Origin of the sequence: Rhodohalobacter sp. 8-1 (assembly GCF_038150125.1) — a bacterium.
Taxonomy (GTDB): Bacteria; Bacteroidota; Rhodothermia; order Balneolales; family Balneolaceae; genus SW132.
Genome location: NZ_JBBVMF010000001.1, coordinates 57,672 through 115,342, shown reverse-complemented (window position 1 = coordinate 115,342; position 57,671 = coordinate 57,672). Strand labels below are relative to the sequence as shown.

The window sequence follows — 57,671 nt, the reverse complement described above, 5'->3', positions numbered from 1 at the left end:
TGTCAGGTTGTGTGATATAGACCTGCCAGCACCAAAGAAGCCTGTAAGTGTCGCAGTTTTAGGTTCCGGGATCGGGCCACCAAAAGACATGCTATGTCTAATCCTGCTCTGAAAATTAGCTTGCCACAACACTGACTTATCCGGTAGGTGTATTGCTGTAGCGTCACCTACGGCGTTCAGGTTGTTGGATTTCAGAACTTATTCAATAATGATATCATCATCTATGAGTTCATTGTCTTCAACAAAGGGTTTGTGCCCGCCGCGAAGTACCGTATTCCCACTGAACGTTTCACGTTGATCAATTTTCGGACGGTTGAACCAGTCTTTTTCCCTGATCTGACCACTTTGTTTATAGGCGTCAAGCGCATTTTGATAACAGACTTTTTTAACATCTTCTTCTGAAATACCACGCTGAAGCATCAGTTTTGCTGTTTTAGGAACACCAAGCGGATCACTGTGCCCCCAGTCGGCGGCGCTATCTATAAAAATGCGCTTTGTGCCGTATTCTTTTACGATATCAACCATTCGCTCATTTCCCATTTTAGTGCCGGGATAGATAGTGAACGCTGTCCAGTAGCCGCGGTCGAGGACCTCTTTGACAGTCTCTTCATTATTATGATCGATCACTACTTTGGAGGGATCCAGGCCATGCTCCTCGCAAATGTCCATACTTTTGAGAGTTCCCTCTTTTTTGTTTCTATGCGGTGTATGTACCAGAACCAGCATATCAAGCTTTTTGGCCAAATCGATCTGTAGATTGAAGTACTTCTCTTCGAGGTCAGTCATGTCATCAAAGCCAATCTCACCAATGGCTACTACGCCTTCTTTGCTGGCATATCGGGGAAGAAGATCCATTGTTTTCTCAGCAAGCTCTTCATTGTTAGCTTCCTTTGAGTTTAGCCCAATCGTACAGTAGTGCTGCACGCCAAACTGACTCGCACGAAATCGCTCCCAACCAACAATCATACTGAAATAATCCTGCATAGCACCAGCATTTGTACGTGGCTGGCCAATCCAAAAGGCAGGTTCAATCACGGCCACAACCCCGGCGTTGAACATCGCCTTGTAGTCATCTGTGGTTCGGGAAATCATGTGAACGTGCGGATCAATAAATATCATGTCATCAAAGCTCATATCTGTAATATATTTTAAAATTTAAAACAAGATCATTTTATAGCATTTGGAATCAACCGGCCGACTGAATCAATCAGTCTGAGTTATGTACAGCCTTACCGATATCATCCCAGGTAATATTTTTTGATTCAACTTCTTTTCTGAGTGAATCGTGAGATTTCAAAATTCGATCGGCAGCTTTCAAGTTAGAATCCATAAGGGCGAGCACTGTAGCATGGCGGTGAACCGGGTTATCGTGAGTTAACTCTTTTTCAACATCGGGGATATACGTCTCGTCTATGAACGGTCCCACCGACCGCCATAATTCGGGTGAAACCTCACGTCCGGCGGACCAGCGCTCATGAGCATATTCAACCAATATTCGGGCAAGCGGTTCATTAGCTCGTTCATCAACTCCCTGAATCAAATAAATTGGGCTGCCCATAAATAAAGATTTAAGGATGACCTGGTTCCAGGCATTATCATCAAAAAAATCGGCAGGATACGGATTTCGATGGGCAACAGCGTTAAAGATTGATGTGATATTTGTTCGAATACCCTCGGCTGCCCGATCAGTTAGCTCATCGGGGTAGGGCAGAACCGGCAGCGATTGGTATAGTGCTACGCCTTCACCGAGATCACTGGAGGTAAACAGTTTGTCGAGTTTATCCAGGAATTCTTTCTTCTCACGCTCTGCAAGGCCAAGTATGATAAGCGTACGTGCAAGTTGATCTGTGGTCCAATAGGAAGGCATCCACCCAGATCGAAGTGACTCCGCTTTCGAGATTTCTTCCCCTGAAAGTTTTAATGGCTCTTTACCGGTATATCGTGATGCACGGCTGAAGGACGAAAAAACTTCCCAATCCTCTGCATCTCCTTTTAAGCTATCATACGTCTTTTTCAGCGTTTGAAAATTCTCACTATCCAATCTTTTTTGAAGCCAGGAAAGAACCGTTTCCTGTAGTTTGGATTGATCCAGGTGACGCTGATCTGCCGGCATAATTTCAGGCGTTTTTTTATTATGTGTGTAGGTAATTATTACTTTTAAATATGATGTTTATCTCAAGAATAAACAAGTTTAAAGCTATGGCGTAAGGGGTTTTTTAAGAATCTATAAATCACTCATTGGCTCAAACTCTTTTAGGACTTCATTAAAAGAATTTTTCTCATTTTTTTGAGAAGTGGAAGTTTTATTCAAATAAATAGTCGGTTCTCATTGATAGACTGCGATAATTATTATCGTCAAAATTCACTTAACAAACGAATTACTGGCAGTGGGTGAAGGGAGTTGAGAGAGGCGATATATTCAGGGGAATTTTTCAAAAAAAGAATGAAATTTCATGGAACAAACATCCGCTTTGTTCGTTACAGTTATTGTTATAACTCGATAAGAGTTGTACCCCGAAAGCCAACGTAGTTAGAGAGGTCCGGTTGAAAGCCGGGCCTCTTGCTTTTTAAGCGATATCGGAACTCTTTCTGATAAGTTATCTACAATCGGTTTCTCACCTATTTTTGCGTCGTAAATGCAATGTCGTAAGCATTCTGTCCGCTTAAGGGAACACCACATCGGTACACCCGCGGAATCCGACAGCGTTGTTTTTTTGAAGCTGACATCCCGACCGCTGTCGGGACTGAAAAGCCCCGGGTGATCAGAAAGTACTGGTACCGGGAATACTGTCAGGTCTTTATTCGAGAAATGAGAATTGACTTAACACTAGTATCGTGTCTGAGATGAAATGTGGTATAGTACAAAAGCTTTCGGGGTGAGTTTTTCGAAAAATCGAGGTATCACTGATCAATAAGTAGTCAAGGATGACTCATACCGATGATTAGCATGCGATAACTTACCGTTTACACGACACTAGATTACTTTTATATCTTCAAGCTTCCCATCTTTAATTTGCACGGTTCGGAATGGAAACCGTCGAACTACGTCGTAATCATGCGTCACCATCAGAACCGACATTCCCCGGTTGTTAATTGTTTTGAGAAGCTCCATAATTTCAGCACTTACATCGGGGTCAAGATTTCCGGTGGGCTCATCGGCCAGCAGTATTCGCGGCTCGTTGGCAAGTGCCCGTGCAATAACTACCCGCTGTTGTTCTCCACCCGACAAATCGTGAGGCATTGCCTTACGTTTGTGGCTCAATCCTACCAGACCGAGCACTTCAAGCACCCTCTTTTTGATATATCGTTTTTTTTGACCCGTTACCCTCAGCGCGAATGCTACATTCTCGTATACATCACGGTCTGGGAGTAGCTGGAAATCCTGGAACACGATGCCCAATCGCCGTCGTAAATGCGGCACTTTTTTATCAGCTATAGTAGATACATTATAGTCTGCAACCTGGACAACGCCTCTGTTTGGCAGAAGATCTCTGTAAAGAAGTTTCAGAAATGAGCTTTTTCCAGCCCCGGTTTTCCCGATTACATAGCAGAATTCACCCACATCAAGTGAAAAATTGACGCTATCAAGAACGGTTGTGCCGTTAAATCCAACGGTAACGCTGTGCAGTTCAATTACGCTGTTTCCTGTCATCGTAATACCATAGTAATTCTAAGGCTGCGTTTATGGGCCGGTTTCAGTTCAAAACCGTCATACGCCTTAACCAGGCGAAAGGGCGATTCTTCAACAATGGGCATAATATCATTCATGGTGTAAATTTTTTGATGATGCTCCTCGCGAAAAATAGATGGTGAAGCAACCTGTTGCTTGCTCAGTTTCTCAATCTCGAATACATTGGTATGAATTCGGTTCTCTTCATCATAACGGCTCGACCTGTGATAGCTGTAGCGATCATTTACCGTATCCTGTTCATCGTTGAGATACCGGATCGCTTTTTTAGAATTTCGGGGTGTAGTAAAATCATAAATAAAAATGCCATTCGGCTTAAGAACGTTGTAAACCTGCTTGTGGAGAGTTAAAATGTCGTCTTTGCTGTGAAGATAGTTTAAGCTGTCGAATACCATGAACACAGCATCAAACTTTTTGTCAAGATCAATGTTCAGAAAGTCGAGTGTCTGAAAGTCGACGTCGGAATCTGCCTCTTCGGCTTTCTGTTTAGCTTTTTTGATCATCTCGGGAGACAAATCGGTCGCCGTAATGTTATAGTAGCCAATTTCTTCCATCGATAGCGCCATCGTTCCGGTTCCACAGGCAAGCTCCAGAATGTCACGTGCCTCATGATGGTGCATCATAATGATCTCGTCTATATAATCTGTCCACGCTTCGTAATCAACATCTTCCATGACGGCGTCGTAAATCTCCGCAAGCACAGAGTAGGATCGACTGAGTTTAGAATCTGAAACAGTGTTATTCAATTTGATTGAGTCTGTGAGTGTTTACGGTTTGCAAGCTTAGCAGCCAACTTATAGGCCGCCATAAATGAACCTGCATCAGCAACATTCTTACCGGCAATATCAAATGCGGTTCCGTGATCCGGTGAGGTTCGGATAATGGGCAATCCGGCCGTCATGTTTACACCGCGTCCGAATGTGAGTGCCTTAAACGGAATTAGTCCCTGATCGTGATACATTGCAAAAATTGCATGATATTCTTTTTGGAGAGATTTTCCGAAAAATCCATCAGCAGCAAAGGGGCCTTCAAATTTCAAGCCATCTTGATTTAACTCTTTAAGAACCGGCTGTATCAGGTCGATCTCTTCACGGCCGATAACGCCACCATCACCGCCATGCGGATTCAGACCAAGTACGGCAATTCTCGGATCAGAAATACCAAAGTCATCAACCAAAGCCCGATATAAAAGTAATAGTCTTGTTTTGAGCAGATCCTCGGTCAGGGTATCCACAATGTCGCGGACGGGAATATGGATAGTGGCAAGAGCAACTCTAAACGCACCACTAACGAGCATCATCAGCACTTGGTCCGTGGAAGTTTTGTCAGCTAAAAATTCGGTGTGTCCGGGGACGTTGTAGCCGGCAAGGGTGATCGCTTCTTTGGATATCGGAGCCGTGACAAGTGCTGAAGTTTCTCCGGAAAGGCAGGCGTTGATTCCGGCTTCTACTGCCTGCATAGCTGCGTGACCGCCTGATGCTGTAATTGATCCGATATCAAGGTCCGAGTCGGACGAGTTCTTTGGTGAAATAATATTTATTTCGTCCGGCAGTGCATCATCAGGTGAGTCAATAATATTTATAGTCCGGCTGCTTACATCATGCTGGGAGAGTATCTGTCGAAACACATCTTCACGGCCAAATATAACAGGGATCGCCTCTTTCAGGTCTGACTGAAGAAGTGATTTAACAATAATTTCAGGGCCAATCCCATTGGGATCACCCATGCTAACGGCAATTTTTACTGGCATAAAAATAAAATAGTGATCTGAACCTTCGCAACAAACTTATTGTCGTTCTTCCACAAGTTTAAAATCACCAAATCCTGTCGTTGCCTCAAATACGAGTGTGCGGTTCGGATATTCCCAAAGTTCACGGGTGGGTTGATCGGTTGGAAGTCTCCGTTTAACGTTATCAGGCTGGCCATACAGAATGTAAGCATGGCCCTGGTCAGATTCATAGCCCGGTGTTTGAGGGGTGGTGAAATTTCTGTAAGCGTAGTCAATTCTATTATAATATTCTGTCATCAATTCATTGAACTCAGTATCAGGTGTGGGATCCCGTTGTTCCCAGTATTCTCTGAATTTTCTTTCTTTTTCAGCTGATGATCCCCGCTGCAGCCGATCGAGTTCGCTGTCGCTTACAATAAACCGCATCATATTAATGGCAACATCGATATTCAGAAGGCTTATTGGCATATCAAGCCAGCGCGAATTTACTGTTTTGCTTCCCAAAACCTGATCCTCACTATCCAAAATCTGGATTCGGTAACGAGCATTTTCAAATCCGGAATTAGGAACAGAAACAACACCAAAGCGTGCGCTGTCCGTGGTAATGTCCATCGTAAACTCTACACCATCTGATCCACGATTTAGCTGATAGTTCGCCCCCGAAATAATCTCATCTGAGGTAAGGGAGTACTCAAATGTGGGCTCAGGCATTGTGTCATCAGACCGTCCGCTTTCCATCCGGTAAATCTCTACATTGTAGTCTTCGTTTGTCTCAGAATTTGGCAAGACAATCATCAAGCTATAATCGGATCCATAAAGCACATTATCACCGTAGTTGAGAAAAGTGCCGGTTGCCTTAGAATTATTTGAATTAAAATTACTTAAAAGCATAACATTTGCTCTCGAGAGTGTATCGTAAGAGGGAACCTCTATATTTCGTCGAGTTGATGATTGCTCTTCTGTAGACTGAGCACGCGTAAGCTGAAGTTCGTAGTTATAGCTCCCAGGTTCAATGCTGGTATTCAGCACACCCTGAACATGCTGCTGCCTGGAACGTGTTTGCTCAAACGACGACACATACACAGTATCCAGATAGCTGTCTCTATATACAGAGGGCATATTATTCGATTGGTTTCTTCTGGTCGTATTTACACGCCCCTCAAAAAATTCAATCCCCATTTGAATCGGGGCAAAATATTCTGCGCCGTCCGGTGTATCATTCATATCCGGTCGAACACGCAAGAAGGGAATCAAATCATAGTCTAAGCGAAAAAGGGCACCTACCGTAGCACCATCCTCTGATGGCAGTAAAACATCTGTGATATATGAGTTGGGCCGGTCACTTCGTTGTATAAGTGCTTCATAAGGAGTGGTTTGGCGCTGAGCTTCAGAAATTGCAGGAATCAACAGAAGAATGAAGACAAATAAGTAGGGGAGATGTTTCATTTGTAATGAATGACTTTATCAGTAGTTTTTGATGTATCGAAGATGTTTCAAAGTTGTATCTTCAAACGTCTTAAAATTAGTAGGTATTATCAACGAACTTAAATTAAGCATAAATATATAATAATGAGCGAGAATTGGTATAGTAGTTTGATGGATACTTTGCGTAAAACCGAGGAAGAGATAAAACTCGGTGGCGGAACTGCACGGATTGATAAAGAGCACAAGAAGGGAAAAATGACCGCCCGCGAACGGATCGATTTTCTTCTGGATGAAGAGTCGGTCTTTGACGAGATTGGGCTTTGGGCTGCCTACAATATGTACGAAGAAGAGGGCGGGTGTCCATCAGCCGGTGTTGTCGCGGGTATTGGCTCAGTTCAGGGACGTCGTTGTATGCTCCTGGCTAATGATGCTACAGTAAAGGCTGGGGCCTGGTTTCCGATGACAGCAAAGAAAAACCTGCGTGCCCAGGAAATTGCCATGGAAAATCATTTGCCTTTAATATACCTCGTCGACTCTGCAGGTGTGTATCTTCCAATGCAGGATGAAATATTTCCTGACAAAGAACATTTTGGTCGAATTTTCAGGAACAATGCGGTTATCAGCGCAAAGGGAATACCCCAAATTGCTGCTATTATGGGAAGTTGTGTTGCCGGCGGCGCATACCTTCCAATTATGAGCGATGAAGCTTTAATTGTAGACGGTACTGGAAGCGTTTTTCTGGCCGGCAGCTATCTCGTGAAAGCCGCAATTGGTGAAGAAGTGGATAATGAAACATTGGGAGGTGCCACCACTCATACCGATATCAGCGGCGTTACCGATTATAAAATGAAGGACGATACCGAGTGTCTTCAAACAATCAGAAGATTAGTGAAAAATCTGGGTCCGTCGGAATCCGCCGGATTTACACGGCACACTCCCATCCAACCGGAAATTGATCCCGAGGAGATGGTAAAAGACTTTCCTGAAGACAGAAACCGTCCGTACGACGTGCATAAAGTGATTCAGGGACTGGTTGATGCAGAAACATTTATCGAGTATAAAAAAGGATATGGTCAGACCCTCGTAACCGGTTACGCCAGGATAGACGGCTGGAGCGTGGGTATTGTAGCCAACCAGCGTAAGGTGGTTAAGAGTAAGCAGGGGGAAATGCAGATTGGGGGAGTGATCTATTCAGATAGCGCCGACAAGGCCGCCCGGTTTATCATGAACTGTAATCAGAAGAAAATCCCGATTACATTTCTCCAGGATGTCACCGGCTTTATGATTGGAAAGCGAAGTGAGCACGGAGGAATTATTAAAGATGGTGCCAAGATGGTAAATGCCGTCGCGAATTCAACCGTGCCTAAAATTACCATTATTACAGGTAACAGTTATGGAGCAGGCAATTACGCAATGTGTGGAAAAGCGTACGATCCCAGGTATATTTATGCCTGGCCAACGGCTCAAATCGCGGTAATGGGTGGTACTCAGGCAGCAAAAGTGCTCACGCAAATCAAGGTATCGTCACTTGAAAAGAAAGGGAAAGAGATTAGCGATGAAGACCGAAACGCAATCCTGGAAAAAATCAAAAGCCGGTACGACACGCAAACAGATGTACGCTATGCGGCCGCACGCCTTTGGGTTGATGGTATCATTGATCCGGCCGATACACGCATGAAAATATCCAGGGCCATAACCGATGCCAATCATAATCCTGATATTGAAGAGTTTAAAACTGGTGTGATGCAGGTTTGATTGCAAAGCCTTTAGAAAAGCGTTTGAACAATTGAATACGAACAAAAAATAAAAAGACAGATTACAGTGAAAGAACAGATTAGAATAGCATCGGGACAAGGCTTTTGGGGTGATTTACCGGAAGCTCCAGTTCGACAGGTTAAACAGGGTCAAATTGATTATTTGGTGATGGACTACCTTGCAGAAGTAACCATGTCTATCATGCAGAAGCAGCGCATGCGGAATGAGAATTACGGCTACGCCAGGGATTTTGTGGATGTTGTGGGCGCTGTTTTCACAGACATTAAGGAACGTGGCGTGAAAGTGATATCAAACGCTGGTGGTGTAAATCCACGCGCATGCAAGGACGCCATTTTGAAGCTTGCCAAAGAAAATGGGGTCGAGGGCCTGAAGATAGCAGTCGTAGATGGTGATGATATTTTGCCATCTCTTGATGAGCTGATAGCGGATGGGCATTCTCTTAACAACATGGAGAAAGGCGATCCTATTTCAATCGTGAAGGATGAGCTGTTAAGTGCAAATATCTATTTTGGTTCAGCTCCAATCGTGGATGCCCTGCGTCAAGGTGCTGATGTGGTCATCACCGGGCGCGTTACTGATACAGGATTAACGCTTGCACCCATGATTTACGAATTTGACTGGGATCCGGCGGACTACGATAAAATGTCAGCAGGTACCATCGCGGGTCATATTATTGAATGTGGTGGACAGGTTTCGGGTGGTAATTTCACAGATTGGGAAATGGTGCCTGACCTCGAAAATATTGGCTTTCCAATTATTGAGGCTCGTCCGGACGGCACATTTCATGTCACTAAACATGAGGGAACCGGCGGTCTGGTATCAGAAATGACGGTGAAAGAACAACTCATGTATGAGATCGGGAATCCGGCTGAATATATTACCCCGGACTGTATTGCCGATTTTACGTCTGTCCAGCTCAAAGAAGATGGTAACAACCGAGTGAAAGTATTTGGAATAAAAGGGCGGAAAGCGACACCAACTTACAAAGTGTCAGCTAGCTATAATGATGGATTTAAACTGTCTTCAACGCTTGTTTATAGCTGGCCTGATGCGGTCAAAAAGGCGAAGGTTGCAGCGGATATTTTATTTAACCGGGCAGAAAATTTGGGTATCGAATTTACAGAGACGAATACGGAACTGGTAGGACTGAACGCCTGTAATGAGGATCCGGCTGAAATTAGCCGGTCATCTGATGATATAAATGAAGTGCAGCTTCGGATATCAGTAATGAGTCCATCGAAAGAGCTTCTCAACCGGTTTGGGAAAGAGATAGCTCCCTTGATTCTTACGGGGCCGAGCGGTGTGACGGGTTTCGCCGGCGGACGTCCTAAAGCGAGCGATGTGGTTGCTTACTGGCCCGCACTATTGGATAAGAATGCAGCCGGGCCGGTTGTTACTATCTACGAAAGCTGATTTATGGTGGCTTTGCTTCTCGGTCTGCGACGCAAGACGCATGCAAAGTCATCCCGGCCACCAAGCCGGGATCTCCTGACTAATGAATACGGCTATATCCAACGATATTTTACTTAAAAAAGTTAGACAGCATAGGTATGAGTTCATTACCTTTGAGTAAATAATTTCAGGAAATTGAGAAAACTACATTTATGGTTATTGGAATAATTGGTGCTGGAATTGCCGGATTGACTGCCGGCCGCTATCTTGCGAAGCAGGGGCATGAAGTAACGGTTATTGAAAAAAGCAAAGGTTACGGAGGCCGGATGGCTACCCGTTATGCAGGGGAGAACCATTCTGCAAAAATGGACCATGGCCTCTCTCATTTTACTCCCGAGTCAACCCACTTTCGGCAGTTTACGGCCGAACTGATGGAAAAAGATCTCGTTAAAAGATGGGGTGATAATATTGCACTTTATGACGGCGAGAAGTTTTACTCTAAAAATCCTAACAATCCGAATGTAGCCTCATTTACAGCTGTCAACGGAATGAACACAATCGGGAAATACCTGAGCCGTTGGGTAGATGTGAAAACTGAAACTAAGGCGGGCGGCTTAACTTATATTGGGTCTCACAGACGCAAAAAGCGTTCCTGGATGATTAATCTGACCGGCGGCAGTACGTTTGAAGCGGATGCCGTTATTATTGCAACACCCGCTCCCCAGGCATATGGTATTCTTCAAACGGCAACTGATGAAGTCAATGCATTAAAAATTATACGCGAAATTGATGAGGTTCACTATACTCCATGTTATTCGCTAATGGCCGGGTATGGCGATCGAAAGCTTCCCTCATGGGATGGCGTTGTTTGCAAAAACAGTGCATTTGAATTTATCTCAAATGAAGCCACAAAAAAATCGTTTGATCAGGAATGCTCTATCGTGGCCCAGGCAACACCACAGTTTACACGCTTTTTACGTGAAAAGGATGACGATATAATAATCCGTGAGATGCTTGATAATGTGGCTACCATCATCGGTGGCTGGGCATCAGCCCCGCAGTGGAACCAAATTCATTATTGGAGATACAGCCGCGCAACAAAGACCCTTGATTATCCTTTTATGGAGCTTGAGTTTGAAGATGCGCCGCTGGCCTTGATTGGAGACTACTTCAGGGGAAATACTGCTGATGATGCCTACTGTTCAGGCCTCAATCTTGCCAAAAAATGGTCCGAAAAATATCAGGACTGATTACGGAATGAACCGTACTTGAGATAAGTTAAATCAGGAGCAGAAAGGCTTCTTAAAAAAAAATACGTGGAATCTCTCCGAAAACTTAACGCATACATTAAAAAGTACAAGGGAAAATTTATCCTAGGCGCACTGTTTCTCACTGCGTCAAATTTTTTCCTTATTTGGATTCCGGTTTTTATACGCCGGACGATGGATGAAGTAGAGAAAATGGGAGATGAGTACGATCGAGCCTATTCCTCAATCTTTGAGATCCTCTTTTCAAGTGAGGCGGGTGAAATTCTTGCCTATAATTCTCTTCTTCTGATAGGAACAGTGGCCATGTATGGTATCCTTCTTTTTGCGACGAGGCAGACACTAATCGTGGGGTCGCGGCATGTCGAGTTTGATATCCGCAACAAAGTTCTCGATAAATTACTCACGCTTCCACAACGCTACTTTGAATCAAATAAATCAGGTGAGATTTATGTGAGGGCCACTGAAGACATCTCGCGCGTCAGAGAATATTTCGGTCCGGTTGTAATGTATACTATAAATACGATTACGAGGGCGGGATTCATCATAACGATGATGGTTATTATAAATCCCGAGCTGACTTTTTGGGCGTTGATTCCGCTGCCGTTTTTATCTGGATTCGCTTATTGGGTAAGTGGGTACATCAACAAGTACCAAACTATTATCCAGGAAAAATATTCGGATATTGCCGGGACGGCGCAAGAAGCATTCACCAGTATTCGACTGATTAAAGCCTTTAACCGGGAAGAGTACAAGCAAAAAATATTTGAGAAAGAAAGTGAAAGCTACCGCGTAAAGAAGCTGAAGCTTGATCTGGTTGAATCCCTCTTTCATCCGACCTTGAATCTACTGATCGGTGTATCGGTGGTTATCGTCATTTGGCAGGGCGGTTTGATGGTGATTAATGACACAATAACAGTTGGAAACATCGCCGAGTTTGTGATTTATGTGGCTTATCTCACCTGGCCGGTTGCATCACTCGGCTACACAGTTAATACCTTTCAGAAATCCCTGGCGTCATGGAAACGGGTTGACCGCGTGCTCACAGAGCCGGTGCAAATCAGAGATGTGGACGACGAGGAACTGCTCAACAAATCAGTAAAAGGATCCATTGAATTTAAGAATGTTGATTTTCGATATCCAGGAGCTGAGGAAAAAGCAATCAATAATGTATCATTTAAGATTGAAGAGGGGACAACCGCAGCATTTGTAGGCCGAACCGGGGCAGGTAAAACGACACTGGTAAACCTTATTCCAAGATTATTTGACGCAACCAGCGGAACTGTTAAGGTTGATGGTGTTGATGTGAAGAAATGGTCTACCTCGGCCTTAAGACGAGGTATAGGTTATGTGCCACAGGAAACATTTCTTTTCTCAACAACTGTGAAAGAGAATATTGCATTTGGCGTGGAAAATGCTTCTATGAAACAAATTGAGAGTGCGGCAGAAAAGGCAAATGTACTTCAAAATATTTTGGAATTTGAGAAAAAATTCGAGACAATAGTAGGTGAGCGAGGTATCACTCTTTCAGGTGGGCAAAAACAAAGAACCGCCATTGCCAGGGCACTCATAAAAGACCCTTCAATCATAATATTAGACGATTCACTCAGTGCGGTTGACACAAAAACCGAAGATGAAATTCTCAGTCATCTCCGGGAACGACGCGCAGAAAATACAACAATAATGATCTCGCACCGTATATCTACAGTAAAGAACGCTGATATTATTTTTTATCTTGAAGATGGTACCATCGCTGAAAAAGGTTCTCATGAAGCGCTGCTATCGTTAGAAGGCCGATATGCTCGTATGTATGAAAAACAATTGCTGGAAGAACAATTAGCACAAATATAAACCAAAAACAATTAGGGTTTCCCTTGCTTGAACGGCAGGCGCCCACAACACTACGGGAGATAACATGATCATAGTACCTTTAGGAGTCGCATCTGCAACGCCCACAGCAACACGTCACCTCTCTTCAGTCGCTTTATGGCGAGAAGGAGATGTGCACCTGTTTGATTGTGGTGAAAATGCTCAAATGCGGATGTTACAGGCCGGGCTAAAACGCTCAAAAATTGAAAATATATTTATATCTCATTATGATGTCGATCACTATGCCGGGCTTTTAGGATTATTGGCTACGCTGCAGCTGCAGCGACGCGATAAGCCGATTACGCTCGTAGGTCCGGAAGGACTCCAAAAGTTTGTCGAGTTTAATTTTGAGTTCGCTAATATTGATCTCAATTTCGAGATTAAATATGTAGAAGTCTCTGAAGATATTGAATCGGAGCGCGTGGTGGACACTGACGAATATTACGTTGAAGCACGTCCGCTGAACCACACATCCTTTTGCCTTGGATATCGATTCCAGGAAAAAGATCGTCCTGGTAAGGTAGATGCAGAAAAAGCTGAGAAAATGGGAATTACCGAAGATGAGCAGTATAAAGCTCTGAAAGCCGGCGAAGACATTATTCTTGAGGATGGTACAGAGATCAAATCTTATGACATTGTCGGGCACCCGAGACCGGGCGATAGTTTTGCGTATATCACGGATACAAAATATTGTCCAAACGCCGTAAAACTGGCAATGAATACGAATATTCTATATCACGAGGCTACCTTCAGCCAAAGCCTGGCAGATAAAGCAGCCGAAACCGGTCATTCAACCTCCGTTGATGCAGCCCGTGTAGCGAATGAATCACAAACAAAACTTCTCGTGATTTCGCACTTTTCTGCCCGGTATACAAACCCGTTCGTACTTCTTCGTGAAGCGCGCGAAAAATTCTTTCCGGCTTGGCTGGCCACTGAACTTCGGCCAATCTTCACAGATCCGTCGAAAGAAAAAGGTATTGTTCAGGCAAAAGTGTATCTCAAAGAGATCGACCCGAATAAGAGCAGTGATAAAAAATCCTCAAGTAAAAGCAATTCCGGAGGCAGCAAAAAACGATTTAGAAAGCGCAAGAAGAATGATAATAATCGCAGCAGTTCTTCGGGCGGGCGCAAACGTCGGGGCAGCAGCTCATCGTCGAGCTCGGGAAGTTCAGGTCGCGGCCGTAAATCAGATTCAGGATCAAATTATGATTCGAACGAACGCAAGCCAAAACCGATTACACCACGTACACCGTTCGACGATTTTGACCGATTCTAAACAGTCACTCATTTGAATTCTAAAGACACTAAGAAAGCCGTCGATTCTGAACTGATTCGACGGCTTTATTACTTTTTTAAACCGTATAAATGGTGGGGAATCCTCGCTATTGTACTTACACTCTCCGCTGCGTTTCTTGGCACAGTTCGTCCCAAGTTAACACAGATGGCTGTAGATGACTATATCTCCCAGGGAGATATTCCCGGTTTGATGTGGATTATCTTACTGTTAGTGCTGGCACTTGCCGGTGAATTTTTCATTCTCATCGCAAATACGTATATCACTCGCTGGTTCGGGCAAGGCGCCCTTTACTCTCTTCGTAATACAGTGTACGAAAAAATACAGTCGCTTCACGTTCAGTTTTTTGATAAGAATCCAATCGGGCGTCTGATCACGAGAACCACAAGCGACATTGAAGCGCTGAGTTCTCTTCTTTCGGATGGAATCGTAAACATGGTGGGCGATTTGTTTCGCATCTTCTTTATCTTGGGCTTCATGCTCATGATGAGCTGGGAACTGACGATTGTCTCAATACTTGTACTACCGATTCTTTTCTATTCTACATTTTGGTTCAAATCGAAAGTACGAGTTGCTTTTTTGAATGTCCGCGACCAGATTTCGCGTCTGAATTCATTTGTTCAGGAGCATATCAACGGAATGGTTGTTGTACAGCTCTTTAACCGGGAAGAGAAAGAGAAAGAGCGGTTCCGGTCGATTAATGATGATCACCGGACAGCGCACCTTGACACGATATTTTATTTCTCAATTTTCTGGCCGGTGGTGGAAGTTCTTGCAAGTGTTGCAATGGCTCTTGTTGTCTGGTATGGAGGCGCCCGGGCTCTTATGGATCAGCTAACTTTTGGTGTCCTGCTCGCATTCATCCAGTATGTGAGGCAGTTTTTTAATCCCATTCGTGGCCTGTCTGAAAAATATAATACGTTGCAGTCGGCTTTAGCTTCGTCAGAGCGAATATTCGATATACTTGATACAGAAAAAGAGGTTACAGACCCAAAAAATCCTGTGGATCAGCCAACGGTTAGCGGGCGCATTGAATTTAAGAACGTTAATTTCAGCTATAACTCAGACGATGAGATTATTCTAAAAGATGTCTCCTTTGAAGCAAAACCGGGTGAAACCCTGGCTATTGTAGGAGCAACTGGCGCCGGTAAATCAACCATCATAAATCTTCTTCTGCGGTACTACGATATTCAGAATGGTGAAATTCTATTGGATGGCGTCGACATCCGAAATTTAACGCTTCATCAGCTGCGATCGCATTTTGGCCTTGTACTTCAGGATAATGCTCTGTTTTCCGGTACTGTTCTGGAGAACATTACGCTTGGGAATGAGAATATTACACGCGAGTCGGTTATTTCTGCTGCGAAAGAAGTTGAGGCACATGAATTTATCATGCGTCTGCCCGGAGGGTACGATTTTGAACTTCGCGAACGCGGATCATCTATTTCGATGGGCCAGAAGCAACTGATCTGTTTTGTACGCGCAATGGTATATGACCCTGAAATTTTGGTTTTGGATGAGGCTACTTCAAATGTTGATTCCGAGACAGAACATCTTGTGTCAAAAGCTTGCGTACGAATGATGAAAGGGCGAACTTCCATAGTAATAGCACATCGTCTCTCAACCATCAAAGGAGCCGATAAAATTCTTGTAATGCATAAAGGAGTTATTCGTGAATCAGGTAGTCACGAAGAGCTTCTGGGAAAAGAAGATGGCATATACAAAAAGCTTTATGAGCTTCAGTATAAAGATCAAGACCTGGTTTCAGCAGGTAATTAGTTACACTGTAAACTCAATTAAACCATCAATATCATGGCTAAAACAAAAACAGCAGAAGAGTTAAAAGACGCACTCGAAAAAGAAAAACAGCATATTGAAGACCGCTATACACAGATTTTAGACACACTGGAATATGAGCGGGACAGAATTCAGAATGAACTTCGGCGAGAGTTTCGAACAGCCCGCCGCTATGTTCGTGCAAACCCTGAAATTGGTGTCGGAGCTGCTTTTGCCGGAGGAATATTGGCAGGAGTACTACTTTCCACCTTGTTTAAAAGTAACTGACACTTCCAACGTCATTAATTAATCACTTTGCAAAACGAGCCGGTACGTACCGGTTCGTTTTGTTTTATAATGAATTACAAACACATATGAGCATTCAGCAGGATAAATTGGAACAACTTTTTGAGCGATTGGACGAGCTCAGGGGGTATCTTTGACTACGATAAAAGAAAAGTCCGAATTATAGAATTACAGGAACAAACTCAGGATCCTGAGTTTTGGAATGATCCCGAAAAAGCACAAGGCATCATGCGTCAGCTGGATCATCAAAAGAGTCTTGTTGAGAGATGGGATGAGCTGAATGACCTTCGTGAAAGTATCAGAGTGTATCAGCAGTTCCAGGAGGAAGGTGAAGATGTTCAGGCTGAACTGGACAACGAAGTAGAAACGTTTATGGAAAAGCTTGAGGATCTTGAGCTTCAAAATATGCTCAGTGGTGAAGACGACCATCGTGATGCAATCGTGACGTTTAACCCCGGGGCCGGCGGTACGGAAAGCCAGGATTGGGGACAAATGCTCTTTCGGATGATTACACGCTGGGCCGATAAAAAAGGGTTTGATGTATCTGTTGTTGAGTACCAGGATGGCGATGTGGCTGGCATTAAAAGTGCCACAATTGAAGTAAAAGGTGATAGTGCATATGGTTTTCTCAAATCAGAAACCGGAACCCACCGTTTGGTTCGCATATCACCATTTGACAGTAACTCCCGACGGCATACGTCGTTTTGTTCCGTATTTGTATCGCCAATAATTGATGACACGATTGAAGTAGACATCAACGACAGCGATATTGAACTTCAGAGGTTTCACTCAAGCGGGGCCGGCGGACAGAACGTAAACAAAGTTGAAACAGGGGTACGTCTTATCTGGACTGGCCAGCTTTCCGATGGTACGGAAGAGCGGGTTGTGGCCGAATGCCAGCAGGAGAGGTCTCAACTGCAAAATCGCGAAAAAGCGATGGTGCTTTTGAAATCGAGAGTATATGAACTCGAGAAAAATATCAAAGAGCGTGAAAAGCAGAAGCTTGAAGATTCCAAAAGCAGCAATGAGTGGGGGAGCCAGATACGTTCTTATGTTTTTCATCCCTATAACATGGTGAAAGACCATCGAACCGAACATGAAACCGGAGACGTGGATTCTGTGATGGAAGGTGATCTCGATGAATTTATGAAAGCCTTTCTGATGAGTCGAGTAGCTGAGCAATCGGTATGATTTCGGTTGGAATTACAGGCGGCATCGGATCGGGAAAAACGACCGTAGCCAAGATTTGGGAATCACTCGGCGCTCGTGTGATTTATGCTGATGATCTTGCTAAAGAGCTGATGCAAACCGATCCGAACCTGAAAGAAAAGCTCTCTGACACGTTTGGAGAAGAAACATATGCGTCCGATGGTACACTAAACAAGCCACATCTGATCAAAGCGGCGTTTCATCAAAACAGGGTCGATGAGCTTAATTCGATTGTTCATCCAGCCATTCGTAAAGAAACCAAAAAGCTTATCAAAAAGGCTGAAGAGAGTGGCGAGCAGATCTTTGCATACGAAGCAGCTATTCTCTTAAATAAAGGCCGGCCGGACTACCTGGATGTTATAGTTTTAGTAACGAGTGAGCGACAAACAAGACTCGAACGTGTATCGGAACGGGATGCTGCGGACATGTCTGATGTAGCGGCACGAATAGCAAAACAGCCTGAGTTTAGTTCACTCCGGCACTTGGTGGATTACACAATTGAAAATAATGGCTCATTAGAAGAGCTCCGTGAAAAGTCCGTCCGGCTTTATAATCAAATCGTTGGAAATCATTAATTGCGAGAGAGTTGACCGGGAGGCGTTTCTTTTTTTATCTTTTGGAAGCGTTTCCATACAAACTATTCTAACATGAAGAGATATGACAAGTAAACCCAAAAAACTCGTTACGCTCGACGAATATATTATTCAGTCTCAAAACAGGTTCCCCGGGGCAACCGGCGAATTATCACAGCTGCTGAGAGACATCGGCCTGGCGGCAAAAATAATATCGAGAGAAGTTAACAAAGCCGGTATAACCAGCCTGCTGGGGGCTGATGGTTCCAAAAACATACATGGAGAATCAGTAAAGAAATTAGATTTGTTTGCAGATGAGCAACTTATTTCAGCCCTGAACCGATCACTGATTACTTGTATGGTTATTTCTGAAGAAAACGACGGAATCGTGAGCCTGAACAGCCAGGGCGGAAAATATATTGTTTATCTCGATCCGCTTGACGGCTCGTCCAATATTGATGTAAATGTTTCAATTGGAAGTATCTTTTCTATTTATATGCGCCAAACGCGTTACGATCCAAACCCGAGTGAATCGGATGCGCTTCAGTCAGGGGTGAGGCAGGTAGCCGCCGGCTATGTACTATATGGATCATCAACAATGATGGTATATACCACCGGTCTTGGAGTCTCTGCTTTTACCCTCGATCCCAGCATCGGTGAATTTATTCTTTTCGATGACGATTTTTCAATGCCAAAACATGGCACCATTTACAGCATCAATGAAGGAAGCTACAACAGCTGGGGTGAGGGACTCAAGAAGTACATAAAGTACTGCCAGAAAGAAGATCCCGAAAATGGACGTCCTTATTCGGCAAGGTATATCGGGTCAATGGTGGCAGATATCCACAGAACGCTTGTAAAAGGCGGAATATTTATCTATCCGTCAAGCAAAGTATATCCGAAAGGTAAATTGCGGCTGATGTATGAATGTAATCCACTGAGCTTTATTATTGAACAGGCTGGTGGCATGGCCACCAACGGAGATAAACGGATTATGGAAATTGACCCATCGGCGATACATGAACGGACACCCATTTATATTGGGTCGAAACAAAATGTTGAGGAGGCGATGAAATTTATCTCATCGGATAAGGAGATGGCAGTGGAGGCAGGATAGTAAATTGCAAACAGAGTGACATTGACTTGATTGATTCTATCTGAACTACGGTTGTATGCCTTCACTTGATGATAATGTGTTTTATAAATATCATCTGACCCTATGATAAACGATGATATGAAATACCCGATTGATGACGGCTTTCGGATGCCGGCTGAATGGAAAACTCACTCCGGCATCCTGCTGATCTGGCCGCATAACCGCGACACCTGGCCTGGAAAACGCCTGGATGCGGTTGAAACCGTATACAAGAATGTTATTCGCACACTTTTAAAGTACGAGCCTGTTGTCTTGCTTGTGGCTAACGATGGGATAAAAAAGAGGGCCGTCACTGTTTTGGGGGACATATCTAATCTCACATTTCCGCTCGAAATTCGCCAAGTTCCTGTGAATGATGTATGGGCAAGAGACAGCGGCCCGATTTTCATCAAACAGATAGAAAAAGAAACATACCGGCTGACCAATTGGGAGTTCAATTCCTGGGGCGGAAAATATGAGCCTTGGGATGATGATAATCGAATACCGGAGTATATTTCTTCAACATTTTCAATTCCGGCGTATTCAACTGGAAAAATATTAGAAGGTGGTTCAATTGAGACCAACGGCGAAGGACTTTTCCTGACGACAGAATCCGTGCTGCTCAATCCAAACAGAAATCCCGGTCTGTCGAAAGCAGAGGCTGAACAAATGTTGAAACGCTACCTGGGAGCAGAAAAAGTGATTTGGCTCAAACGTGGTTTGAAAGGGGACGATACGGATGGGCATATCGATGATCTGACGCGATTTGTGAACAAAAATACAGTCATCACTGCGTTGACCGAAGATCAGTCAAATCCCAACCACGATATTCTCTATGAGAATCTGGAAATTTTGCTCCATAGCACGGATCTGGCCGGTAATCCTCTGCATGTTATAACGGCTCCCTTGCCCAATACAAGGATCGAGGACGCTACAGTTGATGGTTCGGACCATGTGCCGTCGAGCTATGCCAATTTTTATATTGCAAATGGTGCGGTTTTGGTTCCGATGTACGATAGCCGAACGGACCAGCAAGTGCTTGATTTGTTTTCGATTCTGTTTCCTGATCGTGAGATCGAAGGAATAACGTGCAATGACTTGGTGTGGGGACAGGGGAGTATTCACTGTATCACTCAGCAGCTTTATGGCATATCAATCAAATAAATATTATCGGTTCCTGATTTTAAAAATAGTGATTTGTTTACCCGCTAAAAAAGCTTTGAAATGGTATATTAAAACGAATTTCTATCAGGCAAAATACCGTTTTAATAGCTTCATCTAATTTTCAATGAATACAGGTAGTAACCGTGAGTTCGAACGTAACACTTAAAGAAATTGCAAACGAGCTAGGAATATCCGCAATGACGGTCTCACGGGCTCTCAACGACAAGAATAATGTTGACGAGAAAACAAAGAAACGAGTCGTTTCAAAAGCTCATAGTATGGGATATACGCCCAATCACGTCGCAAAAAGTCTTGTGTCAAGAAAAACGTTTACAATTGGTGTGGTAATTCCCGAGATAAATCATGCTTTTTTTTCAGAGGTGATCAGTGGTATTGAGGAAGTAACCTATAAGCGAAACTACCAGCTCTTTCTTACCAACTCTGCAGAAAAGCATGAAAGAGAAAAAAGCTCAATCAATGCACTTCAGTCTAAGCGGGTTGATGGTATTTTGATTTCATGCGCTGAAACCGCAAGCGACATTGATTTTTATGAAAGGATCATCAAAAACGGGCTTCCGTTTGTCTTTTTTGATCGGTGTATTGAAGGCATTGGAGCCAGCTGCGTAAGCGTTAACGATTACGAAAGTTCAAAAATAATAACTGAACATTTGATTGGGCACGGTTATGAGTCAATTGCGCACCTGAGTGGACCGGATAATATGACATTGGCTCGAAATAGAAAACGGGGTTATATAGATGCTCTTATGATGCATGACCTTCTATTTCAAGAATCGTTGATTGTCGAAAGTGGATTTAATGAAACAGGTGGATATAATGCGATGAAAAAGTTACTTGAAAGAACGGCTGATAATCCACCGAGAGCCGTTTTCGCTTTAAATGATCCGGCAGCATTTGGTGCAATGAAAGCAATTAGAGAAAGTGGGCAGTCAATACCTGATGATATTGCAGTTGTTGGTTTTAGTGATGATGTTAGATCGGAATTAATCTCCTGTCCTCTGACCACTGTGCGCCAACCAGCGTTTGATATCGGTAAAACAGCTGCAAAAAAACTTATTGATACTATTGATAACAGCGAAGAACCGACTGAAACAATCAAGCTCAAAAATGAAATTATTATTCGTCAGTCCTGCGGTTGTGCGCCCGGAGTTAGCTTATGAACCTGAGTTCGATTTTTAAATTTATCGGATATCAACAAAACAGAAAAAAATGGGCTTTAGTTAAGTTAATTCGTCATCACTTATGTCATGCCACGCCTCGGCGTGGCATCTCCTGCCTTTGTTAAAGACAGTAGATCACGAATCGCCCGAAGGATTCCCTGCGGGAAAGTGCGAGTTGACGCCCATTTTGGACTGTTTTCGCCTTTTTTATATCGAACTTAGTTTATGACAAAGTGTGAGGTTTCTGCTTTAATTGGCAGAATTTACGGCGTTATTCCTCAGTCTATCATAGTGAGTATTTCAACAGTAGAAAATATTTGATTGTCGTTGATATCAGATTATATTGATTGATTGATTATGTTATCGATAACATACACAGGTTGCATACATTTGGAAATCTTCCATGTATTCATAGAGACTCTTTTATTTATTCAAAAAAATAGCCCGGTCCTCATATACGCCACCGGGTGATGATAGACCTAATACTCGACGAATGAGGCTTTTATTTGTTGTTATTTTCAGTTTGAACGCAACCTTTGTTGCTGCGCAATCAGACAGATTCTATTACGGGGCAGATTTGTCTTATGTGAATCAAATGGAGGATTGCGGGGCTGATTACAAACGAGGCGGAATTTCGGAAGATCCATATAAAATATTTGCTGATTTGGGCACCAATTTAGTACGCGTGCGGCTTTGGGTTGATCCGTCCTGGTGGCAGGAACCACTTGATCAGCCAAATGGAGTGAAACCTGTTTACAACAATCTTGAGGACGTAAAAAAAACGATTCAGCGAGCTAAAGCTGAGGGAATGGACGTTATGCTCGGCCTTCACTATTCAGATTTCTGGGCAGATCCCGGCCGGCAGCTGATTCCCAGAGAATGGCTGAAATCGGCTAAAAATGACAGTATACTGGCTGATTCGGTGTACGTGTATACTCAGCGCGTACTCACTGAACTTGACTCGGAGGGCCTGATGCCGGAGTTCATTAAAGTGGGAAATGAGAACAATGGCGGCATCCTCACCCAAGTGCCTGAAGAGAATGGATTTGAAGTGGCAGAAACTATTGCTTCCGGCACAGACTGGCAGAGAAATGCGCTTCTATTTAACTCGGGAATTCAGGCCGTCCGCGATATTGGCAAACAGTCAACCATCAACCCGAAAATTGTGCTGCATTGGTCAAATCTGGACGGAGTGGCATGGTGGTATCAGCAAATGATTGAGGCGGGTGTTACTGATTTTGACGTTATCGGTTTTTCATACTATTACGCCTGGCACGGGGGAAGTATTTCACAGCTTGAAACAACCGTGCAAAACCTGGTTGAGCAATTTCCTGAATACGACGTGATGGCTGTGGAAACCGGCTATCTCTGGTCCGACGAGTATGGCGGTATCATTAACGAGCCAGACCCTGAATATCTGCCGGTAGTTCCGGGCAAACAGCTGGAATATATGGCAGATTATGGTCGTGCAGTGATGAGAGCAGGCGGTGCAGGCGTGATCTTTTGGGAACCCGCCTGGGTGGATACGCCATGCAAAACTCCCTGGGGAACCGGCTCGTCTCATACTCACGTGGCTTTTTTTGATCCGGTCAATACCAACTTTATGGAACAGGGCGGATGTGCATGGCCGAACAGGGAGTATTACGAAAACCTTGATGCCCCAAAAGCCATTTTCAAAGTAGACATGACGGGTCAAGAAGTTTCTGGTGACGGCATTTATGTGACGGGAGTTTTCACAGGTGATGATGACTGGGAACTCAAACAGATGGCTGATGAAGGTGACGATATCTATAGCTATTTCACTTATCTTCCAAATAACTCCGAAGGGGCATTTTATTTCGTTAACGGAGAGAATTGGGACGGCCGGGAATCGGTTCCCTCTGAGTGTGCGGACCGGTGGGAGACCGATCGCGAATATAAGATGGGAAAACAGGAAACGGTTTTCGCATACAAATGGGGAAGCTGTGAACAAGTGTATACCGGCAATGATATTAATGTGATCTTCAAAGTGGATATGGCAAATTCAGGGATGGATGTTTCCGATGGAGTTTATATTACCGGGGAATGACCGATTGGACCATTGAGCCAATGAGCCATGAGGGAAATCAAATCTATTTATGGCAAACTACGATGGCTGAGAGATCGGAAGGAGCATATTACTACTTAACCACGGATGACTGGGAAAACTACCAGAATTATCGTGAAACAGTACCGGGAGAATGCGCCGAATGGTACGACTCAGATCGAGGGTATTTGATCCGGGATCACGATGTAGAAATAGGTTTCAAATGGAGTAGCTGCGAGGAGATAGAAGTAGGCACATCCACCGAAAATCGCAGAGATGAACCTTTGGGTTTTGAACTCCATCAAAACTTTCCAAATCCCTTTAATCCAAGTACTATAATCACCTATCGGCTGCCGAAAATGAGCAGAGTTCGGTTGTCAGTATTTAATGTGACAGGCAGAAAAGTGGCTAGATTGGTTGAAGATAAAATCCATGCGAAAGGAATCTATAATGTCAACTTTAATGCCGGTGCTTTAGCCTCAGGAGTGTATATTTACAGACTTGAAGCCGGAGGAGTTAGCCAAACCAGAAAGCTATTAGTGATTAAATGAGGAGCTTTTCATCCAATAAAGAAAAAGTACTGAAGCTGCCATTTTGATTAACCTTGACAGATTATCAACAAAAAGGCTTTGAACAAGTTCAGGGTAACAAAACTGATTTTAAACTCAATAAACTAACTTACCAAAATTTAGAATGGAGAACTTTATAACCATCAGCAGTTTTCTGCTTTTCATTATTTTTGTGGCCGTATTCACCTGGTGGTGGGTCAGAGAGCAAGACATTTCCAGCCTCGACGGGTACTATCTTGCCGGCAGACGGCTCAGCTTTCCATTTATTGCGGGGTCGCTGCTGCTTACAAATCTTTCGACTGAGCAGATGGTTGGCTTGAACGGCTCCGCTTTCATTGATGGCCTCAGCGTAATGGCGTGGGAAGTGCTTGCAGTGCTGGCCCTGGTTATGATGGCGCTCTACTTTCTTCCGAGATTTCTGAAAAGCGGGATTGCCACGGTCCCGCAATTTCTTGGAATCCGTTTTGATCATGGCACTCAGGTTATTTCAAACCTTATTTTTCTTGCAGCATATGTAGCCATTTTACTGCCAATTATTTTATATACAGGCGCAACTGCGCTAGTTGGGATGCTCGATATCCAGGCGCTGACAGGTATTGAATCATATGAGAGTATCATTTGGGTGACAGTTTGGGTGGTTGGAATTATCGGTGCCGGTTATGCACTTTTTGGAGGTCTGAGTTCGATTGCGGTATCTGATCTTCTGAATGGAATAGGGCTGCTGATAGGCGGGCTGGCTATTACCTATTTTGGGCTGCAGGCTGTGAGTGGAGGCGAAGGTGTGCTTGAGGGATGGCAGACACTGAACGAAGCAAATCCCGAGCGGTTCAATTCTATAGGCGGTCCTGACCAGCAGGTCCCTTTTTCAACTCTCTTTACGGGCGTTCTGCTCCTGAACGTGTTTTATTGGTGTACAAATCAGCAAATTATCCAGCGAACATTTGGTGCCAGCAGTCTTGAAGAGGGGCAGAAAGGCGTTCTTTTAACCGGGCTGCTGAAATTGATCGGACCACTGTATCTCGTACTTCCCGGCATCATTGCATTTTACCTTTATGCGGATACCGGTATAGAAGCAGATAGTGCCTATGGCGTGCTTGTCAGGGATGTATTGCCGTCACCTATGACAGGCCTGTTTGCCGGTGTAATGGTTGGAGCCATTCTCAGCTCGTTCAACTCAGCTCTTAATGCAAGTTCAACGCTGTTTGGATATGGCTTTTATAAGGCGGTTTGGAATACCGAAGCCACTGATGATCAAATAGTAAAATCAGGAAAGAGGTTCGGCTGGGTCGTGGCAATCGCAGCCATGATCATTGCGCCGCTTCTTATTGGGCAAAACAGTATTTTTCAATATCTGCAGCAAATGAACGGTATCTATTTTATACCAATTTTAGCCGTTATTTTGGTGGGTATGATCGGTCCAAAGATCCCTCCCGTTGCGGCAAAGTGGGCGCTCGTGCTTGGCTGCCTTTCCATCGCCACCGGATATTTTGTTCCGCCATTCAACGGTTGGGTAGCTCAAATAACTGAATTTCATTTTCTGGGTGCTGCATTTGTGGTTTTAGTTGGATTGATGCTGGCCATTGGTTATTTCAAACCTCTGGAGGAAGCATGGGAGCAGGAGTACACTAAAGATGTGGACATGACACCGTGGAAATATTCTGTACACGCCAGCGTGTTCCTGGTTATAATTGTTCTGGTGATCTACATCTATTTCGCAGATTTCTCAGTTCTTTTTGAATCATGAACAAGTCAGCCTAAGACCCATATTAAGAGAGGTTAAATTATAAATTTTGATTATCAGGTAATGACGTTAAATCCAAATAACATTCTAACTAAGTTTATGGAGCGCTTTGGTTCTTCACCCATTGTCGTAGAATCGCCTGCACGAGTGAACCTGATCGGGGAGCATACGGATTATAACGATGGATTTGTGTTGCCAGCCGCCATTGATAAAATGATTGTTTTAGCGTTAGCTCCAAACAACCAGAATCGAATTCGGTTGTACGCGGCTGATATGGATAAGTTTTCTTATGAAGTCGATATTACGGACCAATTTACAAAATCGGAAATTGGCTGGCCGGATTATATTCTGGGTGTTGTCGATCAGCTTCAAATTCGGGGATACCAAGTTGGAGGTTTCGATTGCCTGTTTGGCGGAGATATACCTATCGGAGCAGGTTTATCGTCCTCAGCTGCACTGGAAGGAGGGATTCTTACCGGACTTTCATCACTTTTTGATTTGGGCCTCACAAGGCTGCAGATGGCTAAAATTGGTCAAAAAGCGGAGAACCTGTTTGTAGGGGTTCAGTGCGGTATTATGGACCAGTTTGCCAATCTGCACGGGGAATCCGGCAAAGTGATTCGCCTTGATTGCCGCTCACTGGAGTACTCGCTCTATCCATTCAAACGCGATGATATTGCCATATTACTTTGTGATACTAAAGTGAGGCGTGAATTGGCTTCATCAGAATATAATGTGCGTCGAAAACAGTGTGAAGAAGGCGTGCGTATTTTGAAGCAGTTTGATCCTTCCATCAAAAGCCTTCGCAATGTGAAACACGATTTTCTGGAGCATCGCAAGGATACTCTGCCCGGGGTGATTTATAATCGGTGCCGGTTTGTGCTGGATGAGAATCAGCGCGTTCTGGATGCCTGCAATAATTTACTTCAGGATGATATCAAATCTTTTGGGCAAAAGATGTACGAGTCGCACTATGGACTGAGGGATCTCTACGAAGTAAGCTGCCGGGAACTGGATGTGCTCGTTGAAGCAACCGAAACCCTGGATTCTGTTTTAGGATCCAGAATGATGGGCGGTGGATTTGGCGGCTGTACAATAAACCTTGTATATGAACATAAAATAGAATCGGTAGCCGAACAAATCAAACAGCACTACCAGGCTGAATTGCAAAAACCGATCGAATTTTATATTGCAAAAATTGGAAAAGGAGCGTCTGTTCTTGAAGTGGTTTAACGATCTCATAATTGATTGACTTGACAAAAAAGTCTTCCGCCGGCTTGCTGAGAGATACAAATGGGGGGACCAATGGAATTTTCTAGTTACTGGTAGACACCCCTCCCGGCTCCGCCGTACCACTTTTTTAGGGGAGACTATAAAAGCTTTTAACGATTAAATAAAATACCTTATGGATCTAAAGTTTAACGAAAAGCCGCACAGACGATTAAATATTCTAACCGGGGAATGGGTCCAGGTTTCGCCACATCGCACGAAGCGTCCCTGGCAAGGGAAGGAGGAAAACCGGTCGGAAGGTCAAAAGCTGCGATATGATCCCTCGTGTTATCTTTGCCCGGGCAATAACAGGGCTGGAAAAGCGACAAATCCTGACTACGATTCTACATTTGCCTTTGATAACGATTTCAGCGCCTTGCTGGCTGATACTGAAACAGAAAGTGTAAACAATAATAACTTGCTTGTCGCAGAAACAGAAAAAGGTCAGTGCCGGGTGATCTGCTTCTCTCCAAGACATGATTTGACACTTCCGGAACTGGAGATTAATCAAATACGAAACGTTGTTGATCTCTGGGTGGATGAATACCGTGCATTAGGTTCGAAACCGTTTATTAACTACGTTCAGATTTTTGAGAACAAAGGGGAAATCATGGGGTGCAGCAATCCTCATCCGCACGGTCAGATTTGGGCACAGGAAACTATTCCGGAGGAGCCGGCCAAAGAACTTCGGCAGCAGAAATCCTATTTCAAAAAACACCATCGTACTCTCCTTGGCGACTACCTCGATCTTGAGCTCAAGGAGAAAGAGCGTCTTGTAGATAAAAATGATGACTTTGTGGTATTGGTTCCGTTTTGGGCATTTTGGCCATTTGAAACACTCTTGGTGAGTCGCCGTCCCTTCGGCCGTTTTACTGATATGACAGAAAAAGAAAAAACGTCACTGGTTGATATCATCAAAAAAATTACCATTAAATTTGATAATGTTTTTAATATATCGTTTCCATATTCGTCCGGATTTCATCCTGCACCAACGGACGGGGAGGATCATCCCGAATGGCATTTTCACATGCATTTTTACCCGCCTTTATTGCGATCAGCGACAGTGAAAAAATTCAGGGTGGGATATGAAATGCTGGGAAATCCACAGCGGGATATCACCCCGGAATATTCGGCAGGTATCTTACGCGAGCTGCCGGACATTCACTATAAAACAAATAAAATATAGTGTAAAATATTGTATATCAATTAGATACTGTAATAATCTATAAATATTATTAATCTCAACAAAAAAATAAGCTTGCCATGAAATCAACTCCTTTTTACTTATTGCATTATATAACTCTTGCACTTGCACTGCTTTTAACCGGAACGGCCTGTACATCAACCGAGGGCCAAGCTATAGCTGAAGAGGAGTGGGAAGAGCTCTTTAACGGAGAAAACCTCGATGGATGGGATTTCAAAATTACGGGTTACGATCTCAATGAAAATTACGCAAATACAGTTCGGGTAGAGGATGGCCTGATGAAAGTCCGGTACGATGAGTACGAAGAATTTACGGGTCAGTTTACGCACATCTTTTATGAAGAGCCGTTCTCGTATTACCGCCTTCAGGTAGAATATCGGTTTGTGGGTGACCAGGCGCCAAATGGTCCGGCGTGGGCCACCCGGAACAACGGCATCATGTTTCATTCACAGTCGGCCCGGAGCATGGAGCGCGACCAGGATTTTCCCGATTCCATTGAGTACCAGCTGCTTGGCGGTGATGGCGAAAATGATCGTTCAAACGGTAATATTTGCACGCCGGGAACTCACGTTGTTGTCGATGGCGAGCTTATTACGGATCACTGCATCAGTGCCAATGGCCCCACCCATCATGGCGAGCAGTGGGTAACGGCAGAACTTGTTGCGCACGGCAATTCCAAACTCCAACACTTACTAAACGGAGAAGTGGTGATGGAGTACATAACGCCTCAATTAGACAACGGCCAGCGAATAAGCGGCGGATATTTTGCTCTCCAGGGTGAAAGTCATCCAACCGACATTCGATCTGTTAAAATTCTAAACCTGGAAGGGTGCATGGATGAAAACGCCTCAAACTATAAAGATTACTTCATCAAGGACGACCCGTATAGTTGTGAGTATGAGTAGAGAATTGGTTTAAGATAAGTTAATCTGTGATAATAGAGGATTATCAAGCCTGTTGGCCATAACGGCGAGCCTTCGTAACAAAGTCAGCCGGCAGATAAATAATTCAAAACTTGCTCAGATAGGTTACCGTTGAAGCAAAAAAGGATGGTTCTTCTGAGCACTGTCGAATTAATTTGCCGGCTCAGGCGACCTGACAGACTCCATTTTTAGCCAAACTTCACTGCGTACCAAGTCGCGAGTTGACCAGATATGATCAAAGAACTCAGCCACATTTACATCAGGATTTTGACTTCGAATAAGTTCTTCGTTAAATCCGAATTCGATGTGCTCCAAACTTGAGAAGTAGTTACCGGTTGCAAAGTTATAACCATAATCGATGCCTCCAGGTGTGACTAGCTGATACATTTCCCAAGCTTCCATGATTCCGCGATCCAGTCTATGTTCGTGAATCGGTTTTGCTACTTCATCTTCGAGCATCTGGTATTCCAGTTCCCGGCCGAGGCGAACATCCATGTAATCCATCATCATGTAATTACTCAACTCGTTGTTTTGAAGGTCGCTGATGCTGTTTCGAACGGTCCAGAGTTCAGATTTTGTGATCTCAAACCTGTTTTGTTCAGTGTGTGTTACTAGCGGATCGGAATAATTATTATTAGGTACGTCGAAGGAATTGAGTGAGGAAGATATAGTTACACTTACATAATTGTAGGGTGTAGAAGCGCTTCCATAAAATAGTACACTGTACATCGCCCAGGTATCGATAGTGCCATCCGATACACGAGACTCATTCTCTTGAAGAAGTTCATCAATCACCTGATTGGTAAATGAATTGACCTGATCCTGGTCAACATTTAGATAGTCGATTTTCAAGTATTGGTCCTGGTTAGATTGAGCCAATAACAAGATTGGGATACAGTGTAAGAGTAGGGCGAGGGTGAGTTTAAGTATCTTTGCATCCATAAAATCTCCATGTTTTTTTAACGGATACGTATAATTAATAAAATAATATCATATATCTAAATTATTTCATTCGATACAGGTATTTTTTAATATAAAGAACAATTTACTTGATCATTATCATCAGACCACTTCCGGTCACCCAATGACTTTTTGCGGGAAATGAGCTGGTCAAAGCGTAGGGTCACTGGCAGGTCAGGTCGGGTTTCAATGACTCTAAACCCCGAACTGTGATGATGATTCGGTCTATTCCTGCGATATCTTGGCGGGAAGCCATCGGATGAGTTGTAATTACCATAGAAAGTTAGATAGTTCAACTTATTTTCTGTCATATCTTTCCTATCTTCTGATCTTTCGCAAATTCAATGTATCAACCGTCCAAATCCCAACTATGACGACGATTGCAAATTCTAAGTACGAGGCAGTAATTGGCCTCGAAGTCCACGCTCAGCTGTTAACCGAAAGCAAAGCATTTGCTCCTGTATCAACAGAATATGGAGGAGCGCCTAACACACAGGTGACGCCACTTTGTTTAGGCCACCCTGGAACCCTGCCGGTTTTAAATGAGAACCTGGTCAGATACATCATCCGGATGGGTCTTGCCACAGAATGTAAAGTGGCCCGCAAATCGATCTTTGCCCGTAAGAATTATTTTTATCCCGATCTTCCCAAAGGCTACCAGATTTCTCAGTTCGATACCCCTATATGTTATGAAGGGAATATACATATTGAGCTCGAAGAGTATGATAAAACGATAGGGCTGACACGAATTCATATGGAGGAAGATGCCGGTAAATCGATCCACGACCAGGATCCCTACCACACGCTGGTTGACCTTAACCGGGCCGGCACTCCGCTGATCGAAATTGTTTCGGAGCCGGATATGAGAACGCCGCAGGAAGCGTACGCCTATCTCACGAAAATAAAACAGATTGTGCAATACCTTGAAATATGTGACGGTAACATGGAGGAGGGAAGCCTCCGCTGTGATGCCAACGTGTCCATCAGGCCACGCGGGCAGGAAGAACTGGGTACCCGAACGGAGCTTAAGAATATGAACTCGTTCCGGAATGTAGAGCGGGCAATATCTTATGAAATTGAACGTCAAATCGATCTCGTGGAATCAGGGGGAGAAGTGATTCAGAAAACCCTGCTTTGGGATGCCAACAAACTTGAAACACGCCAGATGCGTACCAAGGAAGAGGCTCATGATTACCGATATTTTCCCGAACCTGATATCCCCCCGGTTATCGTTACTGAAGAACTCCTGGATGAGGTTAGATCAAACCTGCCGGAACTGCCGGATGTTCGCCTTCAGCGGTTTATGGATGAGCTTGGATTATCTGAAGAGGATGCTATTGTATTGACGGAAAGTCGTTACCTTGCAGACTATTACGAGAATGTTCTCGAAAAATTAGACGAACCGAAAGCCGTGGCCAATGTTATTCTTTCGGAAGTGCTTCGGGTTTTGAATGAACGAAGCATATCAATTCGTGAATTCCCCATATCTGTAGATCGTCTTGCCGAGCTTGTTAAATTGAAACTCGACGATAAAGTGAACTCATCAGCTATGCAGGAGATTTTTAATGAGATGCTTACTGAGGATAAACCACCTGAAGAGCTGGCAAAAGAGATGAACCTCATCCAGGTATCAGACTCCGGATTTGTTGAGCCTATTATTGAAGAGGTGATAGCATCTAACCCGGATGAAGTTGAAAAGTATAAAGGCGGAAAAAAAGCATTAATCGGATTCTTTATCGGTCAGGTCATGAAAAAATCGCAGGGAAAAGCCAACCCTAAACAGGTCCGTGAATTAGTGGCCAAAAAACTCGATTCTTAATTGAGACCAACTTAAAATGAGAAATAAATTAGCTGTAATTATAATTGTATTGATGGCTGTGAGCCTGGCTGGATGTGGATTTGATTCATCGGATCGAGATCCAATTATTAATGGTCAAATCACAGTTGATGCTGAATTGGATCCATCCGGTGATTATTCTGGCATAGAGCTTATGGTAGCTGAAACGTCACTTGAAGGGTTAAGGGATACTCTTTTTCATGCTGTAACAGACAGCACCGGGGAATACTACGGTGTGGCGTCTATAGACGAACGAGGTTTGTATCCATTGTTTATTTCCCGCAATAATCAGCCGCTGGGAATTTTCAACGTAGTGCTTGCCCATGGAGACACGGTTACGTTTAACGGTCAGCTGCCAAACATCAATGAAACGGCAACGATTGAATCTCATGAAAATGATCTCTACGAAAAATTCGACAGACTTCAGCGAAATTTTCAGCGTGTTGTCAATTATGTGAATAGCCGTGGTATGAGCTCTGATAGTTTAGAAGCAGAAATGATGAAATGGAGCAATCTTTTTTGGGATCTCCATCAAGAAAATTCTGATACATACGTCGGTGAACGTGCAGCCGCCGCATCTGCATCGATCTTGCAGGGGTGGGATAATGATTTGATGCTGGCACGAACAGACTCAATTCTGGTACACTATAACTCCCTGCCCGGTGGACTCAGATCGCAGATTACAGAATTTTACGCCGAGCGTGACAGTCTCGAACGATCGGTGGAATTTTTGAATCAGATTGAAGATAGACTGAACGATAAAGATCAGAAACTGGCAGTGCGACAGGAAAAGATAAAGCTGCTGTTTGACAGTTCCAGAACGGAGAGGGCAGGTGAGCTGCTTGAAGATTTTCGGCAAACATATGGCGGGAATCAACCTGCTATGGAATGGGCTGACCGAACGGATTATGATATTACGACACTTGCAGCCGGCAAGCCCTTTCCCCAATTTTCCTTTCAGGACAGTAACGGGCAAACGGTTAGCTCAGAATCGATGCAGGGTATTGCATTCATGATCGAATTTACCCGACTTGATAACCCGCTTTATCAGCAGCAATATGATCGAGTAGTGGCCATACATCAAGTTTACACGAATTTTGGGCTGGAAATTATTACTGTCCCCATCGGAGCGACCAATGTTGTGTTTAATGCCTTTTTTGAAGAAAGGGCAAAATATTGGGATTTCATCGACCCGGAAAATATTGATGCAAATGAACTCAGAGAGAAATATAATCTGAGGCGCCTGCCCACCCGTTTTTTAGTGAATGATCAGGGTAACATAGTACAACGATATGTAGGAACTGAATTCGATGGAGTCGTTCGGGGCCTGCAAAAAACCTTAACTCAACAACAGACAGAATCATGAGCAACTTTTTGATAGCCGGTAACTGGAAAATGAACTGCGGACCTTCGGAAGCAAAACAACTATCTGATGATCTTGCCAATCGCTGGCCATCGGGAAGTTTTCAGTGTGAAGTGGTTGTGTCGCCGCCCTCGATCTCCATTCCTTCAGCAGTAGAATCACTTGAAGACACGGACATCAAAGTGTCTGCACAGAATACACACACGGAAGACAGCGGAGCTTACACCGGTGATATCAGTACGCCAATGATAAAAGATGCAGGATGCACACATGTAATTGTGGGCCACTCTGAACGCCGAGAATATTATGGCGAAGATAATGACCTTGTAGCGGAAAAGGCGAGAAAAGTCATCCTTGATGATTTGACTGCAATTGTTTGTGTGGGTGAAAAACTTGATCAGCGAAAAAAAGGAGAGCAGGAAAAAATTGTAATGGATCAGCTCGATGCAGTTCTGAATAAAATTACTATTGATCAGGCCAAAAGTCTTGTCATTGCTTATGAACCGGTGTGGGCGATTGGCACCGGCGAAACGGCATCCCCGGAGCAGGCACAAGAGATGCACCTTTTTATTAGAAATTTTCTAAAAGAACGCTGGAATGAACAGCGCAGCAGTGAAATAAAAATTTTATATGGAGGTAGTATGAAGCCTGCCAATGCGGAAGAACTGCTCTCTCAAAATGATGTTGATGGCGGCCTGATTGGTGGTGCGAGTCTTAAAGAAGAGTCCTTTTCCGGTATAATTGAGATAGCTGAAAAACTTTCGTAACCCATGGATCCAATCAACGTTTTATTGCTTGGCAATGGCGGGCGTGAGCATGCTATTGCGTGGAAGCTTGAGCAGTCATTAAACCTGAAAAAGCTTTATACAGCTCCCGGAAATCCGGGGACTGAACAGCACGGAATCAATATCGATCTGGATATGTCTGATTTTCAGGCGGTCGAAACCATTGTCCAGGACCTGGCAATCGATCTCGTAATTGTTGGCCCTGAGCAGCCACTTGTAGATGGCATATCCGACTATCTTGAAGAACGGGACATTCCAGTGTTTGGGCCGTCGAAAGCGGCCGCTCAGCTTGAAGGCAGTAAGTCGTTTGCAAAAGCTTTCATGCAGAAAAATAATATTCCCACGGCAGGTTATCGTACGTTTTCTATCGATGAATTTGATAAGGCCAAAGCACATATCAAACAGGAAAACCGATACCCGGTCGTTCTTAAGGCTGATGGACTGGCCGGCGGTAAAGGCGTTTTTATTTGTGAGAGTGAAGAGGAAATGGAGAAACGGCTCACGCTGCTTGCTGAGGATAATATTCTGCAAGAGGCAGCATCCACCCTTGTGGTTGAAGATTTTATGGTTGGGGAAGAGGCTTCTGTTTTTGTGATATGTGACGGCAAGAGCGGGAAAGTGATTCAAAACGCCCAGGACCATAAACGCATCGGGGAGGGGGATACAGGTTTGAATACCGGCGGAATGGGAGCCTATTCTCCTGCACCCGTACTTCCAGACTCAATGCTGCAAAGAATTGAAGAAGATATTATTGAGCCGACAATTCAGGGCATGCTGAACCAGGACGTTCCATATCAGGGTATTTTGTATGTTGGTCTGATGATTACAAAAGAAGGGCCCAAGGTTGTTGAATATAACTGCCGGTTCGGTGATCCAGAATGCCAGGTGATTCTGCCGCCACTAAAAAATGATCTCCTTGAACTCATTCAGGCGGCTGTTAATGGAACTTTGTCGGATGTTGAGATTTCTTTATCCGATCGATATTATTGCTCTGTTGTTCTGGCAAGCGGCGGATATCCCAAATCTTATGAAAAAGGATTTGAAATCACTGGTATTGAGAAATGCGATAGTGACGCCCTTATTTTCCACTCGGGAACAGTTATCAAGGAAGATAAGCTTTGTACTAACGGAGGCCGGGTTTTGAATGTCGTAGGATCGGGCCAAACGCTGCAGGAAGCCATCGATCATTCCTACGAAAATGTTAAACTAATCACGTTTAAAGACAGCTATTTCAGGCGGGATATCGGCAAAAAAGGCCTTAAATAAGTTGATTAAATTCAGCTTCATATTGTTATTTGTCGCTTTCCATATTCAGATTACGATAAGCCTGGCTCAAACATCTGCAATCAATCTTCAACCCATAGTAACATCCCTGGACGGTGCCACCTCTTTGAGTGTGACACCCTCAGGCCTGATTTATCTCACGGAAAAAAACAGGCATAGGATTTTGGCTGTTGTGTCCAGCGGGGAGCGAACGGATTCTCTTGGCGCACTTGGCAGGGGTGATTACCGGTTTAATCAGCCGGTGTCGGTTGATGCTACAAATGGCTTGAAAATTTATGTGGCCGATCAGAATAACGGTCGCGTTCAGCTATACGACCGGCGATTTCAGTACTTATCATCGATCACGGGGGAGAAAATTGAGCAGGGTGGGCGATTCAGACCGTCTCAAATTCAGATAAGTAGTTCAGGCGGTCTTTTTGCTTATGACAGAGACAGGCACATTATTCACGTTTTTGACCCGTTTGGAAATTACGATCGTGCGATTGATCCGAGACGTTTCCAGATTGGTTCAGACATTCATATGAAAATGTCCGGTTCTGAACTTTTAATCTTAGATAAGGAAAGAGGTGTCATCCATAAGTTTACCACGGACGGAGGATACCTGAACTTTATAGGTGGTTTTAGCGGTGCGAAGAGAATTCATGGAACAAATAATAGTATCTGGGGAGCTTTTAATGACCGTGTTGTTCGGTTCAGTACCCTTGGCGAACCGCTTCAAATCTACAAATTTGAACAACGGCTGGAGCCCGCAGATCTGCACATCTATCAAAGCAACGTGTTTATACTTTTAAATGATCAACTGTTAACATCTCCATTAGAATGAAAGCATCTGCCTTTATTTTTCTTATCGGGTTATTTTTACAGCAGCTTTGCCTTGCTCAAACGCCTCATCAAACAATATCACTTGACATCATGACTGCTGCTGTGAGCCAATCTTCCATGGATTCGGTTCCTGTAAAAATCTCAGTTCCGCATCACATCCACTTATCTGAGATTACATTTCAAATTTCGGGAGAGAGTCATGGAGAGTTGTTCATTACCGGTACGCCATACGACTTCATTCAGGTTCAACTACCGTCTGACTCTCCGATAAATAATCAGTATGGTGAACAGGCGGAACTCAAGGATTTTCAGCTTAGGTATGGAGCCGGTAAGGATAAATCGGCGATGGAGGTTGTTTCTCCGGCCGGCTGTGTAGCATTACAAATACCAGAGTCAGGCCGGATTGATATCGCATTAGGCAGTACCCTGATGTCAGCTGATAATCTGAGAGGCATTTATACCGGCTCAGTTCGCCTCGACTGTAACCCGGAAGAGTAAATCTGTAAAGTGCTCACAAATGGCTGACGTTCCCGCAAAACTTTCACTTTCAATATTTGATCCGACCCAGCCGTTTATCGAAAAAGCCCGGTCTGTATTTGAATTTCAGGTGGCCAATAATCCTGTTTATCGCCGGTTTGCGTTTCATTTTATTCCGGCTGGCGAGCTGCCCGAAACCGTTGATGATATTCCGCTGCTGCCCATTCGTGCATTCAAAGAGTGCAATTTAGTCGCGGAAGGATTTGAACCTGAGCTCACGTTTAAAAGCTCCGGGACAGGAAAAATGGACCGAAGCAGTCATCATGTCGTTGATCTGGACCTTTACAGGCGTTCTATCCTCCAGGGTTTCAGTCAATATTTTAATTCTACAGAATTTACGCTTCTCTGCTATGCGCCCGGTTATAGTGATAACCCAGACTCATCGCTTCTTTGGATGCTTCAGTACCTGGTTGATCTCGACAAAAATGGGCAGAGCCGGTTTCTGCCGCTTGGCCAGCCGCTTCGTTCATCAAACATAAAAAGAGCTGTTCAAAATGATCGCCAGATAGTTCTTTTTGGCGCTGCATTTGGCCTGCTGGATCTGCTTGATTTGGACTCTTTAAAATTACCCGGGGGTTCCCATATTATTGAGACAGGCGGGATGAAAACGCACCGCCGGGAGATGAGTAAAACCGACCTCCGATACAAGTTGGCCAATGGCTTTGATGTGCCGCTTGATCACATCCACTCGGAATACGGCATGTGCGAACTGATGAGTCAGCTTTACGCGATTGGTGATGAGTGGTTTGAAGCCCCCGGCTGGGTCCACGCCTCGGTTCGCGATCCACTTAATCCTGCGCGACCATGCGATCCAGGGGAAGAAGGAAAGGTGGCGATTATGGATCTTGCCAACCTCTACAGCTGTCCGTTTATTTTAACAGACGATCGCGGTGTGATAAATGAAGAGGGCAAATTGGCTGTGCTGGGCCGCTGGCACAGTGCGGCACTCAGGGGCTGTAACTTTTTAATCGACAGGGATTAAGTGATGATCACTGATATGAACAAAAAAATTGATGAACTTCAGGAAGCGATAGAAGAGTGGCTTTCGCCGGACAATTACCGCCTTAAAGAAGCGATCGACAAAACCGTTAACGAGGGACTGTTCAGCTTTCCGGATGTTAAGTATCAGCTGTTATCTCTGAAAAAAACACTCAAGAAAGGGGAGTTTCACCGATGGATTGAGAGTTCGGGCGCTGATCTGTCAATGCAAGAAAACCAGAAAACGGTGCTTTGCCTGCACGCGGGCAATTTACCGCTCGTGGGGATTCAGGATATCCTGGCGGTTGTGCTCTCAAACAACCGATATCTTGGTAAACTGTCTCGAAAAGATCCGTATTTATCACAAACGCTGCTGGACATATTGAAGAAACGGGATCTGCTGGATGGCCGGTGGTCTGCTGATCTTGAGGATTTTAAAGATGAAACTCAAAAAGCCGACGCGTTGCTATTTTCGGGTTCGACGGAATCGGTTGATCCGGTTATCGACGCCCTTAAAACTCACAATTTGGCAGATGATTCCACACCAAAACTTGTACGCACTGCCCACTATTCGATTGCACTCATCGAGGATGACCGGCCCGATACGTTTCGCCAGCTTGCAGATGCAGTTTTACGATATGGAGGTAGCGGCTGCCGGTCGGTTGCCATGGTTGTGGCTCCATTTGGATTAAAAAGTAAAAAGTGTGAATTCACGGATTATGTTGAAGAGTTTTGGCTGACGAATCCTCAGCATAAAAAACCGGCTCCATCACTTTATCACAGGTTTGCCTACAATAAGGCGACGGAAATTGAGCAGTCCTGGCTGGATGATTTTCTGATTGAAGAGACAAAAATGGAACCAAGTGAATCGTTTATTCTGCACTGGGTAAAAGGGGATATTGAAAAACTAAAAGATCTCGCGAGAACTCATCGGGATGGATTACAGACGATCTACGTTACCAATCCGGACCATGAGCTACCGAGTGACCTTCCAAAACCAGAGTTGCTATCTCATGCTCAGCAGCCACCCATCTGGTGGCGGCCCGATGGGGTAGATCCGCTAAAGTGGCTTGTATAATGGAATATTTCGAACTCTTAACCATAGGGTATTTCGTAGTCTCTTCTTGTGTGTAATCGGATCACACGAACCGTTTCGCTTGTGTTAAGCCTTTTTGAACAATAACCAAATTATGGGAATCACAGGAAGTATTGCTGTAATGGCGAGCAGGTAGATTAAGTTACCGGGAATTAATGATTTGGGCCAGTATCCGCTGAACATTCCCAATGTGATGAGTATTGCGACGGCACCGATAATATATATCCATTTTGTGAGCCTCTCTGATGTAGGATAAAAAGCCGCGATTAACCCTGTTGACCCGAAGCCGAGCAGCACAAGGTGGAGATAGAGAATTCTTAACCCGTGCTCGCCGGGCCAGATTCCTGTCGGCAGAAAAGCTCCCGCCTGGAAGAGAACTTTTAACCCCAGAAACATTAAAACCACCAGCCACACGCCGGATGATATCAGGGACGATTTTAACAGTCTATACAGATGAAGCACCAGGGAAAGGAGAATCAGCAGAAGTCCAACTTTTGCGGAGTAGAGCATGGCTGGAGTGAGGATGGATTGATCAAGGCTGAAGGGAAAAATCAGCATGGAGCCAAAGAGCAACGGCATCCAAAACCAGTTTTGATTTATTTTTAAAGACGATTCTGATGAATTTGCTGCGCTCCAAACGATGCCGAGCACGCCGAGAACCACCCAGCCTTCGGTAAACAGACCCAGGAAAAAGCTGGTGAGCGCTTTTGAGATTAGCGGGCTTTCGATCGAGCTGAACTGGTAGACCGATACACCCCAGGCACCAAGTGAACTGACCACCAATGCTGCAAGGGCCGCATCATATAAAAGCAGGGGAAATGTAGCCCGCAGTTTTTTTCTTCGGCCATAGTAAAGCGCCCCAAACCAGTACCAGGTAAGCATCACCATACCAGACAGGATCGCCGCAACGGGGAGGCTGGCAGAACCGATGGCAACCGGCCTGTAGCCATAGAGCAGAAAATAGGGCCATGAGAGAAAACCGAGTCCCATCATGTTATAGAGACAGATTTTAAACTGCCGGGCAGATCGCTGATTACCCGGTGAAAGTACTGCTGCCGCCATCCATATCAGAATGGGCGGCGTGATCCAGTTAAAGAACATCAGGTGGGAGTGGGCATGGCGAATATTGCTTAGATGTAGCCCGTCAGGCAGAGGTCCAAAAAAACCATAGCGGTAGAGGACACCTGTCAGCGCAGCAATCACAAAACTGAGAAGTGAAAGTTTCCATATGGCGGAAAACTCCTGTTTTAAAACCTGATGTATTGCAGTCATTTCACGGCTGTATTAAGACGAAAGTTGTTTCGTGTACTCAAAGCGGTGGCGCGTTCCCAAAGCCACACCAAAGAGCACCATAGCCATCGCCTGGTGAAAGACACCCAGCCAGATTGGTACGTGGTACATCAGCGTAAACACACCAATCCCGTACTGTAAAAGTACTGTTGTAAAGAGTGCAAGCATCCACTTCTTTTCCTCTTTGGTTGTTTTCAAAAAAAAGGTGCGTCCCCACATGGCAATTACCATCACACCCAGTATTGTGCCCAGCAGGCGGTGTGTCCATTGAACTGTTGTCATGTTCTGGAAAAAGTTCAGGATCACCGGTTCCACCAAAAACAACTCCGGAGGTAACCAGAACTGGTACATTTCCGGAAAGGAGTTGTAGATATGCCCTGCATGAAGGCCTGCGGTGAAAGCTCCCCATACTACTTGTAGTAAAAGGACGGCAAGAAACACATTAAGCCATGTTTTCAACTCTCCGCCGCTCACTGACTCATTCTGATTTTTGTCGCTTAAATCAAGAGCAAACCAGGTGCAGCAGCCAAAAATGATGAACGCCAGCAACAGATGGGCCGCCAATCGATAGTGACTCACCTCGGGAATGTCAATAAGTCCGCTTTGAACCATAAACCAACCCATTAAGCCCTGTCCTAATCCAAGGGTGAGAAGCAGAGTGGACCGAAGCAACTGTTTCCGGCTGAACTTCTGGCGGATCAGGAACCAGGCAAACGGAATTAGAAACACTAGTCCAAGCAGCCTGCCAAGCATCCGGTGAAGATATTCCCAGAAAAAGATATACTGAAACTCTGCCAGACTCATACCGCTGTTTTTTTCCTTGTATTCCGGGAACTGTTTATATTGATCAAACGCCTCATCCCACTGTGTTTCGGTAATCGGTGGAATAGATCCCATTATGGGCTTCCAGTCAGTCATTGAGAGGCCGGAATCGGTCAGGCGCGTGATACCGCCAATTACGAGTATCAGGAAAACCAGTATAGCGCCGCTCCAGTACCAGGTTCGGATATGTTTTTTGTCTTTGGGTGTCATTTAAAATAGGTGATGATATTTTTTTGATGTTGCGATAAAACAACCTCTGGAGAAAGAAAATGAAAAAATGAAAGTACAACGCGCGATTCGTTTGGCGTGGAGGTGTGTTTGGCGAAGGTGAAGATCATTGATGTACATCAATATCAGATCAAAGTCCCGTAACACCCCTCAGATCAAACCGGGAACACCCGGTTTGACCAACTCCCCTTTGAGGGGAGACTTTAGAAATCTTTCTTTTTGAAAATCCTGAGACCTGCCCAGGCCGGTACAACGAGCCACAGGGTGAGCATGCCAAAAGATGTTAATGACCCCAGTGACGTTCCAAAGAATTTATTGAATACGGCACCCGTATATCCCATTAGGGCAGAAATATCGAACTCCATTAGAATTAGAATTCTTGCAAGGTCCATTGGATTTAGCATGGTTACAGCAATGATTCCCGTTTCGAGGGGATAATCTCCAAATATGAAAATGATCACCATAATGAGCCCGTCGTAAATGACAGCCATGAACAGCCAGATTACGATTGAGAAACCAAAGCCTTTAATTTTGTCATCGTAAAACCAAAGCCCCATTAAAAATCCGAGGCCCACAAATATAAATGTGAGCAAGGATCCCAAAGCGAGGACAAGAAAAAGCTGTGAGGCCGTACCTTCCGTTAAACCGCCGTGCCAGCTTAGCGGCAGGGCAGCCCCAATAATAAAGGCTACGGTTAGCGGGGCAGATATTCCGGTGTAGAGCCCCCAGAATAGGGTGGATCGGTTGACCGGCTGTGTGAGCAGCAGCTCCAGGTAATCGCGTGATTGATAAATGTATAGAATGCCGTAAATAAGGCTGATGATGGGAATTAGCAGCAACATGATGTTGCTTACGCTAACCCAGACTTCGGTTCCTCCGCCTGCAAACCGAAAAAGTGTATCCGTGAGAAGAAGGAAGATGAGGCCGTAGCCGAGTACCCACTTTGCACGGAATAGTGTTTGAAATTCGTTTTGAAGTATTTGCCAGTAAACTCTCATCATTGTGCAGGTTCCTCCATCAGTTTGGCAATGGCGCCTTCGAGCCTTTCTTGCTTATTATCTTTGAGCAGATCATCAATTCTGCCGTAGTATTTGATTTCGCCCTCGAGGATGAATATGACATGATCCACGAGCTGTTCCAGCTCACTCATGATGTGGGATGTGATAAGTACAGATTTGCCTGCCTCTTTCTCCTTTTGAATGCGCTCTTTGAAAATAAAGCTGGAACGGGGATCAAGGCCTGCTGTGGGCTCGTCGAAAAAGAGGATAGAGGGATTAAACATCATGGCGAGGGTGGCGCCGACCTTCTGTTTATTCCCGCCTGAAAGTACCCGAAGCTGTTTGTGAAGCTCCGGGCCAAGATTAAATTCTTCAATCAAATCCTGCTTATAAACGGGTTCATCTCCCCGGAGATCTTCAATAAAGTTGAGGAGATCAGACACTACCATTTGCTCGGGATAGCGCGCCTGCTGCGGCATATAGCCAATTTGACGCCGATAGGTGTAGTTTCCGTTCAGTTGAGTATCATTGATAGTTATGTTGCCGGAATCTGCCTTTACAAGTCCAAGAATTGTTTTTATAAGCGTGGTTTTTCCGGCTCCGTTTGGTCCAACAACTCCCGTTGCCTGTCCGTCTGGAATAGTCAGGTCGATGCCTTTGAGTACCTGATGAGGACCAAATGCCTTTTTTAAATCATTTATTCGAATCATTGAATAGGTTCCATTGCTGGTTTTGGGTCAACAAGATTTTTGGGTGTAAGCACGGGAAACACGCGTTCTGCTGTGTCAAGCAGGCGCGCCATCATACTTCGCAGCAGGATAAGTGACAGCGGCTGACGCTCGGCCAGAAGGGAAAAGAGACGCACCGGTCTGTGTTCTACATCTCCTACTCCATCCCGGTTGAGATCATACCCGTCATACTGGCTCCAGTAATTGCCTTCGTAGTGATTGGGATTCGACCGGCTGTTTGTGGACACCTCAAACACGTTGCCGATAAAATTATTTCTTTCGATGCGGTTATCAAGGCCGTTGGCCATCATACGGATGGCGGTGCCGTTATTGTAAAATTCGTTTCGCTCGATTTCCACTCGGTTTGATGCTTCACTGTAAATTGCCACGGAGTTGGTTTCAAACAGGTTAAATTGAACCACGCTGTCATTAATCTCTTTCAGAAGCAATCCGTAACGGTTAGCCCCCCAGTTTTGAATAAATCGATTGTGGCGCATAACCACGTTTTTAGTATACATTACAGCTACGCCTGAAATGTTGTCGCGAAATTCGTTACCGATGTAGCTGCAGTCATCCGAATACATAAAATGCAGCCCGTAGCGGATGTTGCTGTACACCTTGTTGCCGGTTATCATGCTGCCCTCCACGAATTCAAGATAGATGCCATCGCGGTGCCCGGTTATTTCATTTTGATGGACGTCTACATCTTTGCTGTACCACATGTGAACAGCATTTCCCGATGTGGTTTGGCGTTCGGCATTCGAAGTAATTTTGTTATTCGAAACTTCTACCTTTTCACTTTTTGCCACAAAAATGGCGAAGAAGTTGTCGGTCAGCGTCAGGTTCTCAATGAGTATATTTTTACTGTCCTCCACGAGAATAGCCGCATAATCATCCATGAAACCAAACCCGGAATTCTTGATTTCGAAATTTTTCAGGGTAATATTTTCTCCCATCACGACGAGGCCATAACCTTCGCCACCAATGTCGAGCACGGCACTGTTTTGTCCGTCAATTGTGACCGATTTTTCGATCAGAAGCCCGTTTATATCATACGTTCCAGGTTCAAGAAGAATGGTTGCCCCGGAGTCGGCTTCCTCAATCGCCAGCGCAAGTTTTGATAAGCTATCTTTTTCTGCAACGGAAGACGAACTTTGTGTCACAGCCGTCAGAGGTAAAAAGAAAAGGAAGATTACAATTAATAAAGAACCGGGGCGCAGTTTCTGAAAAGAACGCATAGATAGAGAATCCATCATTGTTTTACGTCCCATTGCTCCACCACAAAATTAATGATTTCGTCCCAGCCCATTTGTTCTGCATCTGCAATTTCCGGTGGCATGGTTTCTTGGCCGGGCAGTGCAAACAGCGACAAACCCATAGGGCTTTGAACACTTTCGGCACGATAAATATCAGCATTATCCAACAGAAGCCATTGTACCGGCTGCGTGAAGTCTGCCACGTACAGCTTTGCCTTGTCGGCTAAATCCGGTGTCTGGTAGGCGTAGGCTGCCATGCATTCGATGCTATCGAAGGGATAGGATTTTCCCTTATCGGAAACCAGCTGAGAGGCAAATTGACGATCAGACACAACCATTTTACAGTACGTGCATTCGTCTGTGTGAAGGTTAATCTCTTTTGGTTCCTGGTTAAAACACGCGCTGAATAGAAATAAAACAAGAGTTGAGATAACGAGATATTTTTTCATGATAGCTCTCAAAAATATGTTTAATCAAGAATGTGATTTGCTTGACCAGAATGCATACGAGGCAAGCCCCATACTCACCACCGAAATATAAAATCCGAGACCGGGCCATGACGATGCCGTAATATTCAGCAGCTGTTTTGTGCCGATAATGGGTGGCTGATAGGTCATACCCGGTATTTTTATGGCGGCATCTTCACTTAGATTGTGACCGTAATCGTAGGTCCAGAGGTAGAAATCTACCAAGCCGGCAATGGCGAAAAGTATAAAAAGTATGATCCATATAAGCAGGGCCATGCGATTTCCCCAAATCGCGACTCCTACGCCAGATACGATAAGAAACGCAAAGATCCACGGCATAATGTCGAGTTCCGGAATTGAGTCGGGTTCTATCTCTTGCATTCCAATGTAGTGATTTAGCCCGTTAATGTTTTGAAGGTCGTTTTTGTTTTTCCCTTCAATGTCATTTATAGAGATTTCCATACCTATACCTTCCGGATACTGCGGAGCGTCCATGTCTATGGTCCAGATGGGAACGAAAAAAACAAGCCCCAGGAGCAGTGCAGCGAAGGCCATTATTACTCTTTCTTTTGTATTCATAAAAACCTCTTGTTCGGTGAAATTTTAATAAAGAGGAAAGAGTCGGTCAAAACCCTTTCCACAAAAATTAATCTTATTCGCTTTGTGTCCCGGTTCTGTAGGAAATTTCCACGTCAGAATCTTCAGGTGATACCCTCACATATCCCTGCATCTCTTGGTGAAGGGCCGAGCAGAAGTCGGTGCAGTAGAATGGGAATACGCCTGGTTTTTGAGGTTCCCAAACCAGTGTCCTGGTTTCCCCGGGCATAACCAGCAGTTCAGCGGTTCGAGCTCCCATTACGGCAAATCCGTGGGGCACGTCCCAATCCTGCTCTACGTTCGTGAGATGGAAATAAACGGTATCACCCACTTTTACGCCTTCAATATTATCGGGGGTAAAGTGGCTTCGGATGGATGTCATATACACATGCACTTCATTTCCTTCCCTCTCTACGCGAGCATCAGCTTCAGTTTTGGTTGCATCGGGATGATTATTTTCCTCGAGCTCGTAGAACTTGATTTGATTATCTACAATTAGATCAGCCCTGATTCCCTGAGCATAATGCGGCTCTCCGTCGGTAGGGAAATCGAGCAGCAGTTCCATTTTGTCTCCGGAGATGTCTATCAGCTGTGCTGAGTGAAACAGCTCGGGGCCGGTAGGCAGGTAACGGTCTTTGGTTATTTTGTTAAGCGCGACCAGGTACTTACCGTCGGGGTTGCGGGTGTCTCCACCGGGGATCATAAGGTGACCGGGGGAGTAGTAGGTGTCAATCCGGTCAACCACCTCAAATGTTTCCAGGCTCCATTTCACAATCTCTGAGGAGATAAAGGCTGTTGTGTAGGCGTACCCATTCCCGTCGAATTCGGTATGAAGTGTACCAATACCGGCATTTTCAACTTCTGCCTGTACGATGGATTCGTAGCTCAGAACGGGAATTCCGTCAATTTCTCCTTCGTAATCTTCATTCTCAATGGCCTGCTGAATTTTCTCGAATGAGTGAACAGGAAGCACGGATGAAAGTTTACCGCCGGCTACAATATATTGTCCGGTCGGGTCAACATCTACACCGTGGGGTGACTTCGGAGTTGGCAGATAGTAGATGATGCCGGGGTGTTCAGCCGGATCAAGTACACGAACAGTTTCTATCAGTTCTGATTTTGCAAGCTGTTGATCGTGATCCATATAGTTTCTGTAGTGTTCTCCGGGAATATCTTCGCCGGCACCTTCTGCAACAAGATCAGCAGCTTTTCTCCAGTTAATGGCAGCGATAAAATCTTTGTCATTTCTGGATGCATTTCTCTCGAGCAGCGTGTGAGCTTCTTCACTGTTGTAGCTGGTAAAGAATGCCCAGTCTTCTGAGGGACCTTTGCCTGCGTGTGAGAGGTCGTAGTTGAAGCCGGGGACTAAAATCTGAAAGTCCACGCTCATTTCGCCTTCATCACCCACTTTAATGAAAGAGATGGTTCCCTTAAAGTTTTCAGCATATGAAGATATCGGAACGTCCATGTTTTCCAGGTTCTCGTCCATAGGAATACTAAAGCGGGTGGCTGCAGAGACATATTCTGTATTTACAGTAACAAAGGATGAAGCGTGGTTGCCGGCTGAGTTGGGAATTTCAATGATCTCGGCCGTCTGGAAATTGGTCAGATCGATACGAGCAATCCGCGGCGTATTATTGGCATTCATAAAAACCCAGCGACCATCCAGTTCTCCATTTGTTTGTGATCCTTCAGGGTGATGGGCATCATCCCAGGGAATATAGCCATGGCTTGTCATTAACATGGGTTTGGTCTCTTCATTGTAACCGTAGCCATTTACAGCCCACTGTGTAAAGACAGGTATTGTATAAAGATGGCGGCCCGACGGTAGTCCGTATACCGGCAGTTGTCCGCTATACCCACCAGAAAACATACCGTAGTATTCATCATGCTCACCCGGAGCTACATATACTTTTTGTGCGGCATCGCTCGAGCTTGATAAATTCTGTTGTGAAGGGCAACCGTAGAAGGTGAACACAAATATAGCGATCAATGGGACTGACCACCATAGAAGTTTGGATTTCTTAGTTGTTGGTTCCATAGTTTGTAAAGGTTTAAGTATTATTGATTGGTTTCGTTTTCGTCGGGCATTTCAATCGTTCTGAAATATTCTACAATAGCTCTTGCCTGCTCAATGCTTACGTTCTGATAGGGCATGGGCGACATATACTCCTGCATCATTTTCTTACCTTCGGGATGCTTTTTAGTCATCTCGTCGGGGTTCATGATCATGTTCATTGCATAGGTTGCAGACCGACGATCAAGAATTTTTCCTGCAGCCGGACCGATATATCGTTCTGTTGGTTTGTGACATGCAGTGCATTTGGCTTCAAAAACCTTTTTACCTTCAGCTGCCAATTCAGGATCTAGCTCACCGAGTTCAACTACTTCATCAACCGGGCCTATTCCGTGCTTCAGTTCGAATTCGGTGAGGCCGTCATTTCCGTTTCCGGCTGCTGAATCTGCGCTGTCGGAGCTTCCATTCCCTCCCCCGCATGTAATCGTAAATAGAGAGACAAAGAGGATTAAAAAAAGAGATTGTGATTTTATCATTGGTATGTCTGTTTCTGTGAAATATTTCAATTAAAGTTAATCGTTATGACTTATTTAGAGAGTAATATCAGACCTTAATACTGTGTAAGGCTATTCACTACAAAGGTTTAAACGTTGATTTTGTTAAGCTTATGATTATAATAGACATAAGACTATTATGTCTTAATATGTGTCGGATATTCACTTCCAATCTTGCCGTCACTTATGGTCATAGATAGATGGTCACACTTTTCTGAGATTATATCTTCGAGTGTCGTGGTCTCCATGGTGCTTAACAAACTTGCTTTTATTGTCGACCACTGTTCATGCATCGGGCAGGGTCTCTTTTTACCACACCCAGGCAAACCGAGTGCACAGGTGTCCATCAACCCGGTTCCGTCTATAGCTACCACAATGTCCATAAATAGGATCTGATCGGGAGGTATGGACAATTTTACACCTCCGTTTACTCCTTTTTTGGAATCAAGCAAATCAGCCGCATTCAGCTTTTGAAATATTTTAGTCAAAAAGTGAAATGAAATATTCAACTCATTGCTTAAGTCCCGAATAGATACGTAAGATTCATGCTCCAGCGCTGCCAGTAATACCGAGGCCCTCAATCCATATTTACACGATTTTGAAAGTAACATGATCTGTTTATCTATAAGTTATAGTTATTATGTCCGCACAGTGCGTCTGCTCAAATTATTTCCGGTTCCTGTAACTTACGACCCGGTTCCACATCAGCCCGGCAAAAAGCAGCACCCCAATCAGAAGCAGGCCCCGCCCGGCAGCCGCCATGTAATCTCCCGTTAGGTGTGACCCAAGTAAAACCCAAAGGCCTAGGTTCATCGCCGCTACAACACACCACGCAAGGGCCGGTGACCCTCTGCCTTTATCCTTCAAATGACGTGGAAACATCCAGTAGGCCGTTCCCATCACAAATTGGACCAGCCAGCCCCAGATGGCCATCTCGTAATGGATTGGCAGGAGCCCCCAAATGGCATTGTGTATCGGAATAGCTTTATGCACCAGAAGTAGCGCTCCGATGAGGATAGCAATAAGCAGGTAGCTGAGAGAGAGTCGTATCATCCACACGGTCTGGGAGGGCATCAGGTTCCCCCGCTTTTACGTTTCCGCTTCGGCTGCACCCTCGGCCAAATTTCTCCAATGAACAGTATGATAGCGACAACTTGCATGATTCCGGAAACAATGACCACAATCGGCACAACTGCTGAATCAGTTACAAGAGGCAGAAATGGTTCAGATAAAAAACGGACAAGAAGCCCCCCGTTCAGCAGGAAAAACGCTCCGGTTGCAAGGAGGGACTGCTCCTTTTTACGATTCCGTTTCTTGCGCGGAAACATCCATATCGACACCCCCATAATCACCTGCGTAATCCAGCCAATGACGAGCATGTGCCAGTAGACCGGCAGCAAAAGGGCTGAGCCTTGTACACCCGGAAACTCGGCAACGAATGCCAGGGTGACGCCCAGCGCGAACCAGATCATTCCGGATTTAATAAACCATCGTGTGACGGGAGGCATGGGTGCTTTGCTTTTTTTAAAAAACCCTCCAAGGGTTTGGAACCCTTGGAGGGTTAGATATTTGGTTAATCAGGCCGCGATCAGCCGTTCCATTTTCTTGAACAGGATGTTATTCTCGAGGTGCACATGCTTATGCAGATCCTCTTCAAATCCGGCCAGGTTCTGGTAGAGAATTCTGTATGTGGCACAGGCATCCTGCGGTGGCGTAAACCCGTTGCTCAATGAACGAATCTCACCCATCAGTGAACCGGCAACTTCGTGTTCATCTACCATTTGATCAAGTTCAGCTTTTAGCTCCGAAACTTCAATCTCATCAGGTTGCTGTCCGTTCTTACGCTTGTCGTACACTTTTTTGATCAGTGGAAAAACTCGAGACTCCTCCTCGTTTAAATGCTCCATCAGCTCGTTAGAAAGAGAAATGAATTTTTTAAAGATCTCCACGTTTTCCGGATGACTCTCTCCATGTACTTTTGCTACTTTTGCCGCATAACCGGCCACTTCGTCAGTTTTTTTCCGAACGAATGTATGATGGGTATTTATGATGTAGTCTACCAGGAAGTCGGGTGACCAGTCGTTATAATTATCGCCGCTGGTGCGGTTGACCCACGGGGCCGACTTCAGCTTATTGGTAACCTCCTCAAACGGGATTCCCTTACTTTCACATACATCACTCAGAAGCTTATCGCCCCCGCAGCAAAAGTCGATTCCATACTCCCGGAATACGCCTGCTGCATGATAGTTATCGCTTACAATTTCACCGATGGTGCTCTGTTTTAAACTCATGTTCATATTTGATTTATACTTAGTTCGATTAATAAATTTCATTTGTAGAAAGTCCCCCTTTGAAGGGGGAGGCGAACGGAGTGAGCTGGGGGATGACTGTCTTAGTTTCGAGCTGCCCTGAACTTGGTTCTGAAACATAACTGATCATCCCCCATTGCCCCCTTCGAAGGGGGACACTCCTGAATAAACTCTATATTGAACAAAAACTATAGGTTCTTCAATTATTATTTTACCCGAAGAATGCCTTTCATTCCTGCGAAGTAGTGGCCCGGAAATGTACAGACATACACATAGTCGCCCGGTTCGTCGGGTACCGTAAATTCAATGACGGATGTTTCACCGCCACCTATCATTTTGGTAAAGGCAACCACCTGGTCTTCCAGGGCAGGGGCGATGTATTCGTTGTCTTCGGCAGACATAGATTGCATGACAAAGTTCTGTACGTCGGCATCTTTATCAACAATAGCAATATTATGCCCCATTGCTGTTTTGGGCATGTTGCTTACCACTTCAAATGTGAGCCGAATGGTTTCGCCGGGACTGGCTTCAATCAGGGTTTCACTAAACTTCAGGTTATCTGTGCCTTTAATTGTTAATTCTCGGACCTCATCAGTGCCTGTATTTGCAAATCCATTGATTGATATCAGTGTTGCAAAAAGTGTAATCAGGAGTGTTTTAAATATAGTTTTCATAATGGCTGTTCTATTTAGGTTTAAAAAATTGGTTTGATTTACTTCGAATTATTTGATGGTATTGGATAATACCCGGCTAACTTTTTAGATATCAGCCGGATATTCTCCTATAAATTATCTTTGTCGCGGCCCGGCTTTCAGTGTTCCGGTGGCTCCTTTTTCAGCATCGGCAAATTCGTGATCAATCAGAATGTACTTGCCTTCCTCCGGGACGATAAAGTCCATCGTTGCAGACCCGGATGCGCCCAAAAGCACGGTTTGCATGCCGCGCATTTCGTTTTGCGGATGACCTTCCAGCCAGACGCGGTCGAAGATTGCGCCGATCACGTGGAAGCTTGATGTTCCGCTGGGCCCGTTGTTTGAAACGTGAAGTCGTACGCGTTCACCTTCGTTTGCTACAAGCGGCTGATCGTGAAGGATGGTTTGATGACCGTTAAAGACCACATGGGATGGATTCACGCTTTGCGCAGCTTCAAAATCATACTGGTAAAGATCGCCCGAACCTTTCTTCAGGTAGTATTCAGACTGAACCACCACATATTCGCGGTCTACTTCATAATCAGTCTGATAACCTTCTTTAGGTGATACGACCACCACACCGTGCTGACCCATGGCGGTATGCATCAGCACACTTGGCGTGCCGCAGTGGTAGATGTAGGTTCCCGCATAGTTAGCCACCCAGTCAAACTTGATGGTTTCTCCGGGTGCGATGGTTCTCCACTTGTCATCTTTGGCTACTGTGCCGGCGTGAAAGTCCATGGAGTGGGGCATCGCCATCGTGGCGGGTTTAGCATCCATGTAATTGTTTTCGGCAATCTGCCGTGCATAATCGGATGAGGGTGTCGCACCCGGATCGGTAATCACGACCTCTTCATCTGAGCGGTTTTTCATGGTGAATGTGATTCGATCGCCTTCGCGAACATGAATGACCGGGCCGGGAACCATGCCGCCGAAGGTCCATGCACGGTATCGGACGCCATTGGCCACCTCAATTTCCTGGGTAAAGGTGTCCAGCCGGATCTCGTGATGTTTGTTTCCTTCATAGTCGAGCGGGGCCAGGTTAGGCAGCATGGTAACATACTCACCCACCACTATCGGGCCGTCATAATCTTCAGTAAAGACTTCTGCCTCGGGCATTCCAAAGGTCATTCCGTCCATCATGTATTCCTGCGATTGAGCAGTTGCCCGGCCCACGCCCAGCAACACGATGAGTATCATTACCACTGTAGATATTTGATATAGAGATTTCATAATAATAGGTAGTTGTTATTTAAATATAAAAGACTCTTTTGTCTTATATAGAGTTGCAAGTCTGCATTTCCGCGTTTGATGGATAAGTTACAGGCGAAATATGAATTTAAGATAAAGTTGTCTTATAAAATTTCTGTCCTTATCCGTCACAATCTAACCCCTTGATTTTACTATGTAACCATATAAAAGGCTGCCAAAATCCCCGGGAGTACGGCTGCTGTTAAAAACAAGATGAGCTTTATATTTTCTTTCCCGCCTGCGATAACATCAAATTTACCATTGGAATCAAACAAGTCTACCAGATTTATTTTTGATACCACATACTCTGCCATCGGCATCACGGGCTGAAGAACCGCTGTGTCGAAGGGTAGAAGTAGTATAATTGAGTAAACTGATTTCATCGATAGTACCTTGGTTTGAATGAGATGAACTTAAGTACAAATGACATAAATTAGATAAAAGAGTAAACTGTCTTATTATATAAAACATCCGTATTTTGGTTTTTCGATACATAACAACAAAGACTACACTCCAACTCCATGATACAAAACCAACATCAGTTCCATATTCCTGTTATGGGCACAGGACACTCCATAGATAGCCCCATCCGCGTAGCACATCTCGGTATCAACTCCGTTATTTCGGTGGTTGATGACCTGCTTTGTGAAAAAATCCGAAAGCATTACTGCAAAGAATTCAATTTACCCTACACGAATATTCCGGTCTCGGCAGCAGATGGACGAGCGCAGCGGATCACGGCTTATCTTGATATGGTAGGTGAGATCGTCACCCGGAAGTTTGAAAATTTAAAGAGCATGGAGCTACTGGAGGGATCGGAAAAAGACCGATACTTTAATCTGTTGCCGCAGTCAAACTCCCTGAAAAGTGCCTGCCAGTTTATTGAATCTCTCACCGATGCCGAGATGAGAGCTCGCCTGATTGGGGATTTAACTGAGCGAATGAAGCCGGGTTCCATTGATGTAAATATTATGGCGAAGGTGGATGCCCTTGGTACGGATAAGGATGACCAGTCAATGAGCTCGGAATTCAGCGATGCCAGTGCGGCTCTGCGCGGATATGCTAATAGTAAACTCTCATCAACAGGACTGGTACTGTCAGCGGGATTTAATCCGCGGCTGTACAGCTATCTTTCTGATTTTCAGGATTTTTACCGGGATGCGACCGGGCAGATCAAAAAGAAAGTTATTTTGAAAGTGAGTGATTTCCGTTCGGCGCTGATCCAGGGTAAGTTTCTCGCAAAGAAAGGTATTGAAGTGGCCGAATTTCGGATTGAGTCCGGGCTGAATTGTGGCGGACACGCATTTGCGTCTGACGGGCACCTGATGCCGGTGCTGCTGCAGGAGTTTCGCGAAAAGCGGGAACAGCTCGTGGAAACGTTTCAGCCTATGGTAAAAAACTTTTATGAAACGATGGGTTGGGACTACCCGGATCTGTCTGAAGAAGACATCAAACCAAAAATAACCGTACAGGGCGGAATTGGTACGAATGGCGAAATGCGTCGGCTGCTGGAAGATTTTGAGATGGATGGAACAGGATGGGGGAGCCCTTTCCTGCTTGTGCCCGAAGCTACCTGCGTGGATGAATTTACATCAAAACTGTTAGCCAGTGCCGGTGAAAAGGAGTTGTACCTGAGTAACGTATCGCCACTGGGCGTTCCGTTTAATAATATTCGCGGATCAGGGTCAGAAATTCATACCAAAGAACTGGTCGCCAAAGGAAAACCGGGCTCAAAATGCCCAAAAGGATTTTTGGTCTCCAATACGGAGTTTACCGAGAATCCAATCTGTACAGCCTCGGCTGAATACCAGATTTTGAAAATCAGCTCCATACATGAGAGTGATCTTCCTGATGAGGATAAAGAGAAGCAAAAAAACAGGGTGATGGAAAAAACCTGCCTCTGCACAAATCTTGGTACGGGATCGCTAATTCGACTGGGAATTATGAAGCCGACGTATGGTCGTCAGGCGATTTGCCCGGGACCCAATATTGCGTGGTTCAGCAGGGAATATTCTCTTGATGAGATGGTGGATCATATCTATGGACGCGGCGAATCCCTGGTGCCAGAAGATCGCCCCCACATGTTTGCCAAAGAGTTAGTGATGTATGTGGATTACGTCAGCGAGCTGGCTACCCAAATTGGCCCTGAAGATAAAAAGCAGTGGAGAAGACTTGGGAAGATGAGGAACAACCTCGAGAAGGGGATTGATCTCTGCATGGAAATTTCAGCTAAGAAACCATATCGCGATGAAAACCTTGTATCGTTAAAAAAGACGGTTGAAGAGCAGCGGCTGCGGCTTACTATACTGTTCGAGACTCAGATGGCGGAGGCTTAGAGCGAAATACAGGAGAGTGCATGATAGGTTTACCAAAACGATTTAAAAACTAAACCTCCAAGGTTTTTAAAACCTTGGAGGTTTTCCCAAATATGCCCCGACGCTCACAGGACCTGCGGACGCTGTCAGGTCTGATTTATAAATTGAATTCACATAAAACAGAATCTGCCATGAAAGATATTCGCAACGATGACGACATTCGCCTGCTTGTAGAGACCTTTTACGGACGTGTTCAGAATAATGAGCGACTGAACTATATCTTCAGCGATGTAGCCGATGTAGACTGGGACCATCACTTGCCCCGGATGGTTGATTTCTGGTCGAACCTGATCTTTCAAACCGGCCGTTATAAGGGGAAGCCATTTCGGAAGCATATGCCGCTTCCTCTTGAAGAAAATGATTTTCATCTTTGGTATGGTCTGTTCGTAGAGACGGTGGATGATCATTTTGAAGGACCAAAGGCCGAACATGCCAAGGAGATGGCATCCAAAATTGCGGCATCATTTTCTTTGAGAATGAAGATGGAAGGAAAATATTAGAACCCATAAACAAGCTTTATGAAATACAATATCAACACAATACTAACCGGGTCGTTCTTCCTGCTGGTATTTGCCGGATTGGCGGTTGCACATTACCAGAATCAGGACCAGGATACCGATTCCAAACAGGACGCTGAAACAGAAAGCATCACTCAACCGCTGGAACTACCCACGATCATGCGCATGCTGATGATCGATATGCATACCATCAACGAAGGTATCTTCACGCAAAACTTTGACCTGATTGAGCAGGGTGCCGCAAATATAAATGATCATCCTCCGCTGTCTGATGAAAGCCGTTCGCTGGTTCAAAACACACTCGGCGAGCGCATGTCGCAGTTTGGGGCATATGATAAAGTGGTCCATGGCACGGCAGATTCGCTGCGCGGAGCAGCACAGAATCAGGATATGAACAGAGTGATGAAACATTACAACATGATTCAGCAGGGATGTGTAAGCTGTCATGCAGCGTTCCAGGAAGAGATTCGCTATGAACGTCTCCGGCGTCAAGCACGGAACAGGGATTAACATGGATAATAGTTTAGATGAACTCAAAGCTGAACAGCAACTTGCAGTAGGTGTTCGAAACGCCTGTATTGAAGCAGCTGTAAGCGCCATACAGAAACTGGATATTGCAAAGATTGTTGAACAACATCACACGAAATGAAACAGCCCATCACAGGATTTCATAAAGATGAGGAGGGAGACTGGGTAGCTGATCTTAAATGTGGCCACACCCAACACGTAAGGCACGACCCGCCATGGCAGCTTCGGCCGTGGGTTGTAACGGAAGAGGGCAGACGCGCTAAATTGGGAAAAGTGCTGGAATGTAAAGAGTGTGATAAATAATGTTTAAGCGAACAGTAAAATGATGACATTTTACTGTTATCAAACCCAAACAGCTAATTGCTGATCGCGTTCCGAAAGCATTTGTAACCTGAGTTCGATTATAAATCGGGGCAAGAATACTCCCCTCCTGTGTAAGGAGGGGCAGGGGGTGGTAGCTTTAGGTTTCGAGCTCAAATTAGACTCAAAAAATACTGTTATTCCAGGGATGGCCAAGGCAAAACCACCCCTTCATGCCAGCTGGCGGATCCCTTCGGGAAAATCCCTTCTTTGAGAAAGGAGTGGACTTTTTGACCACATTCAATGAGATTAATAATCGAACTCAGGTGTGTGCCTTGAAGTAAAGGGTAACTTGTCATTTATGGCAAGTGTTCTTTTACATGCTGTTGCAAAGATGGTAGTTGGCCTACCGAAGGCGCTGTCAGCCAGCGCCTTCAAACCACCGTCTGGTGCTCGTTAGCGGGTGTTGAGCGAGACGGAAAAGGTGAGCGACGACTCATCAGGTAAGACTCGAATGAGCCGAACGCAAGTGAACGACTGTTGAAGCATCGATATTCGTCAGATTCTGTCAGAACCGGAGAAGTACCTGAGTGCCCCGGCAAAGTACAGCGGGCGCAAGCTGATACTGGCTGTACGGCAGGCGGTGTTAAGGTCGCGGGACATCGAGTCAGGCTTTGCTACGGAACAAGGGAACCGACCTGCCGGGAGTGCAAGTGGGTGCAAGCAGAAACCCTGCGTCCGCCAGCTGGCGGATGGCAGGCAGGCGGGGCGGATCAGCTCGTAGTAGTGGCAAGAGCCTGTGAAAGCAGGCAGGAGCGAGGGGGCTGAGTCGTTGGGTCGCATAACAATCAACAACCAACAAAGTTGGGATGACTGACTATTATGAGACAAAATCGCAACCCATCAGCAAGCTGATGGTATGGAGGGCTTACCGAAAGGTAAAAGCCAACGGGGGGAAGTGCGGGTATCGATCAGGTAAGCCTGGATGCGTTCAGCGACGACCTGTCGAGAAACCTGTACAAACTGTGGAACCGGCTAAGCTCCGGCAGTTATTTTCCACCTCCGGTAAAACAGGTAAAGATTCCGAAGAAGTCCGGTGGTCAGCGCAGTTTGGGGATACCAACTGTGGCAGATCGTATTGCCCAACAGGTCGTCAAGACGTGGCTGGAGCCTAAACTGGAACCGATCTTCCACGAGGACAGCTATGGATACCGACCGGGCAAGAGTGCCCATCAGGCACTGGCAAAGGCTAACTACCGATGCCGGTACTATGATTGGGTGCTTGATCTGGACATTGCCGGATTCTTTGACAACATTGATCACGAGCTGATGCTTAACGCCCTCCGGCACTATCATGCCCCCGACTGGGTGTGCATGTATGTGAAGAGGTGGCTGCAAGCTGAGGTTGTTCAGGCCGATGGACAACGAATCTCCACCAGTAAAGGGACACCCCAAGGTGGAGTCATCAGTCCATTGCTGGCGAATCTGTATCTGCACGTGGGGTTTGACGGGTGGATGAGAAAGCATCAT

Annotated in this window: 56 protein-coding genes (1 of these 56 only partly in view); 33 read left to right on the top strand and 23 right to left on the bottom strand. The window is 44.9% G+C overall.

The genetic code is table 11. The features are described 5' to 3' along the window. Nucleotides 1-198: 198 nt before the first annotated feature. From AABW11_RS00535 to AABW11_RS00510, 6 genes are all read right to left on the bottom strand, one after another. On the bottom strand, nucleotides 199-1,119 hold the full coding sequence (locus AABW11_RS00535) for a TatD family hydrolase (RefSeq protein WP_445263728.1): 921 nt from the start codon (nucleotides 1,117-1,119) through the stop codon (nucleotides 199-201). An 88-nt stretch (nucleotides 1,120-1,207) separates the two neighbouring features. Beyond that, entirely contained in the window at nucleotides 1,208-2,113 is a 906-nt protein-coding gene (locus AABW11_RS00530) for an EboA domain-containing protein (RefSeq protein ID WP_340102533.1), read from the bottom strand. Nucleotides 2,114-2,974: 861 nt separating this feature from the next. Further along, a complete protein-coding gene (gene ftsE, locus AABW11_RS00525) occupies nucleotides 2,975-3,652 on the bottom strand; it encodes a cell division ATP-binding protein FtsE (RefSeq protein ID WP_340102532.1) in 678 nt (225 codons plus the stop codon). Then, nucleotides 3,649-4,434 (bottom strand): class I SAM-dependent DNA methyltransferase, encoded by a 786-nt coding sequence (locus AABW11_RS00520; protein ID WP_340102531.1) that lies wholly within the window; start codon nucleotides 4,432-4,434, stop codon nucleotides 3,649-3,651. Before AABW11_RS00520 ends, ftsE begins: the two co-directional genes overlap by 4 nt. Continuing rightward, nucleotides 4,431-5,438 (bottom strand): 4-hydroxythreonine-4-phosphate dehydrogenase PdxA, encoded by a 1,008-nt coding sequence (gene pdxA, locus AABW11_RS00515; protein WP_340102530.1) that lies wholly within the window; start codon nucleotides 5,436-5,438, stop codon nucleotides 4,431-4,433. Before pdxA ends, AABW11_RS00520 begins: the two co-directional genes overlap by 4 nt. A 36-nt stretch (nucleotides 5,439-5,474) precedes the next feature. Next, nucleotides 5,475-6,863 (bottom strand): GWxTD domain-containing protein, encoded by a 1,389-nt coding sequence (locus AABW11_RS00510; RefSeq protein WP_340102529.1) that lies wholly within the window; start codon nucleotides 6,861-6,863, stop codon nucleotides 5,475-5,477. Between the two features lie 123 nt (nucleotides 6,864-6,986). Here AABW11_RS00510 and AABW11_RS00505 point away from each other — a divergent pair, with 123 nt between their 5' ends. The 18 genes from AABW11_RS00505 (at nucleotide 6,987) to AABW11_RS00420 (ending at nucleotide 29,531) form a co-directional block, all read left to right on the top strand. Then, entirely contained in the window at nucleotides 6,987-8,597 is a 1,611-nt protein-coding gene (locus tag AABW11_RS00505; RefSeq protein WP_445263725.1) for an acyl-CoA carboxylase subunit beta, read from the top strand. A gap of 66 nt (nucleotides 8,598-8,663) precedes the next feature. Next, entirely contained in the window at nucleotides 8,664-10,031 is a 1,368-nt protein-coding gene (locus AABW11_RS00500) for an acyclic terpene utilization AtuA family protein (protein ID WP_340102527.1), read from the top strand. A 191-nt stretch (nucleotides 10,032-10,222) separates the two neighbouring features. Then, the gene (locus AABW11_RS00495) at nucleotides 10,223-11,260 is read left to right on the top strand and encodes an NAD(P)/FAD-dependent oxidoreductase (protein WP_340102526.1); all 1,038 of its coding nucleotides are present in this window, start codon (nucleotides 10,223-10,225) and stop codon (nucleotides 11,258-11,260) included. 66 nt (nucleotides 11,261-11,326) lie between these two features. Next, on the top strand, nucleotides 11,327-13,126 hold the full coding sequence (locus AABW11_RS00490; protein WP_340102525.1) for an ABC transporter ATP-binding protein: 1,800 nt from the start codon (nucleotides 11,327-11,329) through the stop codon (nucleotides 13,124-13,126). Nucleotides 13,127-13,190: 64 nt separating this feature from the next. Further along, nucleotides 13,191-14,420: a ribonuclease Z gene (gene rnz, locus AABW11_RS00485; protein ID WP_340102524.1), complete on the top strand. Its 1,230-nt coding sequence runs from the start codon at nucleotides 13,191-13,193 to the stop codon at nucleotides 14,418-14,420. A 12-nt stretch (nucleotides 14,421-14,432) separates the two neighbouring features. Continuing rightward, nucleotides 14,433-16,217 (top strand): ABC transporter ATP-binding protein, encoded by a 1,785-nt coding sequence (locus AABW11_RS00480; RefSeq protein ID WP_340102523.1) that lies wholly within the window; start codon nucleotides 14,433-14,435, stop codon nucleotides 16,215-16,217. A 33-nt stretch (nucleotides 16,218-16,250) separates the two neighbouring features. Continuing rightward, nucleotides 16,251-16,502, top strand: a complete 252-nt coding sequence (locus AABW11_RS00475) for a hypothetical protein (RefSeq protein WP_340102522.1) — start codon at nucleotides 16,251-16,253, stop codon at nucleotides 16,500-16,502. An 86-nt stretch (nucleotides 16,503-16,588) separates the two neighbouring features. After that, a protein-coding gene (gene prfB / locus AABW11_RS00470; RefSeq protein WP_340102521.1) for a peptide chain release factor 2 occupies nucleotides 16,589-17,711 on the top strand; the annotation gives its coding sequence in 2 pieces (ribosomal slippage) (nucleotides 16,589-16,654 and nucleotides 16,656-17,711; 1,122 coding nt in all). After that, complete coding sequence (coaE, locus tag AABW11_RS00465) at nucleotides 17,708-18,304, top strand: dephospho-CoA kinase (RefSeq protein ID WP_340102520.1); 597 nt, start codon at nucleotides 17,708-17,710, stop codon at nucleotides 18,302-18,304. Before prfB ends, coaE begins: the two co-directional genes overlap by 4 nt. A gap of 82 nt (nucleotides 18,305-18,386) precedes the next feature. Further along, nucleotides 18,387-19,418 (top strand): class 1 fructose-bisphosphatase, encoded by a 1,032-nt coding sequence (gene fbp / locus AABW11_RS00460; RefSeq protein ID WP_340102519.1) that lies wholly within the window; start codon nucleotides 18,387-18,389, stop codon nucleotides 19,416-19,418. A 117-nt stretch (nucleotides 19,419-19,535) separates the two neighbouring features. After that, a complete protein-coding gene (locus AABW11_RS00455) occupies nucleotides 19,536-20,600 on the top strand; it encodes an agmatine deiminase family protein (RefSeq protein WP_340102518.1) in 1,065 nt (354 codons plus the stop codon). Nucleotides 20,601-20,743: 143 nt separating this feature from the next. After that, on the top strand, nucleotides 20,744-21,778 hold the full coding sequence (locus AABW11_RS00450; RefSeq protein ID WP_340102517.1) for a LacI family DNA-binding transcriptional regulator: 1,035 nt from the start codon (nucleotides 20,744-20,746) through the stop codon (nucleotides 21,776-21,778). Nucleotides 21,779-22,271: 493 nt separating this feature from the next. Then, a complete protein-coding gene (locus tag AABW11_RS00445; RefSeq protein ID WP_340102516.1) occupies nucleotides 22,272-23,846 on the top strand; it encodes a glycoside hydrolase family 53 protein in 1,575 nt (524 codons plus the stop codon). Continuing rightward, on the top strand, nucleotides 23,843-24,394 hold the full coding sequence (locus tag AABW11_RS00440) for a T9SS type A sorting domain-containing protein (protein ID WP_340102515.1): 552 nt from the start codon (nucleotides 23,843-23,845) through the stop codon (nucleotides 24,392-24,394). The genes AABW11_RS00445 and AABW11_RS00440 overlap by 4 nt, the downstream gene beginning before the upstream one ends. A 142-nt stretch (nucleotides 24,395-24,536) precedes the next feature. Then, nucleotides 24,537-26,156, top strand: a complete 1,620-nt coding sequence (locus AABW11_RS00435; RefSeq protein ID WP_340102514.1) for a solute:sodium symporter family transporter — start codon at nucleotides 24,537-24,539, stop codon at nucleotides 26,154-26,156. 60 nt (nucleotides 26,157-26,216) lie between these two features. Beyond that, nucleotides 26,217-27,386 (top strand): galactokinase, encoded by a 1,170-nt coding sequence (gene galK / locus AABW11_RS00430; protein WP_340102513.1) that lies wholly within the window; start codon nucleotides 26,217-26,219, stop codon nucleotides 27,384-27,386. A gap of 172 nt (nucleotides 27,387-27,558) precedes the next feature. Beyond that, nucleotides 27,559-28,608 carry a UDP-glucose--hexose-1-phosphate uridylyltransferase gene (locus tag AABW11_RS00425; RefSeq protein ID WP_340102512.1) on the top strand — a complete coding sequence of 350 codons (1,050 nt, stop codon included), beginning with the start codon at nucleotides 27,559-27,561 and terminating at the stop codon, nucleotides 28,606-28,608. Nucleotides 28,609-28,685: 77 nt separating this feature from the next. Beyond that, on the top strand, nucleotides 28,686-29,531 hold the full coding sequence (locus AABW11_RS00420) for a 3-keto-disaccharide hydrolase (RefSeq protein WP_340102511.1): 846 nt from the start codon (nucleotides 28,686-28,688) through the stop codon (nucleotides 29,529-29,531). A gap of 168 nt (nucleotides 29,532-29,699) precedes the next feature. Here the strand turns inward: AABW11_RS00420 and AABW11_RS00415 are convergent, their stop codons facing one another. Then, nucleotides 29,700-30,401, bottom strand: a complete 702-nt coding sequence (locus tag AABW11_RS00415; RefSeq protein WP_340102510.1) for a hypothetical protein — start codon at nucleotides 30,399-30,401, stop codon at nucleotides 29,700-29,702. Between the two features lie 478 nt (nucleotides 30,402-30,879). Here AABW11_RS00415 and gatB point away from each other — a divergent pair, with 478 nt between their 5' ends. The 8 genes from gatB to AABW11_RS00375 are packed head-to-tail and all read left to right on the top strand — an operon-like array spanning nucleotide 30,880 to nucleotide 39,193. Beyond that, nucleotides 30,880-32,328 (top strand): Asp-tRNA(Asn)/Glu-tRNA(Gln) amidotransferase subunit GatB, encoded by a 1,449-nt coding sequence (gatB, locus tag AABW11_RS00410; protein ID WP_340102509.1) that lies wholly within the window; start codon nucleotides 30,880-30,882, stop codon nucleotides 32,326-32,328. Between the two features lie 16 nt (nucleotides 32,329-32,344). Then, nucleotides 32,345-33,712: a TlpA family protein disulfide reductase gene (locus AABW11_RS00405; RefSeq protein WP_340102508.1), complete on the top strand. Its 1,368-nt coding sequence runs from the start codon at nucleotides 32,345-32,347 to the stop codon at nucleotides 33,710-33,712. Continuing rightward, on the top strand, nucleotides 33,709-34,476 hold the full coding sequence (tpiA, locus tag AABW11_RS00400; RefSeq protein ID WP_340102507.1) for a triose-phosphate isomerase: 768 nt from the start codon (nucleotides 33,709-33,711) through the stop codon (nucleotides 34,474-34,476). The genes AABW11_RS00405 and tpiA overlap by 4 nt, the downstream gene beginning before the upstream one ends. A 3-nt stretch (nucleotides 34,477-34,479) precedes the next feature. Continuing rightward, nucleotides 34,480-35,760 carry a phosphoribosylamine--glycine ligase gene (gene purD, locus AABW11_RS00395; RefSeq protein WP_340102506.1) on the top strand — a complete coding sequence of 427 codons (1,281 nt, stop codon included), beginning with the start codon at nucleotides 34,480-34,482 and terminating at the stop codon, nucleotides 35,758-35,760. A gap of 1 nt (nucleotide 35,761) precedes the next feature. Then, on the top strand, nucleotides 35,762-36,601 hold the full coding sequence (locus AABW11_RS00390; protein WP_340102505.1) for a hypothetical protein: 840 nt from the start codon (nucleotides 35,762-35,764) through the stop codon (nucleotides 36,599-36,601). Next, nucleotides 36,598-37,098: a hypothetical protein gene (locus AABW11_RS00385; RefSeq protein WP_340102504.1), complete on the top strand. Its 501-nt coding sequence runs from the start codon at nucleotides 36,598-36,600 to the stop codon at nucleotides 37,096-37,098. The genes AABW11_RS00390 and AABW11_RS00385 overlap by 4 nt, the downstream gene beginning before the upstream one ends. A 19-nt stretch (nucleotides 37,099-37,117) precedes the next feature. Next, nucleotides 37,118-38,119: a LuxE/PaaK family acyltransferase gene (locus AABW11_RS00380; protein ID WP_340102503.1), complete on the top strand. Its 1,002-nt coding sequence runs from the start codon at nucleotides 37,118-37,120 to the stop codon at nucleotides 38,117-38,119. Nucleotides 38,120-38,134: 15 nt separating this feature from the next. Continuing rightward, a complete protein-coding gene (locus AABW11_RS00375; RefSeq protein ID WP_340102502.1) occupies nucleotides 38,135-39,193 on the top strand; it encodes an acyl-CoA reductase in 1,059 nt (352 codons plus the stop codon). A gap of 84 nt (nucleotides 39,194-39,277) precedes the next feature. Here the strand turns inward: AABW11_RS00375 and AABW11_RS00370 are convergent, their stop codons facing one another. The 16 genes from AABW11_RS00370 to AABW11_RS00295 all read right to left on the bottom strand — a co-directional run bounded on the left by AABW11_RS00370 (nucleotide 39,278) and on the right by AABW11_RS00295 (nucleotide 52,803). After that, nucleotides 39,278-40,483 (bottom strand): hypothetical protein, encoded by a 1,206-nt coding sequence (locus tag AABW11_RS00370; RefSeq protein WP_340102501.1) that lies wholly within the window; start codon nucleotides 40,481-40,483, stop codon nucleotides 39,278-39,280. A 12-nt stretch (nucleotides 40,484-40,495) separates the two neighbouring features. Then, on the bottom strand, nucleotides 40,496-41,533 hold the full coding sequence (locus AABW11_RS00365) for a COX15/CtaA family protein (protein WP_340102500.1): 1,038 nt from the start codon (nucleotides 41,531-41,533) through the stop codon (nucleotides 40,496-40,498). A gap of 221 nt (nucleotides 41,534-41,754) precedes the next feature. Continuing rightward, nucleotides 41,755-42,552 carry an ABC transporter permease subunit gene (locus AABW11_RS00360; RefSeq protein ID WP_340102499.1) on the bottom strand — a complete coding sequence of 266 codons (798 nt, stop codon included), beginning with the start codon at nucleotides 42,550-42,552 and terminating at the stop codon, nucleotides 41,755-41,757. Then, nucleotides 42,549-43,259, bottom strand: a complete 711-nt coding sequence (locus AABW11_RS00355; protein ID WP_340102498.1) for an ABC transporter ATP-binding protein — start codon at nucleotides 43,257-43,259, stop codon at nucleotides 42,549-42,551. Before AABW11_RS00355 ends, AABW11_RS00360 begins: the two co-directional genes overlap by 4 nt. Further along, entirely contained in the window at nucleotides 43,256-44,548 is a 1,293-nt protein-coding gene (gene nosD / locus AABW11_RS00350; protein ID WP_340102497.1) for a nitrous oxide reductase family maturation protein NosD, read from the bottom strand. Before nosD ends, AABW11_RS00355 begins: the two co-directional genes overlap by 4 nt. Beyond that, nucleotides 44,530-44,982 carry a nitrous oxide reductase accessory protein NosL gene (locus AABW11_RS00345; RefSeq protein WP_340102496.1) on the bottom strand — a complete coding sequence of 151 codons (453 nt, stop codon included), beginning with the start codon at nucleotides 44,980-44,982 and terminating at the stop codon, nucleotides 44,530-44,532. The genes nosD and AABW11_RS00345 overlap by 19 nt, the downstream gene beginning before the upstream one ends. Nucleotides 44,983-45,006: 24 nt before the next feature. Next, on the bottom strand, nucleotides 45,007-45,579 hold the full coding sequence (locus tag AABW11_RS00340) for a hypothetical protein (protein ID WP_340102495.1): 573 nt from the start codon (nucleotides 45,577-45,579) through the stop codon (nucleotides 45,007-45,009). A 73-nt stretch (nucleotides 45,580-45,652) separates the two neighbouring features. Beyond that, nucleotides 45,653-47,638 (bottom strand): Sec-dependent nitrous-oxide reductase, encoded by a 1,986-nt coding sequence (nosZ, locus tag AABW11_RS00335; protein ID WP_340102494.1) that lies wholly within the window; start codon nucleotides 47,636-47,638, stop codon nucleotides 45,653-45,655. Between the two features lie 20 nt (nucleotides 47,639-47,658). After that, entirely contained in the window at nucleotides 47,659-48,150 is a 492-nt protein-coding gene (locus AABW11_RS00330) for a cytochrome c (RefSeq protein ID WP_340102493.1), read from the bottom strand. 155 nt (nucleotides 48,151-48,305) lie between these two features. Beyond that, complete coding sequence (locus AABW11_RS00325; protein ID WP_340102492.1) at nucleotides 48,306-48,779, bottom strand: RrF2 family transcriptional regulator; 474 nt, start codon at nucleotides 48,777-48,779, stop codon at nucleotides 48,306-48,308. A 55-nt stretch (nucleotides 48,780-48,834) separates the two neighbouring features. After that, nucleotides 48,835-49,242 (bottom strand): hypothetical protein, encoded by a 408-nt coding sequence (locus tag AABW11_RS00320; RefSeq protein ID WP_340102491.1) that lies wholly within the window; start codon nucleotides 49,240-49,242, stop codon nucleotides 48,835-48,837. Then, nucleotides 49,242-49,676 (bottom strand): hypothetical protein, encoded by a 435-nt coding sequence (locus AABW11_RS00315; RefSeq protein ID WP_340102490.1) that lies wholly within the window; start codon nucleotides 49,674-49,676, stop codon nucleotides 49,242-49,244. The genes AABW11_RS00320 and AABW11_RS00315 overlap by 1 nt, the downstream gene beginning before the upstream one ends. Nucleotides 49,677-49,745: 69 nt before the next feature. Continuing rightward, on the bottom strand, nucleotides 49,746-50,459 hold the full coding sequence (gene ric / locus AABW11_RS00310) for an iron-sulfur cluster repair di-iron protein (protein ID WP_340102489.1): 714 nt from the start codon (nucleotides 50,457-50,459) through the stop codon (nucleotides 49,746-49,748). A gap of 224 nt (nucleotides 50,460-50,683) precedes the next feature. Further along, nucleotides 50,684-51,151 (bottom strand): plastocyanin/azurin family copper-binding protein, encoded by a 468-nt coding sequence (locus AABW11_RS00305; RefSeq protein WP_340102488.1) that lies wholly within the window; start codon nucleotides 51,149-51,151, stop codon nucleotides 50,684-50,686. Nucleotides 51,152-51,265: 114 nt separating this feature from the next. Further along, the gene (locus tag AABW11_RS00300) at nucleotides 51,266-52,402 is read right to left on the bottom strand and encodes a multicopper oxidase domain-containing protein (protein ID WP_340102487.1); all 1,137 of its coding nucleotides are present in this window, start codon (nucleotides 52,400-52,402) and stop codon (nucleotides 51,266-51,268) included. A gap of 170 nt (nucleotides 52,403-52,572) precedes the next feature. After that, entirely contained in the window at nucleotides 52,573-52,803 is a 231-nt protein-coding gene (locus tag AABW11_RS00295) for a hypothetical protein (protein ID WP_340102486.1), read from the bottom strand. A gap of 138 nt (nucleotides 52,804-52,941) precedes the next feature. On the opposite strand from AABW11_RS00295, the gene AABW11_RS00290 reads away from it, so the two are divergent. From AABW11_RS00290 to ltrA, 7 genes are all read left to right on the top strand, one after another. Then, entirely contained in the window at nucleotides 52,942-54,756 is a 1,815-nt protein-coding gene (locus tag AABW11_RS00290; RefSeq protein WP_340102485.1) for a hypothetical protein, read from the top strand. 170 nt (nucleotides 54,757-54,926) lie between these two features. Further along, nucleotides 54,927-55,295 carry a group III truncated hemoglobin gene (locus tag AABW11_RS00285; RefSeq protein ID WP_340102484.1) on the top strand — a complete coding sequence of 123 codons (369 nt, stop codon included), beginning with the start codon at nucleotides 54,927-54,929 and terminating at the stop codon, nucleotides 55,293-55,295. 18 nt (nucleotides 55,296-55,313) lie between these two features. After that, nucleotides 55,314-55,823 carry a hypothetical protein gene (locus tag AABW11_RS00280; protein WP_340102483.1) on the top strand — a complete coding sequence of 170 codons (510 nt, stop codon included), beginning with the start codon at nucleotides 55,314-55,316 and terminating at the stop codon, nucleotides 55,821-55,823. A 1-nt stretch (nucleotide 55,824) separates the two neighbouring features. Continuing rightward, a complete protein-coding gene (locus AABW11_RS00275; RefSeq protein WP_340102482.1) occupies nucleotides 55,825-55,962 on the top strand; it encodes a hypothetical protein in 138 nt (45 codons plus the stop codon). Further along, entirely contained in the window at nucleotides 55,959-56,144 is a 186-nt protein-coding gene (locus tag AABW11_RS00270) for a DUF3565 domain-containing protein (protein WP_340102481.1), read from the top strand. The genes AABW11_RS00275 and AABW11_RS00270 overlap by 4 nt, the downstream gene beginning before the upstream one ends. A gap of 537 nt (nucleotides 56,145-56,681) precedes the next feature. Further along, the gene (locus tag AABW11_RS00265; protein ID WP_340102480.1) at nucleotides 56,682-56,969 is read left to right on the top strand and encodes a hypothetical protein; all 288 of its coding nucleotides are present in this window, start codon (nucleotides 56,682-56,684) and stop codon (nucleotides 56,967-56,969) included. 138 nt (nucleotides 56,970-57,107) lie between these two features. After that, nucleotides 57,108-57,671, top strand: the 5' end (the start) of a protein-coding gene (gene ltrA / locus AABW11_RS00260) for a group II intron reverse transcriptase/maturase (RefSeq protein WP_340102780.1). Its footprint extends 570 nt past the window's final position; 564 of the gene's 1,134 nt are visible here — the first part of the coding sequence; it begins with the start codon at nucleotides 57,108-57,110; the stop codon falls past the right edge of the window.

Coding starts and splice junctions, on each gene's coding strand:
- AABW11_RS00445 (WP_340102516.1), top strand. CDS start 22,272: ATGAGGCTTTTATTTGTTGTTATTTTCAGTTTGAACGCAACCTTTGTT.
- fbp (WP_340102519.1), top strand. CDS start 18,387: ATGACAAGTAAACCCAAAAAACTCGTTACGCTCGACGAATATATTATT.
- AABW11_RS00365 (WP_340102500.1), bottom strand. CDS start 41,533: ATGACACCCAAAGACAAAAAACATATCCGAACCTGGTACTGGAGCGGC.
- nosD (WP_340102497.1), bottom strand. CDS start 44,548: ATGGGACGTAAAACAATGATGGATTCTCTATCTATGCGTTCTTTTCAG.
- AABW11_RS00370 (WP_340102501.1), bottom strand. CDS start 40,483: ATGACTGCAATACATCAGGTTTTAAAACAGGAGTTTTCCGCCATATGG.
- coaE (WP_340102520.1), top strand. CDS start 17,708: ATGATTTCGGTTGGAATTACAGGCGGCATCGGATCGGGAAAAACGACC.
- AABW11_RS00455 (WP_340102518.1), top strand. CDS start 19,536: ATGAAATACCCGATTGATGACGGCTTTCGGATGCCGGCTGAATGGAAA.
- pdxA (WP_340102530.1), bottom strand. CDS start 5,438: ATGCCAGTAAAAATTGCCGTTAGCATGGGTGATCCCAATGGGATTGGC.
- AABW11_RS00435 (WP_340102514.1), top strand. CDS start 24,537: ATGGAGAACTTTATAACCATCAGCAGTTTTCTGCTTTTCATTATTTTT.
- AABW11_RS00270 (WP_340102481.1), top strand. CDS start 55,959: ATGAAACAGCCCATCACAGGATTTCATAAAGATGAGGAGGGAGACTGG.
- ric (WP_340102489.1), bottom strand. CDS start 50,459: ATGAGTTTAAAACAGAGCACCATCGGTGAAATTGTAAGCGATAACTAT.
- AABW11_RS00280 (WP_340102483.1), top strand. CDS start 55,314: ATGAAATACAATATCAACACAATACTAACCGGGTCGTTCTTCCTGCTG.
- AABW11_RS00355 (WP_340102498.1), bottom strand. CDS start 43,259: ATGATTCGAATAAATGATTTAAAAAAGGCATTTGGTCCTCATCAGGTA.
- AABW11_RS00440 (WP_340102515.1), top strand. CDS start 23,843: ATGACCGATTGGACCATTGAGCCAATGAGCCATGAGGGAAATCAAATC.
- AABW11_RS00385 (WP_340102504.1), top strand. CDS start 36,598: ATGAAAGCATCTGCCTTTATTTTTCTTATCGGGTTATTTTTACAGCAG.
- AABW11_RS00325 (WP_340102492.1), bottom strand. CDS start 48,779: ATGTTACTTTCAAAATCGTGTAAATATGGATTGAGGGCCTCGGTATTA.
- rnz (WP_340102524.1), top strand. CDS start 13,191: ATGATCATAGTACCTTTAGGAGTCGCATCTGCAACGCCCACAGCAACA.
- AABW11_RS00300 (WP_340102487.1), bottom strand. CDS start 52,402: ATGAAATCTCTATATCAAATATCTACAGTGGTAATGATACTCATCGTG.
- AABW11_RS00345 (WP_340102496.1), bottom strand. CDS start 44,982: ATGAAAAAATATCTCGTTATCTCAACTCTTGTTTTATTTCTATTCAGC.
- AABW11_RS00275 (WP_340102482.1), top strand. CDS start 55,825: ATGGATAATAGTTTAGATGAACTCAAAGCTGAACAGCAACTTGCAGTA.
- AABW11_RS00315 (WP_340102490.1), bottom strand. CDS start 49,676: ATGCCTCCCGTCACACGATGGTTTATTAAATCCGGAATGATCTGGTTC.
- AABW11_RS00330 (WP_340102493.1), bottom strand. CDS start 48,150: ATGATAAAATCACAATCTCTTTTTTTAATCCTCTTTGTCTCTCTATTT.
- AABW11_RS00320 (WP_340102491.1), bottom strand. CDS start 49,242: ATGCCCTCCCAGACCGTGTGGATGATACGACTCTCTCTCAGCTACCTG.
- AABW11_RS00360 (WP_340102499.1), bottom strand. CDS start 42,552: ATGATGAGAGTTTACTGGCAAATACTTCAAAACGAATTTCAAACACTA.
- AABW11_RS00495 (WP_340102526.1), top strand. CDS start 10,223: ATGGTTATTGGAATAATTGGTGCTGGAATTGCCGGATTGACTGCCGGC.
- AABW11_RS00530 (WP_340102533.1), bottom strand. CDS start 2,113: ATGCCGGCAGATCAGCGTCACCTGGATCAATCCAAACTACAGGAAACG.
- galK (WP_340102513.1), top strand. CDS start 26,217: ATGACGTTAAATCCAAATAACATTCTAACTAAGTTTATGGAGCGCTTT.
- AABW11_RS00535 (WP_445263728.1), bottom strand. CDS start 1,119: ATGATATTTATTGATCCGCACGTTCACATGATTTCCCGAACCACAGAT.
- AABW11_RS00425 (WP_340102512.1), top strand. CDS start 27,559: ATGGATCTAAAGTTTAACGAAAAGCCGCACAGACGATTAAATATTCTA.
- AABW11_RS00505 (WP_445263725.1), top strand. CDS start 6,987: ATGAGCGAGAATTGGTATAGTAGTTTGATGGATACTTTGCGTAAAACC.
- AABW11_RS00375 (WP_340102502.1), top strand. CDS start 38,135: ATGAACAAAAAAATTGATGAACTTCAGGAAGCGATAGAAGAGTGGCTT.
- tpiA (WP_340102507.1), top strand. CDS start 33,709: ATGAGCAACTTTTTGATAGCCGGTAACTGGAAAATGAACTGCGGACCT.
- AABW11_RS00290 (WP_340102485.1), top strand. CDS start 52,942: ATGATACAAAACCAACATCAGTTCCATATTCCTGTTATGGGCACAGGA.
- ftsE (WP_340102532.1), bottom strand. CDS start 3,652: ATGACAGGAAACAGCGTAATTGAACTGCACAGCGTTACCGTTGGATTT.
- AABW11_RS00380 (WP_340102503.1), top strand. CDS start 37,118: ATGGCTGACGTTCCCGCAAAACTTTCACTTTCAATATTTGATCCGACC.
- AABW11_RS00405 (WP_340102508.1), top strand. CDS start 32,345: ATGAGAAATAAATTAGCTGTAATTATAATTGTATTGATGGCTGTGAGC.
- purD (WP_340102506.1), top strand. CDS start 34,480: ATGGATCCAATCAACGTTTTATTGCTTGGCAATGGCGGGCGTGAGCAT.
- AABW11_RS00305 (WP_340102488.1), bottom strand. CDS start 51,151: ATGAAAACTATATTTAAAACACTCCTGATTACACTTTTTGCAACACTG.
- AABW11_RS00420 (WP_340102511.1), top strand. CDS start 28,686: ATGAAATCAACTCCTTTTTACTTATTGCATTATATAACTCTTGCACTT.
- AABW11_RS00340 (WP_340102495.1), bottom strand. CDS start 45,579: ATGAATACAAAAGAAAGAGTAATAATGGCCTTCGCTGCACTGCTCCTG.
- AABW11_RS00510 (WP_340102529.1), bottom strand. CDS start 6,863: ATGAAACATCTCCCCTACTTATTTGTCTTCATTCTTCTGTTGATTCCT.
- AABW11_RS00475 (WP_340102522.1), top strand. CDS start 16,251: ATGGCTAAAACAAAAACAGCAGAAGAGTTAAAAGACGCACTCGAAAAA.
- nosZ (WP_340102494.1), bottom strand. CDS start 47,638: ATGGAACCAACAACTAAGAAATCCAAACTTCTATGGTGGTCAGTCCCA.
- AABW11_RS00285 (WP_340102484.1), top strand. CDS start 54,927: ATGAAAGATATTCGCAACGATGACGACATTCGCCTGCTTGTAGAGACC.
- AABW11_RS00295 (WP_340102486.1), bottom strand. CDS start 52,803: ATGAAATCAGTTTACTCAATTATACTACTTCTACCCTTCGACACAGCG.
- gatB (WP_340102509.1), top strand. CDS start 30,880: ATGACGACGATTGCAAATTCTAAGTACGAGGCAGTAATTGGCCTCGAA.